49 protein-coding genes, 1 rRNA gene and 2 riboswitches are annotated in these 44974 nt (G+C 52.1%); of the genes, 15 read left to right on the top strand and 35 right to left on the bottom strand.

What is annotated here, in order from left to right:
- Together NR121_RS22690 and NR121_RS22695 are read left to right on the top strand one after the other, a co-directional pair.
- Positions 1–506, top strand: a 506-nt coding sequence (locus tag NR121_RS22690; protein WP_256831974.1) for a hypothetical protein, incomplete at its 5' end; no start/stop codon positions are given.
- A 14-nt stretch (positions 507–520) separates the two neighbouring features.
- Positions 521–1222 carry a hypothetical protein gene (locus tag NR121_RS22695; RefSeq protein ID WP_054819113.1) on the top strand — a complete coding sequence of 234 codons (702 nt, stop codon included), beginning with the start codon at positions 521–523 and terminating at the stop codon, positions 1220–1222.
- A gap of 76 nt (positions 1223–1298) precedes the next feature.
- Here the strand turns inward: NR121_RS22695 and rlmD are convergent, their stop codons facing one another.
- The 4 genes from rlmD to NR121_RS22715 all read right to left on the bottom strand — a co-directional run bounded on the left by rlmD (position 1299) and on the right by NR121_RS22715 (position 5210).
- Complete coding sequence (gene rlmD / locus NR121_RS22700) at positions 1299–2738, bottom strand: 23S rRNA (uracil(1939)-C(5))-methyltransferase RlmD (RefSeq protein WP_256831975.1); 1440 nt, start codon at positions 2736–2738, stop codon at positions 1299–1301.
- Positions 2739–2851: 113 nt separating this feature from the next.
- Positions 2852–3847, bottom strand: a complete 996-nt coding sequence (locus tag NR121_RS22705) for a diacylglycerol kinase (RefSeq protein WP_054820255.1) — start codon at positions 3845–3847, stop codon at positions 2852–2854.
- 7 nt (positions 3848–3854) lie between these two features.
- Positions 3855–4664, bottom strand: a complete 810-nt coding sequence (locus tag NR121_RS22710; RefSeq protein WP_054820254.1) for a sirohydrochlorin chelatase — start codon at positions 4662–4664, stop codon at positions 3855–3857.
- Positions 4665–4919: 255 nt separating this feature from the next.
- Positions 4920–5210: a YerC/YecD family TrpR-related protein gene (locus tag NR121_RS22715; RefSeq protein WP_062410718.1), complete on the bottom strand. Its 291-nt coding sequence runs from the start codon at positions 5208–5210 to the stop codon at positions 4920–4922.
- Between the two features lie 281 nt (positions 5211–5491).
- On the opposite strand from NR121_RS22715, the gene NR121_RS22720 reads away from it, so the two are divergent.
- Entirely contained in the window at positions 5492–6013 is a 522-nt protein-coding gene (locus NR121_RS22720; RefSeq protein ID WP_062410717.1) for a hypothetical protein, read from the top strand.
- A 182-nt stretch (positions 6014–6195) separates the two neighbouring features.
- Here NR121_RS22720 and NR121_RS22725 read toward each other — a convergent pair whose 3' ends face one another.
- The 3 genes from NR121_RS22725 to NR121_RS22735 form a co-directional block, all read right to left on the bottom strand.
- Complete coding sequence (locus NR121_RS22725) at positions 6196–6396, bottom strand: GapA-binding peptide SR1P (protein WP_074729797.1); 201 nt, start codon at positions 6394–6396, stop codon at positions 6196–6198.
- On the bottom strand, positions 6375–7421 hold the full coding sequence (gene gap / locus NR121_RS22730) for a type I glyceraldehyde-3-phosphate dehydrogenase (RefSeq protein ID WP_062410716.1): 1047 nt from the start codon (positions 7419–7421) through the stop codon (positions 6375–6377). The genes NR121_RS22725 and gap overlap by 22 nt, the downstream gene beginning before the upstream one ends.
- A 463-nt stretch (positions 7422–7884) precedes the next feature.
- Positions 7885–8622: a ThuA domain-containing protein gene (locus tag NR121_RS22735; RefSeq protein WP_054820251.1), complete on the bottom strand. Its 738-nt coding sequence runs from the start codon at positions 8620–8622 to the stop codon at positions 7885–7887.
- Positions 8623–8841: 219 nt separating this feature from the next.
- Between NR121_RS22735 and NR121_RS22740 the strand changes: the two genes are divergently transcribed.
- Complete coding sequence (locus tag NR121_RS22740) at positions 8842–9810, top strand: helix-turn-helix domain-containing protein (protein ID WP_373864994.1); 969 nt, start codon at positions 8842–8844, stop codon at positions 9808–9810.
- Positions 9811–10210: 400 nt separating this feature from the next.
- On the opposite strand, the gene NR121_RS22745 is transcribed toward NR121_RS22740, so the two are convergent.
- Genes NR121_RS22745 through NR121_RS22755 form a run of 3 tightly spaced genes read right to left on the bottom strand, consistent with a single transcriptional unit; the run spans position 10211 to position 11857 of the window.
- Positions 10211–10357, bottom strand: coding sequence for a hypothetical protein (locus NR121_RS22745; protein WP_171006043.1), 147 nt, complete (start codon positions 10355–10357; stop codon positions 10211–10213).
- An 8-nt stretch (positions 10358–10365) separates the two neighbouring features.
- Positions 10366–10827, bottom strand: a complete 462-nt coding sequence (locus tag NR121_RS22750) for a bactofilin family protein (protein WP_054819458.1) — start codon at positions 10825–10827, stop codon at positions 10366–10368.
- Between the two features lie 31 nt (positions 10828–10858).
- Complete coding sequence (locus NR121_RS22755) at positions 10859–11857, bottom strand: M23 family metallopeptidase (RefSeq protein WP_054819457.1); 999 nt, start codon at positions 11855–11857, stop codon at positions 10859–10861.
- 208 nt (positions 11858–12065) lie between these two features.
- Between NR121_RS22755 and NR121_RS22760 the strand changes: the two genes are divergently transcribed.
- Positions 12066–13169 (top strand): ParM/StbA family protein, encoded by a 1104-nt coding sequence (locus tag NR121_RS22760; protein ID WP_235594218.1) that lies wholly within the window; start codon positions 12066–12068, stop codon positions 13167–13169.
- A 245-nt stretch (positions 13170–13414) separates the two neighbouring features.
- Here the strand turns inward: NR121_RS22760 and dgoD are convergent, their stop codons facing one another.
- On the bottom strand, positions 13415–14563 hold the full coding sequence (gene dgoD, locus NR121_RS22765; protein WP_062410712.1) for a galactonate dehydratase: 1149 nt from the start codon (positions 14561–14563) through the stop codon (positions 13415–13417).
- 42 nt (positions 14564–14605) lie between these two features.
- Entirely contained in the window at positions 14606–15286 is a 681-nt protein-coding gene (locus NR121_RS22770) for a FadR/GntR family transcriptional regulator (protein WP_062410711.1), read from the bottom strand.
- Positions 15287–15514: 228 nt separating this feature from the next.
- On the opposite strand from NR121_RS22770, the gene NR121_RS22775 reads away from it, so the two are divergent.
- Both NR121_RS22775 and NR121_RS22780 read left to right on the top strand, forming a co-directional pair.
- Positions 15515–16090, top strand: a complete 576-nt coding sequence (locus tag NR121_RS22775) for an RNA polymerase sigma factor (RefSeq protein ID WP_054819461.1) — start codon at positions 15515–15517, stop codon at positions 16088–16090.
- Positions 16071–17357 carry a hypothetical protein gene (locus NR121_RS22780; protein WP_062410710.1) on the top strand — a complete coding sequence of 429 codons (1287 nt, stop codon included), beginning with the start codon at positions 16071–16073 and terminating at the stop codon, positions 17355–17357. The genes NR121_RS22775 and NR121_RS22780 overlap by 20 nt, the downstream gene beginning before the upstream one ends.
- A gap of 20 nt (positions 17358–17377) precedes the next feature.
- Here the strand turns inward: NR121_RS22780 and NR121_RS22785 are convergent, their stop codons facing one another.
- From NR121_RS22785 to NR121_RS22810, 6 genes are all read right to left on the bottom strand, one after another.
- The gene (locus NR121_RS22785) at positions 17378–18490 is read right to left on the bottom strand and encodes a DUF3048 domain-containing protein (protein WP_254777639.1); all 1113 of its coding nucleotides are present in this window, start codon (positions 18488–18490) and stop codon (positions 17378–17380) included.
- Between the two features lie 257 nt (positions 18491–18747).
- Positions 18748–19062: a thioredoxin gene (gene trxA, locus NR121_RS22790; protein ID WP_062410709.1), complete on the bottom strand. Its 315-nt coding sequence runs from the start codon at positions 19060–19062 to the stop codon at positions 18748–18750.
- 73 nt (positions 19063–19135) lie between these two features.
- Positions 19136–19525: a hypothetical protein gene (locus NR121_RS22795; RefSeq protein WP_054819451.1), complete on the bottom strand. Its 390-nt coding sequence runs from the start codon at positions 19523–19525 to the stop codon at positions 19136–19138.
- 65 nt (positions 19526–19590) lie between these two features.
- Positions 19591–20022, bottom strand: coding sequence for an RrF2 family transcriptional regulator (locus tag NR121_RS22800; protein ID WP_054819450.1), 432 nt, complete (start codon positions 20020–20022; stop codon positions 19591–19593).
- 139 nt (positions 20023–20161) lie between these two features.
- Entirely contained in the window at positions 20162–20485 is a 324-nt protein-coding gene (locus NR121_RS22805; protein ID WP_137671233.1) for a hypothetical protein, read from the bottom strand.
- Between the two features lie 142 nt (positions 20486–20627).
- On the bottom strand, positions 20628–21629 hold the full coding sequence (locus NR121_RS22810) for an ABC transporter substrate-binding protein (protein ID WP_062410705.1): 1002 nt from the start codon (positions 21627–21629) through the stop codon (positions 20628–20630).
- A 222-nt stretch (positions 21630–21851) separates the two neighbouring features.
- Here NR121_RS22810 and NR121_RS22815 point away from each other — a divergent pair, with 222 nt between their 5' ends.
- The 4 genes from NR121_RS22815 (at position 21852) to NR121_RS22830 (ending at position 25063) form a co-directional block, all read left to right on the top strand.
- Positions 21852–22865 (top strand): FecCD family ABC transporter permease, encoded by a 1014-nt coding sequence (locus NR121_RS22815; protein ID WP_062410704.1) that lies wholly within the window; start codon positions 21852–21854, stop codon positions 22863–22865.
- On the top strand, positions 22862–23917 hold the full coding sequence (locus tag NR121_RS22820) for a FecCD family ABC transporter permease (protein ID WP_062410703.1): 1056 nt from the start codon (positions 22862–22864) through the stop codon (positions 23915–23917). The genes NR121_RS22815 and NR121_RS22820 overlap by 4 nt, the downstream gene beginning before the upstream one ends.
- A 52-nt stretch (positions 23918–23969) precedes the next feature.
- Positions 23970–24812 (top strand): ABC transporter ATP-binding protein, encoded by an 843-nt coding sequence (locus NR121_RS22825; protein WP_054819448.1) that lies wholly within the window; start codon positions 23970–23972, stop codon positions 24810–24812.
- 107 nt (positions 24813–24919) lie between these two features.
- Positions 24920–25063, top strand: coding sequence for a hypothetical protein (locus NR121_RS22830; RefSeq protein ID WP_160327411.1), 144 nt, complete (start codon positions 24920–24922; stop codon positions 25061–25063).
- Positions 25064–25106: 43 nt separating this feature from the next.
- On the opposite strand, the gene NR121_RS22835 is transcribed toward NR121_RS22830, so the two are convergent.
- From NR121_RS22835 to NR121_RS22905, 15 genes are all read right to left on the bottom strand, one after another.
- Positions 25107–25274 (bottom strand): hypothetical protein, encoded by a 168-nt coding sequence (locus NR121_RS22835; RefSeq protein WP_160327410.1) that lies wholly within the window; start codon positions 25272–25274, stop codon positions 25107–25109.
- Between the two features lie 463 nt (positions 25275–25737).
- Complete coding sequence (purD, locus tag NR121_RS22840) at positions 25738–26997, bottom strand: phosphoribosylamine--glycine ligase (RefSeq protein WP_062410701.1); 1260 nt, start codon at positions 26995–26997, stop codon at positions 25738–25740.
- Between the two features lie 13 nt (positions 26998–27010).
- The gene (locus NR121_RS22845; protein WP_054819446.1) at positions 27011–27742 is read right to left on the bottom strand and encodes an IMP cyclohydrolase; all 732 of its coding nucleotides are present in this window, start codon (positions 27740–27742) and stop codon (positions 27011–27013) included.
- A gap of 30 nt (positions 27743–27772) precedes the next feature.
- A complete protein-coding gene (locus NR121_RS22850) occupies positions 27773–28960 on the bottom strand; it encodes a phosphoribosylaminoimidazolecarboxamide formyltransferase (RefSeq protein WP_062410700.1) in 1188 nt (395 codons plus the stop codon).
- Positions 28957–29589 (bottom strand): phosphoribosylglycinamide formyltransferase, encoded by a 633-nt coding sequence (gene purN, locus NR121_RS22855; RefSeq protein ID WP_054819445.1) that lies wholly within the window; start codon positions 29587–29589, stop codon positions 28957–28959. The genes NR121_RS22850 and purN overlap by 4 nt, the downstream gene beginning before the upstream one ends.
- Positions 29586–30626 (bottom strand): phosphoribosylformylglycinamidine cyclo-ligase, encoded by a 1041-nt coding sequence (gene purM / locus NR121_RS22860; RefSeq protein WP_062410699.1) that lies wholly within the window; start codon positions 30624–30626, stop codon positions 29586–29588. The genes purN and purM overlap by 4 nt, the downstream gene beginning before the upstream one ends.
- Positions 30627–30861: 235 nt before the next feature.
- Complete coding sequence (purF, locus tag NR121_RS22865) at positions 30862–32403, bottom strand: amidophosphoribosyltransferase (protein WP_082660949.1); 1542 nt, start codon at positions 32401–32403, stop codon at positions 30862–30864.
- Entirely contained in the window at positions 32388–34631 is a 2244-nt protein-coding gene (gene purL, locus NR121_RS22870; protein ID WP_256831977.1) for a phosphoribosylformylglycinamidine synthase subunit PurL, read from the bottom strand. Before purL ends, purF begins: the two co-directional genes overlap by 16 nt.
- On the bottom strand, positions 34609–35304 hold the full coding sequence (purQ, locus tag NR121_RS22875) for a phosphoribosylformylglycinamidine synthase subunit PurQ (RefSeq protein WP_054819444.1): 696 nt from the start codon (positions 35302–35304) through the stop codon (positions 34609–34611). Before purQ ends, purL begins: the two co-directional genes overlap by 23 nt.
- A 20-nt stretch (positions 35305–35324) precedes the next feature.
- Positions 35325–35573, bottom strand: a complete 249-nt coding sequence (gene purS, locus NR121_RS22880) for a phosphoribosylformylglycinamidine synthase subunit PurS (RefSeq protein WP_054819443.1) — start codon at positions 35571–35573, stop codon at positions 35325–35327.
- A 55-nt stretch (positions 35574–35628) separates the two neighbouring features.
- Entirely contained in the window at positions 35629–36519 is an 891-nt protein-coding gene (locus NR121_RS22885) for a phosphoribosylaminoimidazolesuccinocarboxamide synthase (RefSeq protein WP_062410696.1), read from the bottom strand.
- Positions 36520–36541: 22 nt separating this feature from the next.
- Positions 36542–37837: an adenylosuccinate lyase gene (gene purB / locus NR121_RS22890; RefSeq protein ID WP_256831978.1), complete on the bottom strand. Its 1296-nt coding sequence runs from the start codon at positions 37835–37837 to the stop codon at positions 36542–36544.
- An 18-nt stretch (positions 37838–37855) separates the two neighbouring features.
- Positions 37856–39058, bottom strand: a complete 1203-nt coding sequence (gene purK, locus NR121_RS22895; protein ID WP_256831979.1) for a 5-(carboxyamino)imidazole ribonucleotide synthase — start codon at positions 39056–39058, stop codon at positions 37856–37858.
- A complete protein-coding gene (gene purE / locus NR121_RS22900; protein ID WP_054819442.1) occupies positions 39055–39540 on the bottom strand; it encodes a 5-(carboxyamino)imidazole ribonucleotide mutase in 486 nt (161 codons plus the stop codon). Before purE ends, purK begins: the two co-directional genes overlap by 4 nt.
- Positions 39541–39692: 152 nt before the next feature.
- Positions 39693–39794, bottom strand: a riboswitch (purine riboswitch).
- Between the two features lie 116 nt (positions 39795–39910).
- Positions 39911–40627, bottom strand: coding sequence for a DUF6483 family protein (locus tag NR121_RS22905; protein ID WP_256831980.1), 717 nt, complete (start codon positions 40625–40627; stop codon positions 39911–39913).
- 146 nt (positions 40628–40773) lie between these two features.
- Positions 40774–40925, top strand: a riboswitch (cyclic di-AMP (ydaO/yuaA leader).
- A gap of 4 nt (positions 40926–40929) precedes the next feature.
- On the opposite strand from NR121_RS22905, the gene NR121_RS22910 reads away from it, so the two are divergent.
- The 4 genes from NR121_RS22910 (at position 40930) to NR121_RS22925 (ending at position 44078) form a co-directional block, all read left to right on the top strand.
- Entirely contained in the window at positions 40930–41778 is an 849-nt protein-coding gene (locus tag NR121_RS22910) for a stalk domain-containing protein (RefSeq protein WP_054819439.1), read from the top strand.
- A 144-nt stretch (positions 41779–41922) separates the two neighbouring features.
- The gene (locus NR121_RS22915; protein ID WP_256831981.1) at positions 41923–42612 is read left to right on the top strand and encodes a polysaccharide deacetylase family protein; all 690 of its coding nucleotides are present in this window, start codon (positions 41923–41925) and stop codon (positions 42610–42612) included.
- Between the two features lie 94 nt (positions 42613–42706).
- The gene (locus NR121_RS22920) at positions 42707–43177 is read left to right on the top strand and encodes a hypothetical protein (protein ID WP_256831982.1); all 471 of its coding nucleotides are present in this window, start codon (positions 42707–42709) and stop codon (positions 43175–43177) included.
- Positions 43178–43313: 136 nt separating this feature from the next.
- Positions 43314–44078, top strand: a complete 765-nt coding sequence (locus NR121_RS22925) for an AAA family ATPase (RefSeq protein ID WP_256831984.1) — start codon at positions 43314–43316, stop codon at positions 44076–44078.
- A gap of 88 nt (positions 44079–44166) precedes the next feature.
- Here NR121_RS22925 and NR121_RS22930 read toward each other — a convergent pair whose 3' ends face one another.
- Complete coding sequence (locus NR121_RS22930; RefSeq protein ID WP_054819438.1) at positions 44167–44364, bottom strand: hypothetical protein; 198 nt, start codon at positions 44362–44364, stop codon at positions 44167–44169.
- A gap of 338 nt (positions 44365–44702) precedes the next feature.
- Positions 44703–44819 (bottom strand): 5S ribosomal RNA (rrf, locus tag NR121_RS22935).
- Between the last annotated feature and the right edge of the window lie 155 nt (positions 44820–44974).

The following is a 44974-nucleotide window of genomic DNA, read 5'->3' on the forward strand; positions in this document are numbered from 1 at the left end:
CACGCAACCACTTCTGGATATATCTACTACGTTACACAAACTTCTTGACACTACCCACCAACTTTACATATAGCATTTTCCATAGAGGAATGGCAGCAAATATAATAATTAAAAAAATCGCATCCTCCCACTATCAGGAACATGGTGATGAAATCAATACAAATGCTTGGAAGCTAGAGATAAATGGAGGAAACGTTTTTCATAGGATGGAAAAAAATATTAAGTTTTTTATCAATAATTTTCTTGAGCAATTAACTTCAGAGCAAATACAACTTGAGAAAATCAATTTAACAATTACTAATGAAAATACTGAATATAACCTGAGTGATAAAGGAATTCTTATTGACCCTCGGAAATATAAAATTAGATATTCCAGTGTTGAGATAGCATCTAGTCCAAACACAACTATTAGTATTAATAGCACTTCTGGTCTATCAATTACATCAACCAGTAAAGGCGATTTTGCAAACGCAATGGACGCACTCAAAAACATACTAATTAGCTAACGGAGGAAATTTTTGTGAGTAAGGTCATTACACTTAATAAAATAATTGATTTTCCTGATACTTTTGAATCAACAGCTGTGGGTCAAGAAACAGTGGTTATTGAGGGAGCACAGGCAGTAGCAGAAACTCGCATACATCCTGCTGAGGCCAATGATGTCGAGGGTTTTAATAAATATATCATTCGACATAATCAAAAGTTCGCTATTGAAGGCAAGGTGTTTGGCAAAGAATTTCGTGAGATTCTAAGAACCTTTATTATTTCTGTGTATAAAAAGCCAACTTTGAACTTTGCATTTACAATTGGTAACGCAAGAGGTAATTTTGCTAGGTCAGCATTCAAAAGATTAAGTGATCATACACCAGTTAAATGTGATCCAGTTGAAATTGACTTAATACAGGCGGTAGAAAGAATTGTCCAGAGTAATTCAGGTATATTAATTAATTCTGGTTGGTTTAGTAGATTAAACCTTCCAAATTTGAATAACGCATTACTACAAGGTGATGATGTCAATAGAAGTGCAGACTGGCTTCGTTTTAAGCAAACTCAAGGAGCATCACTATCAAATATCGAATTAATCGTTCAAGATACTGCCTTTCCGAATGGATATGTACTAATTTCACTAAGCAAAAGAGGTTATTTTTTTTGTAGAAAGAATTTATCAAACGAAAAATATCTTGAAATAACTGAAAGAATACTCTCCATTATATTCCCTTAAAAAATAAACCAACAGATAATTGAACAATCAATTTCTGTTGGTTTATTTTTTTTATTAACGCCAATACATCCCCAATTTAATTGTCCTTCCGCACTAACAGTGAACAACACTCCACATGCACCGTATGCGGAAACATATCCACAGGCTGCACCTCCACCGTGCGGTAGCCCCCGTCCTCCAGCACGCGCAGGTCGCGCGCCAGCGTTGACGGGTTGCACGAGACGTACACCACGCGCTCGGGGCGCATCGCGACGATCGTCTCCAGCAGCGCGGCGTCGCAGCCTTTGCGCGGCGGGTCGACGACGATGACGTCGGGCGTCACGCCCTGCTGCTTCCACGCGGGGATGACGGCCTCCGCCGCGCCGACCTCGAACTCCGCGTTGCGCACGCCGTTCAGCAGCGCATTACGCCGCGCGTCCTCGATCGCCTCGGGGACGATCTCGACGCCGTAGACCTTGCCTGCGCGCTGCGCCAGGAAAAGCGAAATCGTGCCGATGCCGCAATACGCATCGATTACGATTTCCTCACCGGTCAGCTGCGCGTACTCCAGCGCTTTGCCGTACAGCACTTCCGTCTGCACCGGGTTGACCTGATAGAACGAGCGGGCGGAGATGGCGAAGCGGATGTCTCCGATCGTATCATAGATCACATCGCTGCCCCACAGCACCTTCGTCTCGCTGCCGAAAATGACGTTCGTCCGCTCCATGTTCACATTTTGGCATATGCTGCGGACGCCTGGGATCTCTTCACGGATCAAGCCGACGAGCTCGTCCGCGCGGCTGATATCCTTGCCGTTCGTCACCAGGACGACCATGATCTCGCCCGTATTGAAGCCGCAGCGGGCGATGACGTGGCGCAGCAGGCCTTTGCCGCTCTCCTCGTCATAGGGACGGATGCCGAGCTCGCGGGCGATGCGTTTGACGGCGGCGACTACCGTATCATTGTTCTCATGCTGGATGAGGCATGCCTTCATGTCGATGATGCGGTGGCTGCCTTGGGCGTAGAAGCCTCCGACCAGACCGCCCTCTTCACTGCCCAAACCGATGGGCACCTGCGCTTTGTTGCGGTAGCGCCACGGGTCGGACATGCCGAGGGTGGGATGAACCGCCACACCCTCTTCCTGTTCCTCCCCGGCCACCTGCAGCTTGCCGATCCGCGTCAGGTTATCGATGACAAGCTGCCGCTTCCAGCGCAACTGCGCCTCATAGCTCAGGTGCTGCAGCTGACAGCCGCCGCACTGCTTGTAGATCGGGCACGGCGCGTCGACACGGTCAGGGCTGGCCTCCAGGATCTCGAGCAGCTTGGCGTAGCCGTACTGCTTCTTGACCTTCAGCACCTTGACCCGTACCCGCTCACCCGGCAGGGCGCCATGAATAAAAAGGGTAAAGCCGTCCACACGGCCTACCCCTTCCCCGTCATGCCCGAACCCGACCACGTCGGCAATGTATTCTCCGTTCTTTTCCACCGGCACACCCTCTGGAGGTTGTTCCCGGCGTTGATTGTTCTTCTTTCTCATGTTAACCTCACAGGCTCATTTCTTCTTCTAGCGTTCATACCTTGAATACCTTGACCATCCCTAACTAGCGGCTCTAACCGCAGTCCCAGCCAGCGTCGGCTTCCGGGAGATGATCAAGATTCATGCTCTTCCTCTTTATGCCCATCTGTTCCGGGCTTTTGCTTCCACGGAAGCTTAATTTGCAGCGTATGCGTCTTATAGGTGGACTGGCCTGTCTCATCGACGAAGATGTCCAGGTGCTGCGGCAAATTGGTAAATACGCACGGCAGTGTGCCGCCGAATTCTCCGTCGAGGTTCAACTGCACGTAATCCGGTGAGGTGACTTGAATTTGCCGCGTCTGCAAATAAATCACGTTCGGATCGGTGATATGCTCGCCGCGCAGTGCCAAGGAGACGACACGGATGAACTCCGCAAGGTTGCATTTGCGCAGGATCAGCACGTCGAACAAGCCGTCGCTTAGGGACGCGTCCGGTGCCAGGCGCTCGAACCCGCCGACGGAGTTGCTGTTGGAGATAAGGAACAGCATCACTTCCTCGTGCAGTTCGACCTCCGCGGTCTTGATGTACAGCTCGATCGGCCGCAGCCGCGGCAGCTTCTCGAGCCCTTTCATATAATAGGCCAGCTGGCCGATCATCGTCTTCAGCTTGCTTGGCACCTCGTAGGTCAGCTCCGTCAGCGACCCGCCGCCGGCAATGTTGATAAAATAGCGCTGATTCACCTTGCCCACGTCGATCACGCGCGTATGCTGGCGCAGGATGACGTCCACCGCACCCTCCCAGCTGCGCGGAATGTTCAGCGCCCGGGCAAAATCGTTCGTCGTCCCCAGCGGCAAAATCCCCAGCTGAGGTCGGTACTCTTTCTCCGCTATTCCGTTGATCACCTCGTATAGCGTACCGTCGCCGCCCGCCGCGATGACGATGTCGAAGCCTCTTTTTACCGCATCGGCCGCCGCCAGCGTGGCATCGCCTTCGCCGGTCGTCGCATGGGTGCTGGTCTCCAGCCCGCCCCGCTCCAGCCGCTGCAAAATGTCCGGAAGCCGCTTCTTGATTTCCTCACGGCCCGACGATGGATTATAGATCAGTCTTGCTCTTTTGGTCTGTCCTGCCATTTCTCTCTCACCTGTTTGCTTCAGAATCAAACCGAACAGAGTCTCCTGCTGCCCTGCCTTGTATAAAAGGCTCTGCCTGCCGCTCGATCCACCTCGAGATCCCCGAATGCGGAAGCAGCGCTTTCCCGTTGTACCTGTATTCATAACCGTTCAACCGTTCGGGAATAACCTCCCCGGTAAAATAGCCCTCGCTTAGAAAAAGCGGCGCTACGATAACCGTATGCTGCGGTTTACTCCTCAACCACCGGTTCATTTTATGCGGAATTTGATCCGGGAGCAGCATCGCAACATCCGCCTCGTCAAAGCCGCCGAGCGCCTGAAGCCGCATGGCCAGCTTTTCCAGCCCTCTTTGCCACTGAAGATGGAACCCTTCCTCGATGCTTCCGTGTCCGACGAGCAGCAGAATCTCCTTTTGCGGATCGGACGATAATGCTTTGATCTTGGAATAAAGGACATCGGCAATGATCGGATCGTCATCAATGGGCGATGTAAAGTGGATTCGTGCCTTCACCGCAAACGGCCTCATATCCGTCGGCAGCAGCGGCTTGTCTTTCACCCCGAGCGCGTAGCTGATTTCATCGATATGCGTACTGCCGGAGGATACAAACAGCGGGACCGTGATAATATCCGTAACGCCGAGCGCTTCCAGGTGCGTGATTCCGTCCTGGATGAGCCGCCCTTCCACAATTTCCAGAAAGGAGGAGTACACCGGTATGTCTTCAGGCACGTGAACCGCCTCAACCGCTTCATCCACAAGCCGAACCCAGTCCTCGCTCCGGGACCCGTGACTAATGACTAATATCCCGTATTTTACCAAAACCTATCCCTCCTTGCCAAAAAAAGCTGCGCACATACGGTCTTCGCACTAACAAGATTATCTGCTCATGCGCATCTTTTCAATAACAAGAAAAATCCTGCTCGGCCCGTCGGGCGAGAAGGATTCGTGCGCTCATTCGTTTAACTCGGAGCCAGCATCTCCGTTACGGCAGTTCAAATTTCCAGCTTGATGGAATCCTTTCTTCACCGACAAAGCGTACACGGAGCGGATAAAAGGCTTCCTCCCGGTGAGCGATTAGCGCCCCAGACGCTCCAGCGCCATTTTGTAGCCGTCATTGCCGTAGTTAAGGCATCGCTTAACCCGGGAGATCGTCGCCGTGCTGGCCCCGGTTTCGGCTTCAATCTGATTATAGGTGTTGCCTTTGCGCAGCATCCGCGCCACTTCAAGCCGCTGGGACAAGGATTGTATCTCATTGACCGTGCACAAATCGTCAAAAAACACATAGCATTCTTCTATATCCTTAAGTGTCAAAATCGCCTCGAACAGTTGATCAATCGCTTTATCGTTTAATTTTTTTAATTGCATGGCATTTTCAACCCCTTGATGGTCTGCTTCTATTCGTATGGACGCATATCTATATATTCGACGCGCGGGGAGCGAAATCCTCCCTTTAGATTAGCAAAACGTTACTATTTTTATGCGGTAGTGGACTAAACTGAAGTTAGGCAAAAATCATCGGCAGCGTGACAGGAGTCCAATCCATCCATTCGCCTATAACATACAGTATACTAGGAAAACGTTGATAGGTAAAAGTCCGGCCTGATGAATAATGCGACATTACTATGAACAAAAAGGGTTGTGAAGCCATGAGTTATCAAAGACAAGGGATTGGAAACCGGGGTGTAAGCCACTATGCGCATCCGCTGCGTCGCCCCTCCTATCCTGTACGCACACGGAGCGTTACTCAGGGCTCCGAGTTACCAGGCGCCTATTCCAATTATACAGGGTTTTCGGGTTACCCGGGATTGGGGGGCGGAAGCTCGCTTCCCGTGCAAGCGCCGGCTGCCGTACCCGAACCGTCCTCCGGGGGCGGCCTTGCTTCATTGTTTGGCGGAGGAAGCGGCAGCGCTTTGGGTACCGGCAGCGGCTTTAACCTCGGTCAGCTGAAAAATATAGTGGATCGGCTGGGCGGCATTGAAGGCATTATGGATACGTTCGGCAAAATACAAAAGATGGTGGAAAGCCTCAATCAGATGTCACCCATGATCAAGCTGCTGATGGGTGCCTTTAAAAAGAAAAAGTCGAACGATACAAGCAGCGGCAGAGTTAAGCCAAGACGCAGAAGACGGCGTAACCGCCGAGACCGCAGGCAGCGTAACCGCAGGTAAACAAGAAGACCGGATGTTCACCAGGCCTGCAGGGCCATCCGGTCTTCTTGCTGTGACAGCAAGAATATCGGCCTGCCTCCCCCCAACTTTTACAGATATAACGTCCTCATATACAAATAAGGCCGATACCCGGGCCGGAGAAGAATCGTTTCCTTCCGGCGCGGATATCGGTCCGTGAATGATTATATAATGACTGTTTTCACTGAAGAAGAAATCGGCTGCGAATCGGTTGACGACGTTCCCCGGCCTACACAGTCGCCGGATGGACATTCGCTGTAATATACGGTGACTTTACGCGTTTCCTGTGTCCCTATGATTTGTTGACAATGCTTGCACAGAATCGTTCCCAGATGCAGTTCGTTTACACCAACGCTTCTTTCCACGACTCGACACGCTCCTTATTCATAGATTCAGAAACAGTAGAAGCCAAATCCATGACACGGCTCGCATAGCCCCATTCATTGTCATACCAGGCGAGCACTTTAATCTGATCAAATGCCGTCATGATCGATCCTCCGTCGATGACGGCGGACTTATCGCATCCGATAAAATCGGAAGAGACAAGCGGTTCGTCGCTGTATCCGAGAAACGGCGCCATCGGCCCTTCGGCCGCTTCAATGAAGGCCTTTTGCACCTCTTGGACATCGACCGGACGTTGAACCTGCACCGTAAGATCGACCAGCGATACATCCGGTGTCGGAACCCGGACCGCAATGCCGTTGACTAGCGGAGCCAAATGCGGAAGCACATCGACAAGCGCTTTGCCGACGCCCGTGCTGGTCGGAATGATCGATTGCGTGCAGGCGCGGGCCCGGCGCAAATCTTTATGTGGATTATCCATATGCCTCTGGTCGTTCGTGTATGAATGAACCGTTGTCATCCAGCCGCTTTTCACCTGAAACGCCGAATCCAGCACATGCAGCACGGGTGCCACACAGTTGGTCGTGCAGGATGCGGCGGACAGCAGCGTATGCTTCTCGGCATCGTATTTATCGTCATTGACGCCCATCACGACCGTCAAGTCCATCCGTTTCCCCGGTGCGGTAATAATGACCTTGCGGGCGCCTGCGTTCAAATGCTTCGTTGCACCCTCTTTATCGTTGAACTTCCCCGTTGCATCTATTGCAATGTCTACACCGAGCTCTTTCCAAGGAATCGCGCCAGGGTCGCGTTCAGACACGATCCGTATGCGGCGGCCGTTGATGATCAGCTCATCGCCTTCCTCACGCACTTCCGCTTTCCAGGTTCCATGTACTGTGTCATATTTTAACAGGTGAGCAATGGTATCGGCCGGGTATATGGAATTGATCGCTTTCAGTCCCATGCCGTCTTCACTCCGCTCGAAAGCGCGTCTGATTAAAAGCCTGCCGATACGTCCCACCCCACTAATGCCTAACGTCCCTGCCATGCCATTCCCTCCAGTGCGATTTGTCTTTTTTACTCCTGTATATAATATATATCATATAATTAAATAAGACACAATATATAAATTAACCAAGAGTATATGACGCAATGAAATCCTTGCACCCGCCCATTTTGATCAGCAAAAAAAACATACTGATACACGAATTAACAGATCAGTATGTTTCATTTATCTTTCGTACCCTTTGTTTCCTTAAAGAAATCACAGTATATGGTTTAACGGTTTCAAATCATCCGTTAGAGAAAGTGTACGATTCAAAAACTAATGTTGTTATAATGATCTCCAATGGTGAAGTGATAGGATTGGACAATTAAAGGAATGGACTTAGTGTGATTTATATTAATGCAGATCCATATTGATACTGCGGATCATTGAGGCTGCACTTGTTCCTCAACGATCCGCAATAACAACACCAAGCAGTCTGTAAGGTACTCTCCAGTGAGATATATTAAACCGGGGATTTCTCTTTGATCGCTTCCAAAGGCTTGTGGTTGCCGTATTTCGGATATTCCCGGGTCGTTGGCGCGGCCCACTGCACACCGTTGCGGATGACTCGGCGTACCTGCTCGTTGAAGTAGGTCGGATACGTTTCGTGCCCCGGACGGAAGTAGAAAATTTTACCTTGGCCGCGGGAATACGTGCAGCCGCTGCGGAATACCTCGCCGCCCTCGAACCAGCTCACCAAGATCAGCTCGTCAGGCTGCGGTATGTCGAAGTGTTCGCCGTACATTTCCTCCTGCGGCAGCTCAAAATATTCTCCGATGCCTTCTGCGATCGGGTGTCCCGGAGAAACGACCCAAATACGCTCCTTCTCGCCGGCTTCGCGCCACTTCAGGTCGCAGGAAGTGCCCATCAGCTTTTTGAACACTTTCGAGAAATGGCCGGAGTGCAGAACGATCAGCCCCATGCCGTGCAGCACCCGCTGATGAACGCGGTCGACAATGGCGTCTTGAACCTCGTCGTGCGCTTTGTGCCCCCACCAAATCAGGACATCGGTATTGTTCAGCTTCTCCTCGGTCAAGCCGTGCTCCGGCTCATCCAGCGTCGCGTAAGCGACTTCAAAATCGGTTCCCAGGCCTTCTCCGATCGCCTTATGAATACCTTGCGGATAGACCGCCCGGACTTTTTCGTTCTCCAATTCATGACGGAATTCGTTCCAAACGGTAACTCTAAGCTTTTGACCCATCGTGGTTCCCCCCAAGCATAATAGGTTTCATTACTATTCAGTATAGTGAATCAACCGCTCAAAAGATATGCTCAATCTTGTTTCATCGTTATGCAAAAGTGTCATCACAACTTGATTCGTGGTATACTAGATGCTGATAAGGCTTAAAGTCATAAATCTATGCCTATCCAAAAATGGTTTATCCAATGAATGGAAAAAAGCGGGGTGCACATTCGTACTATGGAAACTGCCGTCGGGCTGAGCAAGGAAATCATAAATGGAGAAGCCATGAACATCGATGCGATTAACGAGGAAGTCGTATACCAGAATCCCCTGCTGTTCTTAAAAATATGGGAGATTCAAGTCGGCTCCCCCTATTTCGGCATCCCGGAAACGTGGCCATGGCACTATCATAAAGAGGTGGAGTTTCTTGCGGTAACGGAGGGGCATCTCGGCATTCAAACCAAGCACGACTATTATCTTCTCGGCCCCGGAGACGTGCTGCTGCTCGGCTCTTCGCAGCTTCATCGCACCCATAAGAACAGCTCCGAAGGGCTTCGTTATGTCGTATTCCAGGTCGATTTGTCCCAGCATTTCGATCAAAGCACGATGCCTTATTTACACTGCTTCTCGGAACTGACGCAGCCGCTGGGGACGCTCAATTATATCTTCCGGGAGAATGCGGCGGCCCGTCAAGAGGCGTTCGCCTTAATTACCGATATCTTCGGCGAATCCCAAACCCGGCAGCGCGGCTACGAGATGGCCATCAGCTCGGCCATTAAGCGGCTGATGCTCCTGATGATGCGCAGCGATACCCGCGGCGTGCTGCGCGGCTCCAATGAAAGCGGGCTGATGCGTCTGCGGCCTGCGCTCGATTATGTCGACCGCCATCTCGGCGAGAGGATTGCCGTTGAAGATGTGTGCAGCCTGCTGAATTTGAGCTACCATTATTTCATTAAATATTTCAAAAAAGCGATGGGACTTTCGTTCGTCGATTACGTCAACTACAAGCGCGTCAAAAAAGCCGAGCGCCTGCTGCTTACCCGCGATCTCAGCATCATGGAGGTCGCCTTTGAGGTCGGGATCCCGAACATGGCGCAGTTCTACAAGCTGTTCAAGCGCCACAACAACTGCTCCCCGAAGGAGTTCAGGCAGCGCATGCGCGGCGGCGCCGGCCTCGGCGGCACCGCCGTGCCCGCTCGGGCGTAGCCCCGTTGTTCGATAATCGAGTAGGAGAGGGCGGCTACCCCCCGTCCTCTCACCTATGAAAACATGCAAGTCCCTTGTTCAAAAAATATGTATTGCTTGATTTGGATCGAAAAATGGCAATAACAAACTGGACCGGGCCATTTTCGTTTTTTGACCCTGCCTGCATTTTCCCTGGCTTGCTTTTCAATCATGCTGAATAGCTCATCCATGGAAGCTCTGCGGCTTGCTTTTGCATCTTCTTAAGCTTTCTCTCCAGCAAGTCCTTCCGCAGATCCCTATATTCCTCTTGCCTAACCAACACAGCCCTTGATTAGGCAGGAATACTTGGAACCAGTATCCGGAAAATCCGATTTTATGCCTGATCTGAAATACGCTGCTTGCCAACTGCAGGGGCGGCGCTTCATTCCCCGGCTTGGATCAATGCGCGCTGCCCCGCTTCCTGCAGCTGCTTCAGCGCTTCGTCCAGCGTAATCCTACCGCCCAACACGGCCTTGGTCTGCCGAACAGCCAGCTGGTAGAACGATTCCTGAAACGCCGCCGGCTTCAAGGGGTCACTTACAACGCGAATGGATTTCCCCCCATGCTTGCCGATGCTGCGGGAGATCCGGAGGACTTCTCTTGAATCGGCTTCACGTTGGACTCCGTCTGATTCTCCGCCTTGCCGTTTTGCTCCTTCATCATGCTGTTGCCCTCGAATATTCCCCCTTCCTCAATGATAAAAGAAGGGGCGCTTATATTGCCGTACAGCTCTCCCTTTGAAGTAATCGTAATTTTTCCTTTTGCTTTTATATTCCCGTGAACGATCCCTGCAATCGTAATATCTCTTGAGGAGATGGACGATTTCACAGTCGCCTTTTCCCCTATCGTGACGTCGCCCTCGGACAAAATATCGCCCGTTAGCTGGCCTTCGATTCGAACGCCTGCGGCCGAAGTAATCTTCCCTTCAAATATCGTTCCCTCACCGATAAGCGTATCCATCGTATCCGGATTAAGCGATTGCTTCTTTGCTTTAAACATCTGACGATCTCCTCTCAAAAGTGTATACCATTTATTTCAAATACGGCCGGGGATCTATGCTTTGGCCTTGTTTGATCACTTCATAATGCAGGTGGGCTCCCGTGCTTCGACCGGTGGAACCGACCTTTCCGATCCGATCGCCCTTGGCCACCTTGTCACCCTCGCTTACTAGAATTTGATTCAAATGCATATACGAAGTACGGATACCGCCGGTATGGTCGACGATAATAAAATTGCCTTTGCCGCTGTCATATCCGGCCGATACCACAGTACCGTCCGCGGTAACCACGACCTCTGTATTCACGGGAGCGGCAATGTCCATTCCCGAATGAAAGCTTAACCGGTTATTAAACGGGTCCTTGCGGTAGCCGAAGGACGACGTCACATTTCGGGATTCCACCGGCCATATGTTTGGCGTTATTCTCCACAGCCGCTGCTTCCGCTGCAGTTCCTCACGTGCGGCAGCAAGATGATTTTTCAGTTCGCCGGCCTGTTCCGATAAGCCTTCGAATTCGGCCGAAGTATCATCTGAAAGCTTGAGAATCTCGGTTGCCTCTACAGGAATCATGATGCCTCCTAACCCTGTTTCCCCTTGAACAACAGCGCTTTCCTGATCGTCCGTCCCCTTTGCTGCAACCGGTTCCTTTACTGGTGCGGAAGCACCGCCCGTGATCGATCGCAGGTCCTTTTCGAGCTTCATGACTTCTTCCATCTGTGTCTTCACTTCTTTGGCCTGTTCGGACAAAAGTACGACTTCATTCTGCAGCTTCTCAATCATTTCGTTTTTGTCGGCCACGATCTGGTCGTAATGCTGCATTTTATCGTTTAAATCCGCTTTCAGCCGCTCATTAACCAGTTCAGACCGCAGATGCAGGCTTTGCATCGCCAGAGTCCAGCCAATCAAGCCTATCAACAGCAGTGCGGCAGTATAGAGCACCGCATGGGTGAAACGCAGCTTAACGACAGCGCGTTGGGCGTTTTCCGGAATAATAACGAATGTCAGTTTTTTCATACCCCACTTGAATTTCATAGTAGCCTCTCAGTCTTTGGGTTTATTTTCCATCGAAAGTACTACTGCAATTATTCTCCAACCGGGTGTAAAAAACCTTCATTTTTTGTCGAAAATCCGAAAAATAGGTAAAAAGTTGCAGAGGAATTCATTGATTTAACTCGAAATTTAGTAGGTATATGGAAGTGGTAATCATGTGAAAGTATTTTTAAAGGGGGGAATTCGATCCGTGAAGATAGCCGGAATTGATTTGGGCAATGACAGTATAAAAGTCGTTCATGATGGTTCTCGTGAACCAGTAATCGTGCCGAACATTGTGACACCGGGGTACGAAAGACATATTTTGCAGGAGGAGGATTCGCCGTTAAAAGCGTTGGACGTCACCGTCTACAGTCCTTCCCTGACCCATAACAACCGCCGCTGGTTCGTTGGTTTGCTGGCCTCGGAATTGGAAGACAATATCGAGCTTGAGGATATGGACAACAAAGCGTTGTCCGACCAATCGCTCGTGGTCGCTCTGACCGCATTGGCTTTCACCGGCATTACCCATTCATCCTACCAAACCTCTTCCTTTTCGCAGACGGATGAGCTGGAATACGTCATCGGCACAGGTCTGCCTGTCCGTACATACACCAGGTTTCGCGAGCAATTCGAGCAGCGGCTTGTCGGAGAACACGAAGTCATGTTTATGTCTACTCCGCAGCTTCGGGGCCGTAAGGTGAAAATCCGCATACGCAAAGCAGTGATATCGATCGAAGGAGCGGCTGCGCTATTCAATCTGGCTACTCAGGAAAACCTCCAGATCCAGAACGAAGAAATTTATAACGGGGTTATAGGGGTATGTGAAATAGGAGCCTTGACCACCGATTTGCCCGTGATCCGGCGCATGAACATCGACAACCATTTCAGCTACGGGGAGCAGATGGGATTAGCGGGTTATTTGGATCTGATCATCCGGGAGGTCGAGGACCAGTTCGGCTATACGTTTCCGAGCCGCGCCAAGCTGTCCCAACGCATCAAGCAGCAGAATTATGTCATTCAACGTATCGGGGAAGGGCAGAGCAGCATTAAACCCATTGTGGATACTTATTTTAGCCGTGCGGCCCAACGTATCGTGGATTTAATCAAGAAACGATGGAAAAAGTGCCCTGATATTCAATGCTTCTATGTCATTGGAGGCGGTGCGGCCGCGCTCAAGCCCTATCTGATCGATGCCGCGGGACCGATCAAGCTGCGTTTTGTGCAGGACAGCGAGCTGCAAAATGTGTATGGTTATCTAAAGGTGGCCAAAAACCGTGTGAATCAGTCCCTGACCACAGATACAGCACAGTAAAATCTGAAAAGGTGCTGCATTTCCGGGATTGTCCCGGCATACGACGCACCTTTTTCAACCTCCGGACCGTTCTCCCGTTCCAGGCTCGATCATGCTCCATCAGGGCCGCCAAGCGCTTCTCTTAACGGCCCGCCTGCAACGGCAGCGTCGTACCTTCCAGTTCAAAGGAGCCTCCGGCATTTCTTTGAATAACGTGGCACAACGCCTCGCGAGTCTTGCCAAAGCTGTTTAATACCGCAGCACGCCTACCATTCTGTGACTGTGCCGTCCTCGTTCCTCCAAACCGGATTGCGCCAACGATGACCGGCAGCCGCCATCTCACGCACCTTCGATTCGTTAATCTCCACACCGAGTCCGGGGGCGGCAAGCCGTCGGACGAAGCCGTCCTGATAGTGGAACACGGCCGGATCTGTTAAATAATCCAGCAGGTCGGAGCCTTGATTGTAATGGATGCCCAAGCTCTGCTCCTGGATAAACGCATTCGGCGTGCAAAAATCCAACTGCAGCGATGCAGCCAGCGCAATCGGACCAAGCGGGCAGTGCGGCGCAACGGCAACGTCGAAGGCCTCCGCCATCGCCGCGATTTTGCGCACCTCCCATATCCCGCCGGCATGACTGAGATCCGGCTGGATGATATCGACGCCTCCCTGCATGAGCAGCCGTTTGAAATCCCAGCGTGTATACATGCGCTCGCCTGTTGCAATCGGTATGCTGACGCCCTTGGTTATTTCGGGAATCACCTCATTGTTCTCGGGGAGCACCGGCTCTTCGATGAACATCGGCTTCAAAGGCTCCATTTCCTTGATCAGCACTTTGGCCATCGTTTTGTGTACGCGACCGTGGAAATCGACGCCGATGCCTTTGTCCCAGCCGATGGCTTCACGCACAGCGGCCAGCCGTTCCACTGCCTCCTGCACCTTCAGCGGCGAATCGATCCACTCCATCTCCGCCGTACCGTTCATCTTGACCGCGGTATACCCTTCGGCCATCTTCTTTCTGGCCTCCTCCGCCACATCGGAAGGCTTATCGCCTCCGATCCAGGCATAGACACGCATTTTATCCCGGACCGGACCGCCAAGCAGCTCGTACACCGGCACACCCAGCCGTTTGCCCTTAATATCCCACAGCGCCTGTTCAATACCGGAGATGGCACTGGTCAGAATCGGACCTCCCCGGTAAAAGCCGCCCCGGTACAGCACCTGCCACAGATCCTCGATATGTCCCGGATCTTTGCCGATCAGATAATCGCTCATTTCCTCCACTGCGGCGCGCACCGTATCGGCCTTCCCTTCCACGATAGGCTCTCCCCATCCGACAATTCCGTCATCCGTCGTTACCTTCAGAAACAACCATCTCGGCGGTACTTGAAACAGCTCCATGGATTTGATGATCATAAAAAGCTCCTCTCCCCTGTTCATAAAATGTCCAGCATTCGGTCATCCGGTCCAAACGTCCTGGCGAAACCCTGTCAGCATATCTTCCAAATGGCTTTTCATCAGCGTTCTCGCCTGGGTAGTATTGCGCTGCGCAATAGCCTGCGCGATCAAATGGTGATAGGAGGCCGCCTTCTCGTCCATCCCCTCCCATTTCATCGAACGCCGGCGGCTGTCCGTCAGCAGGTCGCCGATCAGCTCGAGCATGTGAAACATGATTTCATTATGTGAGGCTCTGGCAATCAGCTCGTGAAACAGCAAATCCTCTTTAAAAAAATCCTGCTTCTTGCGTATTTTCTGCCGCATCGTTTCGGCCGTCCGCACGATCTCGTCCGCCTCGGTATCCGTCGCCTTCTCTGCGGCCAGCGCAGCAAGCTCCGGCTCAATGATCAACCTGGCCTCCGTCAGCTGCAGCATCGTCGCCTTCTCCAGGAAATCTAGCGTCCTTCCGCCTTCGGCCCCGGTCACATCATTCTCAACGTAAGTGCCCCGCCCCTGCTCTACTCGTAAAATTTTCTGCTTACCGAGAATCCGCACGGCCTCCCGAACAGACGAGACTCCGACGCCGAGCTCTACTGACAACTGCTCCAGCGGTGGAATTTGCTGTCCAGGCTTCCAGACGCCGCTCTTAATTTTTCGTTTAATTTCGTCGTAAACGGTTTCATAAGTTAGTTTTTTTGACATAACCCAATTCCTTATCCCTCCAATATTCATCTGATGTTTATCATTATATTACCAAAACATCTGATGATCAATTTTTTTCGCAGCAAAAACCTGCTTCCTCTTTATAAACCCTGTCGTTCAAAGTAAACTGGAAAGACAGAGGCAATCCGATGTACTCTCTCGACGTCTTTGGAATGCGTTGTTGAACCGGTACCGCCGGAAGATCGTCAAACATTTGAGGTGGCAGCTTTGGATTCGAAAGCAAATTTTGAATATTTGAAGCATTTGTCGGAAAGCTCGGATCCGAAGGCGATTCTGCATGAGTTGATGACGGCTTACGGCAAAGACGTATGGAACTATGCTTACAGCATGACCCGAAAGCGGGACCAGGCAGACGATATCACCCAAGAGGTGTTTATTAAGGTATACCGCAATCTTTACACATTCCGCTGCGAATCCTCCGTCAAAACATGGCTGCTTGCCATTACACGCAATATGACGCTCGATTACCTGAGATCGGCCTTTTACCGTAAAGTCACTTTGGTCGATTTCCTCACTTCTTTCGGCGAACAGGCAGCCGATTCTCAGCCGGAAAAAGAGGTCGTAGAGCGTATGGCCATTAACGAGATGTGGGAAATGGTGCTGAAGCTGCCCGTCAAATACAGAGAAGTGCTGATTCTTTATGCCCATCATCAGCTGTCCATGAAGGAAATAGCGGAGGTGCTGGGCGTCAGTGAAGGAACGGTCAAATCGAGGCTTTTCCATGCACGAAATAAAATTTCCCGGATGAAGGAGGATTGGAATCTTGGATCCGATGGACAATGAGCTTAAGATAAAACTGGCTGAGGGACCGCTCGGGAGGGAGGGCTTTACCGACGGCTTAAGACAGCGTATCGAAGCACGCATAGAAGAGGAAGGCAGCAGACCGAAGCCGCGGAAGACTGGGTTCGTCGCCGCCTGTGCCCTGCTTGCGGTCACGGTTATGCTCCTGTTCGTCGACGGAGAACGGCTGTCCTCTCTGCTGCGCATAAACCAATCGACGTACGATGAGCATTCGCAGCATGCCGCAGCGCCCGTTAAGGAAAGCTGGGAAGCTTCCATCCGTTCCGCTCTGCTGCTCGGTTTGCGTACGGACCTTCCCGCGGCCGGGAGCCAGGGGGAATACAGCACTTACCGTACCGTACTCATCGCCCCGGAGCACAATCGGCTGCAAAAAACCGCAGAAGGCGCAGGCATTCTTATGCCTTACAAAATGGACTTCTGGAAAATAGGGGGCCAGCGGATAGCCAACGAGGAGAAAGAGGCCTGGACCATTACCGCATCCAAAGCGGCGGCCAATCCGGCATTCGAGGATGAGCAGGTTTCCGCATTGGTTTCCGCCAAACCGGTTAAGCTGTCGGAGAAGCTCCTTTTTGCCGGGAACCGGTATATTACCGTAGCTCAAACCGTGCAATCCCGGGATCCTGCCTCCGGGAAGGCCGTCCAGTATGAATACGTTTGGGTCAAGGAGCTGCTGCAAATCGCGCCTACGAGGAAGGAAATATCGCTTACTCCGCTGGAAGAGCCCCACGTGTCGCTGCGCGGGCTGCTGGCCGCCTATGCCGAGCCGATCATTCAGGAGCTGAAGCCGAGGCTTCCCGTTCAGCCAGGGGAATCCGGCAGAGCTGCCGGAGCCGTGGATCTCTCGGGGGAAAGCTGGACTATCGTCCGCAAGCAAGGGCGGTGGATCGCGCAGCTGGCCGATTACGGTTCGGCGGAGAATCTTGATGGTAAGATCGGATACCGTTTGAAAGATGTGCCGATGGAACTGCCTGCATCTGTCGTCTCTCATGACGAGCTGGCGGTATCGTGGAGTGAAATCAAGCGGCTGCAGCCTTCGGCTGTCGACGTCTTTACTTCGCCAAAGCACGATTTTGTGGCAGTAGTCACGGACAGAAACATCATTATATACCCTTATATCGACCAGCTGATTCCGTCGCAGCTGATGACGATCCCGCTCCAGCCGAATGAATCGGTCGTTATGGCGCAGTGGGCGACGGACCGGTATGTCGAGTCCTGGAAACAGCAGGTGAAAGCCTTTTTAGAGCCGTAACGTAATCAAAAGGGCAGCGGCTACGGCTGCTGCCCGTAATTCACATGACTTTCAAACGATGGCGTATCGGGCACGATCATGATATGCGTCTGTCCCTGCTGCAAAACCGCCTCGCGGCCTAGATCCAAGAAACGGATCGGGTCGCTTTCTTTATCCCGTTTCCACTCCACCTTCTTCACCTTGCCCCGTTCAAACAGAAGCGCAGGGCCAGTCCCGATCAGTTTGACGTCGAGTCTTCCCTCGCTGTCCAGTGTCCGGTGTCTTGTCCCCATGACAACCACATTGGCCGCGGACAATTGTTCTTCGTTGTTCAGATCGATATGCTGCTTGCCGTTGATCGACCGTTTGTACAAACCGCTTGTCTGGTCAAATTCATAGGTCACCTTATAGCTTTGCATCAGAAACGTAATGTCTACCTTTGGCGCATCCTGCGCATCATTGGCCATGGCCGGGACGGCATCCGCATCCTTCTTCACAAAGCTGTACGCCGGTTGGGCGAGGGCATTAGCGGTAAAGCCTCGTTCCTGAGCAGTCTCCCGTATTTTCTCCAGGTCCGTATACAGATTATGTGGGGCCTTTCGGGAACGCTCCCTCCAAAAAGCGGCACCTGCGTTCGTAATTTCATCCAGCGCGTGGATGCGCTCTTTCTTCAGCTTTGAATAACCGTCAGGGCTTCCGCCCGCATGGACTTGAATCGCTCCGAATGATTTTCCGATCTCGATAAAATAAGGACGGATGCTTCGCACCGGTCCGACGGGATCCTTAGACCTGCTGCTTTGGAAAATGCCGACGATCCGGGTAATTTCCCCTTCGGCCAGCACCTCAAGCAGCATATCCGCTTGCGTCAGACCGCTTTGAGGCCTCGCCTGAGGGGCGTTGTTGATCATGACCATGATCGGTCTGTCCTCAATTTTCCTGTCGCTCGGCAGCCCCGTCAAAGGCGCCTGGAAGGCAGGTTCCGCTTTTGGAGGCGGCACTTTCGGCTCCACGACGACTGGCTTGACGGTTTCTGCCGGCGGATTCCCGGAGGTCTGGCAGCCCGCCGCTGTCAAGGCCAACCAGCCCGCCAGCAGCGCCATTCCTCCTTTCCGTCCCATGCGGCTCCATTTTTGTTTGCATTGCTTTGGTTTCAATTAACGTCACCTCATCTGCTTGTCCTCTAGTAAACTATATTCTATTAAACCTGTTTTTAGAATCCTTTTTTTTCAAATTAAGACAAAAACCACATCTTCCTTATATTCCATATCGGATGATGTGGCTCTTGGTTTCCTATATTTTTTCTTTTATGAAGCCGGTTCTTAACGTAACCCGGTCCCCGCTCCCACGAAAAAACCCGGCATTCCCATGATGACATGGAAATGCCGGGTTTGTTGTCCATCCGCTGAACCTCTTACAGCTGCTCCCGTACCCAAGCCTCCAGCTCGGCCAACGGTCTGAAGCCTATGTTCGTTCCAACCTCGACGCCGTCTTTGAACAGCTTCAAGGTCGGAATGCTCATGACTCCGTAGTTTCCAGCCGTTTGAGGATTGTCATCGACATTCACTTTGGCGATCGTAACCGCATCTCCAAGCTTTCCGTCAAGCTCCTCAAGCACCGGCGCGATCATTTTGCAGGGTCCGCACCAAGGCGCCCAGAAATCAACCAATACTACGCCTTCTTTTATGGTGTCTTTAAATTGTACGTCATTCACATTAACAATAGCCATGAGAATCCACTCCTATTCTATAATTTTGAAAATAAATAACGTAGTTATAGAGCATTTATTCCCCAACTCGCTGTTAATTCAAACGGGACGGGCGCTGCAAAAGAAAGTCCGTATCCATACGGTTCTGTCCCGACCGGTTCTCCGCCTCAACGGCGGCGGCTGCGGTGAGCTTGCCGCTCAGCTCCGCGAACCATTCCCGATCCCTGGTCATCAATGCGATTTCGATCAGCGAGCGCAGGGCAGCCTCGCCGGACGGCTCGTACTCGGACATCTTGGCGACCTTGGAAAGCTTGGCCTCGGCCCAATCTCCGATGATTTCCGGACGGTCGCATTGAGTGATCCGAACCTTGACCAGGCCATTACCTTCCACCGACTCCACATACCCGATAAAGCGTTCGTCCTCCAGCGTCGTACCGCTCACCCAATCGCCTTCGTTCACTTTCACATCATAGATTGAAGCCATACCAATCCCTCCTATGATCGATAATCTGCTACAAATTAAGTAACAGTTTGTACATAAAGCCGCGCTTACGTTTTCCCGCTCTGCACTTCCCGAATCCGGTTCAGCACATCATGGATCGTAACGCGGGACAGAAAGGCCAGCATCTGCTCCTCAGCCTCAGAGAATATTTGGTCCATCACGTCGGCCATATTGCATGCAATCATGCAATCCTCCTCCTCGTTCCCCGAGCACCAGGAAGGCTTGAGGGAACCGATCGAAGTAGCACGATAGATTTGCGCCAAAGTGACCTCAGCCGGGTTGCAGTTTAAGGCATATCCGCCTCCGGTGCCTTCCTTCGTAGCTACATAGCCTTGCTTCTTCAAACAGCTCATCACCTTCCGCACGCGGGCGGGATGAGTGCAGACATTCGCCGCAATCATATCGCTGGTGGCCATATGATCCGGCCGATAAGCAAGCAGCACCAGACTGTGTACCGCAATCGTAAATTCACTGTTCACGTCTGGTCTCCTCCTCTTTCGTCTTACTGTTATTATAATTATTACAGATTAACCTGTCAAGCAGGCTCCTCCCCTGCTTAACAAACGTGAAAAGAGCCGTTCCCGCTTGATGCGGAAACGGCTTTGGCAGAAAAGCGGCTTATTGATACATGCTGCCGCGGGCAAAGCTGGGTTGCTGAGGCTGCAGGCTCACTGTGCTCATTTGTGCGATCGATTGCTCTGCTTGATGACACATTTGCGAGATCTGCTGCATTTGTTGAACCGCCGTTTGGTGACCCTGCAGCGCCGTTTGAATCAGCTGAGCCGCCTGACGCTCCCGCTGGGCAAGCATTTCCAGCTGCTGCGCGTTCTGCTGCTCCTGCTGCAGCAGTCTTTGGTAATTCATGCTCGCTTGTTCTGTTTGCTGGATCAGCTGCCCGATGATGTGCTGGCATTGGTTCAATTGGTTAATGACATTGTGCATATCTTTGCATCCTCCTTGGGTTATAAAGTGGGCTGTTGTAAATTCCCATCCTATTGTGCTTTAACCGCCCGAAGGTTATGCAGGCCCAAAGAAAAAAACCGGCTCCTTCCCTGTCGGTAAGAGCCGGTCCGGTTTCATTGGCTTATGGTTGAATATCGTAGAATTTATACAAATCGTCCAGCAAAATGTTCGCGGCCTTCACCCCGCCGGCGGTGTTCCAGGTCACGTCGTTTACTTTAAACGCTTTGCCGTTCTTCACTACGTTCAAATTTTTCCATAACGGATCGTTGGTCCATTCCTGTTCCTGGTTGCTTCCCTTTCCGTCTCCGGTCTCATAAGTGAAATAGAACAATCGATCGGCGTCCACTTCCGGCAGACGCTCTTTGTTAATTTCAATTGCGAACGTTTCTTTATCCTTAAATTCAGTACGTGCAATGCCAATCTGCGAGAAAATGATTCCCGTAAACGTATCGTTCAGGTAAATTCTGGTTTTCCCCGCCATAAAACGAACGACAGACACTTTCTCCTTCAGCTTATCTCCGGCTTTCGATTTAAAGTCTTCGATCCGTTTGTCGAAGGCTGCGATAATTTTATCGCCTTCTTCCTTCTTGCCCACGGTTTCAGCATACAGCTTGAAATTGTTTTTCCATTCGCCGCGCAGCGTTTCAGAGAATACCGTCGGAGCGATCGCTTTCAGCTGTTCGTAGACTTTCTCCTGACGCATTTTATTGCCGATGATCAGATCCGGTTTAAGCGCGGCGATCATCTCCAGATTCGGCTGGCTTTCATCACCGACCACTTGAACGCCTTCCATGTCGGCTTTAATATGATCATACCAAGGTTTTCCGGTGAAAGACTTCACCGCGCCTACCGGCTTGATTCCCAATGCCAGCAGAGCTTCGGTTCCTTCATTTGTGAGAATGACGATCTTCTTCGGGTTTGCCGGCACCTCGGTTTCGCCCATCGCATGCTTGATTTTACGCGATCCTTCTGTTGTCCCCGCCTGTGTCCCCGCCTGATCCGCAGAAGGCTTGGGCTCGGCCGACTGCTTCGCCCCGCAAGCGGTTAACCATACGGTCATGAGCAGCATTGCAGCGAGAAATATCGCCGTTTTCCATTGAAATGATTTGCGTGTACTAAACATTGACTGGACCTCCCGGAAATTGAACAATGATGATAATGATTATCAATAACAAAGTAAATCATAATGGGGTATTCAAATATTGTCAATCTTTTTTTGATAATGATTCTCAGAATCATTGACAGCTGATAATGATTCTCATACAATGAGTTTAGTTCATTATTCTTGCATCATTCCTAAACGGATCAAAAGGTAACCTTACAACAGAGAGCAGGCTAATTTTTCATGCGCAAAAAACTTCATACTAACCTTTCCTTCAAAATCGGCGGTTTGGCTGCAGCCCTGCTGCTGCTCGTTGCATTTATGCTGGCAAGCGTCATGTTCGGCGTGAACCATTATTCATGGGACACCATCGTAGCGTCTTATACGCAGCCTGACGGTTCGAATGATCATCTCATCATCCAAACGTCCAGGATTCCGCGGGCGCTGATTGCCGCCATCGTCGGGGGGAGTCTTGCGGTGGCCGGAGCCCTTATGCAAGCGATCACGCGCAATCCTCTCGCTTCTCCAAGCATCTTCGGCGTGAATGCCGGTGCCGCTTTTGCTATCGTACTATCGGTCGCTTTTTTTGATGTGTCCGGCTTATCGCAATTTGCTTGGATCGCCTTTCTCGGGGCCGCCGTCAGTTCATGCGCCGTTTATTTGTTAGGTTCCGTAGGCAGGGATGGCTTGACGCCGATCAAAATAACGCTTGCCGGGTCAGCCATTACGGCTTTGTTCTCCTCGCTTACGCAGGGAATCCTGCTGGCGGACGGCAAAGCATTCGATCAGGTACTCTTCTGGCTCGTAGGCTCTGTCGCCGGACGGACGATGGAAATGCTGCTTTCGGTGCTTCCTTATATGCTCATCGCATTGGTCGGCGCACTGCTGCTGTCTCCCCATATCAATGTTCTGACAATGGGCGAAGACGTCGCCAAAGGCTTGGGGCAGCATACCCTGATCATCAAAGCCTCGGCGGCCGTCGTCATCGTTTTGCTTGCCGGTGGTTCCGTCGCAGTAGCGGGTCCTGTTGTGTTTGTCGGCATCATCGTGCCGCATATCGTCCGCTATCTCGTTGGCATCGATTACCGCTGGGTCCTTCCTTATTGCGCGGTGCTGGGGGCTTTGCTGCTGGTCGGCGCGGATATCGGCGCGAGGTTTATCGTCATGCCGAAGGAAGTACACGTCGGGGTAACCACTGCATTGATCGGTGTTCCCTTCTTTGTGTATATTGCACGCAAAGGAGGTCAATGGAGATGAGCGAAACCAAAAGCAAATACATTTCCGTGCGCAGTAAGGCGTATTCTTTTCTGGTCAGCAAAAAAGCGCTGCTCGTAACATCGGTCTTGTTCCTCGTTACGATCTTGGTGATGATTCTCAGCACAGGCATCGGAAGCGTATATGTCACGCCGGCGGATGTCGTCCGTTCTGTTCTCGGAATCGGAGCGGATACTAACGACACCATCATTCGCTCCTTGCGTTTGCCTCGCGTCGTCATTGCCGTCCTGATCGGGGCCTCGCTTGCAGTATCGGGCGCTATCCTCCAAGGGGTGGTACGCAATCCGCTGGCTTCCCCCGATACGATCAGCATCACCGGCGGAGCTACGTTCGGAGCCGTTTCGTTTTTTTTCTTTTTATCCGAGAGAGCAAGTATTCAATGGCTTCCTTTAACCGCGATCATCGGAGCGTTTCTGGCAACGGTCGTCGTGTACTTACTCTCGTGGAAAAACGGCGGAGTCACCCCGCTTCGCCTTGTGCTCATCGGAATCGGGTTCACGGCGGCCATGAGTTCCTTATCTTACATGCTGATGATTTCCGCCCCCATCGTGATGGCGAATCAATCACTTACGTTCATGACCGGGAGCATTTACGGGGTTTCTTGGGACGGAGACGTGCTTCCGCTTCTGCCTTGGGTAACGATTCTGCTGCCGGCGGTATTCATTTACTCCCGGCACGTCAATATTCAAGAGCTCGGCGAGGATGTGGCGCGCAGCGTCGGCAGTTCTGTGCAGCGGCAGCGTATGCTGCTGATTTTGCTCAGCGTCGCGCTGGCCGGTGCGGCCGTTGCATTCGGCGGGGCCATCGGCTTCATCGGATTGATGGCGCCGCATATGGCACGCAAACTGGTGGGACCGGCTTTTGGCGCTTTGCTGCCGGTGTCGGCGCTGATCGGAGCGCTCATCCTGCTGCTGGCTGATCTTGCAGGACGTTCGCTATTTACGCCGCTGGACATTCCTGCCGGAGTGTTCACCGCCTGCATCGGTGCACCTTTCTTTATTTATTTGTTATATCACAGCCGCAATCGCGGATAATTGAATATCCACAATCTCTTTGCCAAAAAAGCGAATGAAGGAGAAGATTCCTATGACCGCCATTCAATCGAACGACCTGTGTCTCAGCTACGGTGAAACTTGTATCTTCCAGGACCTGAACATCTGCCTGCCCAAAGGAAAAATTACCGTATTTATCGGCAGCAACGGCTGCGGCAAATCGACGCTGTTGCGTTCGCTCGCCCGGCTGTTGACGCCGAAAAGCGGCCAGGTGGTACTGGACGGCAGCGATATCGCTACTTTGAAGACGAAGGAAGTCGCACGGCGAATGGCTATGCTCCCGCAAGGTCCGTCGGCTCCGGAAGGACTAACTGTGCTTCAGCTCGTCAAGCAAGGACGGTATCCGTATCAGAATTGGCTGCAGCAGTGGTCGAAAGAAGACGAATCGATGGTTCAACGGGCGCTGGAGCTCACCAACATGAAGCACCTTGCCGAACGTTCCGTCGACTCTCTGTCCGGCGGTCAAAGACAGCGCGCATGGATCGCCATGACACTGGCTCAAGGGACTCCGACCATTTTACTCGACGAACCAACAACGTACCTTGACCTTGCTCACCAGATTGAGGTACTCGACCTGCTGTTCGATCTGAACGTACGGGAGCGGCGCACCATTGTCATGGTACTGCACGATATCAATCTGGCTTGCCGGTATGCGGATAATATTGTGGCCATCAAGGACCGGAAGGTATGGGCGGAAGGACAGCCGCAGGACGTGATCACCGAAGAACTGATTAACAGTGTGTTCGATCTGGAATGCCGTATTATCGAAGATCCGTTGTTCGGCACCCCGATGGTGGTTCCTTACGGCAGCGGCAAACAGCCAGGACAGCTTCATGGCGCTTCAGATACGGAGACGCCTGCCGCATTAGTGGTATAACAATTCAAACGCTGAGCTCTGCGATGAGTCTCAGCGTTTTTTATTTTGCGTATCCTTGATGACCTTGGACACAGTTGGGAAAAATAAAAGGAGATCTTGAAAGGAGCGTGTCCCAAGCAATGCATTCGTTCATGTATTTCATGCAGCACCACTGGCTATCGGTTGTGCTGATCACCGGGATTGTCCTTGCCGCCGTGTTCGTGTATAAATACTGGGATCATATCGTCATTAAGGGCAGCGGCAGAAAATGAGCCGCCGGAGTTCCCGGGCTTATAGCCCCCGGCCATAAGCCCTTTATCCGAATGAAGTCACACCGGTAACTAATTTATGTACGGCGGCCGCGGCAATACATCCGATCAGCAGGCAGTAGAACAGCTTGACCATGAGCCTATCCGTCCTGTCCTCCACCGACATATATCCGTTCATGGTCAGCACAAAAATCGCCGTCAATGCAAATAACATAATGCTTTCTCTTTGCTTTGAACCGCTGATGAAGCTGATTAGCAAATGGAAACAGATCAGAGAAATAAATAACTGATTGAAAATGCCTCGAGCCTTTTCTTTTTGCCTGTTCAAAGAGGAAATAGAAAAGAAAAACAGGCCTAAAAAAAGTAAACAGCCTGCATATACCATCATTCTGGAAACTGCATCATACGTCATTGTCATATGAAAGAGAAAAAGATACACTTGAAATAAAATCAGCTTTATGACATCATGAAGTACCTCTTTATTACGGAATCCATGCATACGGTATCAACTTCCTTATCTTCACTGAAATGGATCTATTAAAATATATACTCGCAGCGGTTCCCCCTTATGCTAGTTTTCTAGTAATATTTTTGCCATGCTGTTTTCGATATGCCTTAGACCATACTAAAAAAAGCCGGATTTGAAGGCTATGCCCTCAAATCCGGCGTTATTTGTTTTATACTAAAGCTTTCTTTGCAATATCCGTCCGATAGTGTTTTCCCTGGAAACGGATGCGGTCGGCTTCCGCATAGGCTTTGGCACGAGCTTCCGCGATATCGCGGCCCAGTGCGGTTACGCCAAGCACCCTGCCGCCGCTGGTGACGATGCTTCCATCCTTCACAGCGGTCCCGGCATGAAACACGAGCGCATCTTGAACCTCGTCCAACCCTTCGATCGGCAGCCCTTTCGAGTACGATCCCGGATAGCCCTCGGAAGCGAGAATGACGCATACCGCAGCTTCGTCGCTCCACTCGATGTTCATCCGGTCGAGACATCCGTTGATCGCAGCAAGGAAAATGTCCAGCAGATCGGTCTTCAGCCGAGGCAGCACGACCTGTGTCTCCGGGTCGCCGAAGCGTGCGTTGAATTCAATCGTCTTCGGTCCATTCGGCGTAAGCATCAGTCCCGCGAACAACACGCCGCAGAACGGTCGGCCTTCGGCTACCATGGCCTTGGCCGTAGGCTTGATGATCGTTTCAATCGCCTCATCGATAATCGACTGCGGAATGTGCGGCAGCGGTGTATACGTGCCCATACCGCCCGTATTCGGTCCTTTATCATTATCGAAAACCGGCTTATGGTCCTGTGCCGGAACCATCGGACGTACCGTTTCCCCGTCTACGAACGACAGGATGGACATTTCTTGTCCGGTCAGAAATTCCTCGATCACCACCTGGTTGCCGGACTCGCCGAATACTTTGGCAACCATGATGTCGTGCAGCGCCTTCTCCGCTTCTTCCAGCGTCTGAGCCACCACAACGCCTTTGCCCGCGGCCAGACCGTCTGCCTTAATGACTATCGGCGCCTTTTGCTTACGAAGATAGGCCGCGGCATCCTCATAGTTGTCAAAGGATTCATAAGCCGCCGTCGGAATGTTGTATTTTTTCAGCAGCTGCTTGGTAAACACTTTGCTTCCTTCAATGATCGCCGCATTCTTTCGGGGACCGAAAACCGGAATTTGCTTGGCCTCCAGATGGTCGACAATGCCCTCGTACAACGGGTCATCCGGTCCGATCACGACGAGGTCGATCGAACGGTCGATCGCAAATTGGGCGATCTCTTCAAATTGATTCACCTGGATAGGCACACATTCAGCCACACCGGCGATGCCTCCGTTGCCCGGCGCACAGAACAACTCCTGCACTTTCGGACTTTTTTTGAGCGCCCAACAAATCGCATGCTCGCGGCCGCCGCCGCCCACTACCAATATCCGCACGTTTGGCTCCCCCTTAATCTTTGTTTACGATCAGCAGCTCGGTCTCTCCGCTTCCGAGGCGAATCGTTTTGACCAGCAGTGAAATTTTATTTTCGTCGTTCAAAACGTGCCAGTAGGTGTCCGCGATTTGCTTCGCATCATTTTGAAGCGGAACGAGCGCCGGCTCGCCTTGGAAGGAAGGCAGCGGGTTTCCGTCGCCCGCATACGTATGGATGCAGTGACCGAAGCCGGGAAGTGCCTTCTCATAAGTATAGGTATGCCGAAGCGTCTGTTCTTCCGTATTGTCGCCGGACTTCAAAATTGACAGCTTGTAGGCAAACTGACCGTCCTTCAGATCTACGAGACCGCTGATGCGGGGAGTGAAATTCGGCGCATCCGGTTCGTACGTCCGGGTAGCCAGCGCAATCTCGAAAGATCCGCCCGCCTGCAGCGCTTCATGAATCGTATTGGTCTGGTCGCCGTTGGTCACAATATGCGCCCCGTTCACATGCTTGACCGGGTAATAGATGATCAGTGAAGGATCCGTCAGCTTCGCCGGATCTTTCGCTTCCGTGCGGACAAACCCGTTCTCTTCTTGAACAAACACGCGGTTACGGCTGTTTTCGCTGCGTCCCATAATCCAGTAAACCTGTACCAGACGCGTGCCGTCCGGCGTTAAACCGATCACGATCCCGCGGCCGGGATAAGCATTCTCTTTCAAACCATTTAGATATTGATCCGCTTTTGCGGCTCTATTCGTCGACACGTTGTTTTCCTCCCCGGTTTAATGGCTTGCTTAGTGGTGGAACAGACGAACGCCGGAATACATCATGACCATTCCGTAATCGTTGGCCGCCTGCACGACTTCCTCGTCCCGCATCGAGCTTCCCGCCTGTACGACGTATTTCACGCCGCTGCGGCTGGCGCGATCCAGATTATCGCGGAACGGAAGGAAAGCATCCGAACCGTAAGAAACGCCCTGCAGCTTGTTCAGCCACTCCCGCTTCTCTTCACGCGACAAGCGCGCCGGCACCTCTTCGAAGCAAGCTTCCCAAGCGGCTTGCTCCACCGAGGTCAACTCCTCTTCAAGCCAAAGGTCGATCGCATTGTTCTGCTCTGCACGGGATAAGCCTTGACGGAATTTCATGTTCAGGGCCGTTGGATGCTGGCGAAGAAACCAACGGTCAGCTTTGTCTCCCGCCAGCCTCGTACAGTGAATCCGCGACTGCTGCCCGGCTCCGATGCCGATGGTTTGGCCGTCCAGCGTATAGCAAATAGAATTGGATTGCGTATATTTGAGGGTGACAAGGGCAACTAAAAGATCCCGCTTCGCATGTTCCGGCAGCTCTTTGTTCTTCGTAACGATTTTTTCCAGAGCCGATTCATCAATGACCGCGTCGTTGCGTTCCTGCTGCAGTGTAAGACCGAACAGGGTGCGGGTTTCGATCGGATTCGGCACATAGTCAGGATCAATCTGAAGAATCAGATAGCCTCCGTTCTTTTTAGCCTTGAGTATTTCCAGCGCCTCGTCCGTGTAGCCGGGCGCCACAACAAGATCGGATACCTCCCGCTTCAACAACTGAGCCGTCGAAGCATCCACGATATCGCTAAGTGCGGCGGCGTCGCCGAATGAGGACATACGGTCGGCGCCGCGGGCACGCGCATAGGCCGTCGCCAGAGGAGAAAGCTCCAGACCTTCAACGAAGTAAGCCTTCTTCAGTTCGGGTGACAGCGGAGCGGCAACGGCAGCCCCTGCCGGGCTTACATGCTTGAAGGATGCGGCCGCAGGGAGTCCGGTAGCACGGCGCAATTCGCGGGCCAGCTGAAACCCGTTGAGGGCATCCAGCAAATTGATGAAGCCGGGATCGCCGTTCAGAACCTTAACCGGCAGTGCTCCTTCACTAATGAGCTTCGCTTGTTTTTGATGCGGATTCATTCCGTACCGCAGATTCAACACGTTCTTAGAGCTTGTCGTTTGGCTCATGGTGTTATCCCATCCTTTGGTTTATGATCAGCAGCTTGTTCCAGGTGGATGCTGCCGTCGCAAATGCCTTGTATCACTTCCGGATACAGCCGGTGCTCTATTTGGTGTATGCGTTCGGTGATCGACGCCTCCGTATCGCCGGGCTGAACGTCGATCGCGCGTTGAGCCAGGATAGGCCCGCTATCGAGCCCTCCATCGACCAGATGCACCGTCACTCCGGTGACCTTCACGCCGTGACGGAGCGCTTGTCCCACCGCGTCAAGCCCCGGAAAAGACGGCAGCAGCGAGGGATGGATATTGATCATACGTCCCCAATACGCATCCACCAATACCTTGGTAATAATTCGCATATATCCCGCAAGAACGACAAGATCGACGTTCCTTAGCTGCAGCTGTTGTAAAATTTCACGCTCATACGCTTCTCGGGAGGCATACTCTTTCGGGTTAAACGCAAATACAGGGATACCGGCCGCTTCCGCCCTCTCCACTACCTTGGCCTTAGGGCGGTCACAAACCAAAAGCTCGATGCGTGCATCGAGCCGTCCTTCCTTCACCGCATCCGCAATCGCTTGAAAATTGCTTCCGTTCCCCGATGCGAACACGGCAATGCCGAGAGGAGCCCTTCTCATACGGCTGCCCCGTTAAATGTGACAATGCGCTCCCCTGCCGTTACACGTCCAAGCGTATAGGCCTTTTCACCGTGACGCTCGAATAGCTCCGCCGCTTTCGCCGCTTGGTCTTCGGCTACGATAACGACCATCCCGATCCCCATGTTGAACGTACGGAACATATCGTTATTGCTGATTTCGCCTTCTTGCTGCATCAGTTCAAAAATCGGAAGAATCGGCCATGAACCATAATCAATCTCCACGTTCACGCCTTCAGGCAGCACGCGCGGAATATTCTCCAGGAAGCCTCCACCGGTAATGTGCGCCATGCCCTTGATCTCTACCTGCTCCAGAACGGCAAGCACCGGTTTGACATAAATCTTCGTCGGCGCCAGGAGCGTATCGCCGAGACTCCCGCCCAATGCCTCTACGTGATCGTGCAGGCTGTAACCCTTCTCCTCCAGCAGAAGCTTGCGGACAAGCGAGAAGCCGTTGCTGTGCACGCCGCTTGAAGCCAGGCCAAGCACAACATCTCCCGGACGAATCGTCTTGCCGTCGATGATCTTCTTTTTGTCTACGACACCGACGGTAAAGCCGGCGATATCGTATTCGCCTTCGCTGTACATGCCCGGCATCTCCGCCGTTTCGCCGCCGATCAAAGCACATCCCGATTGCACGCAGCCATCGCTGATGCCCTTGACGATCGCTTCGATTTTCTCGGGAATGACCTTGTCGCAAGCGAGATAATCGAGGAAAAAGAGCGGCTCCGCTCCCTGTACCACGATGTCGTTCACACACATCGCCACGGCATCGATGCCGATCGTATCGTGTTTATCCATCGCGAACGCGATTTTGAGCTTCGTGCCGACTCCGTCGGTTCCAGAGACAAGCACCGGCTCTTCATATTTATCTTTGTTCAAGCCGAACAGTCCGCCGAAACCGCCGAGCTCCGTCAATACTTCCGGTCGGAACGTCGTCTTGACGTGCTTCTTCATACGTTCCACCGCTTCGTTACCGGCTGCGATGTCAACACCGGCCTTTTTATATGCATCGGACACTTGGTATTTCCTCCCCAAATCGATATGACCCTAATTTCGCCGCTGTGCGACGCCTAAATCATCGTTACACCGCCCGCGCAATGCAGTAGTTGGCCGCCTTGTGGTTTTTACTAGCCATCTGAACGCCAATCGAGGCTAGCCGCGCGGATTGCTGCGCTGTTTTTCACCCTTACAGCTTCGAGACTGAGGGCCGCTGCACGGTCCCTGCCCCGTCACTTTTCAAGCACGATCCGCCTCAATCGCAGCCACAGCTGAGCGCGGCTTCGTCTGGGACCGGCGTCGGATAATGGTTGTCGAAGCAAGCGGTGCAATGCCCGCGGTTGTATTCGCCGCCGGGACGGCCAATGGCCGTGAGCAAGCCTTCCTTGCTCAGGAAGTGAAGAGAATCCGCGTTGATCGCCTGGCGAATCTCTTCCACCGACTTCACCGCGGCAATAAGCTCCTTGCGGCTGGGCGTATCGATGCCGTAGAAGCACGGGTTTTGAAACGGCGGCGAACTGATCCGCACGTGCACCTCCGAAGCACCCGCTTCGCGGAGCAGATTCACGATGCGCAAGGACGTCGTCCCGCGCACGATCGAGTCGTCGATCATGACGACGCGTTTGCCTTCCACAATGCTGCGTACCGCAGACAGCTTCATTTTCACGCCCTGCTCGCGCAGCTCTTGGCTCGGCTGGATGAACGTCCGGCCGGTATAGCGGTTTTTGATCAGCCCCAGCTCATAGGGGATGCCTGTCTGCTCGGCGTAACCGATAGCGGCAGAGATGCTGGAGTCCGGCACACCGGTGACGACATCCGCATCGACGAACGATTCGATCGCCAGCTGGCGCCCCATGCGTTTGCGCGCGGAGTGAATGTTCGTCGAATCGATGTCGCTGTCCGGCCGGGCAAAATAAATGTATTCCATCGCGCAAATGGCGCGCTGTTTAATCGGTGAGAAACGGTCTTCCGTCAATGTGCCGGTCTTGAGGTCCATGACCAACAGTTCGCCGGGTTCAATGTCCCGATAGTACTGGCCGCCGACCGTATCGAATGCGCACGACTCGGATGCGAACAGCTTAGCGGTTCCAAGACGGCCCATGACAAAGGGACGCAGCCCATATGGGTCCCTTGCGGCAATGAGCTTATCCTTGGTCATGAAAAGGAACGCATAGGCGCCCTCTACCTTCAGGAGCGTTTCTTTCACGGCGCTGACAATATCGTCGTGCTTGGAACGCGCAATCAAGTGCGCAACGACTTCCGTATCGCTCGTTGTTTGGAAGATGGAGCCTTCCTTCTCCAACTGGCGCTTGATGGCCGGGGCATTGGTCAGGTTGCCGTTCGTTGCAATCGCCAGGTCCCCTTCCCGATACTTGAATACGAGCGGCTGCGCATTGGCCAGCTTGCTTTCGCCCGACGTAGAGTAACGCACGTGGGCGATCGCGTTGGAGCCAACCAACGTTCCAAGGTTTTCGTTATTGAACACTTCCTTCACGAGACCCATGCCGCGATGATAGTTGAACGAATCTCCTCCGGTTACGCAGATTCCCGCACTCTCCTGGCCGCGATGCTGGAGAGCATGCAAGCCGTAGTAGGAAAGCGAGGCCGCTTCGGAGTGGCCGAACACTCCGAAGACACCGCACTCTTCTCTCAGCTTATCGAACAGTCCGTCATGGCTGCTGCCGACCCCTTCATTATAATAATCTCCGGTCCACAGCTTCGGCACCTTGACGGAACTCGCCCCTTTGCCCTTGATATTGCCTAGTCCTTGTCCGCCGACTCTCAGTTCATCAGACATGGAATCGCATCCTTCCAAACCTTTTCTAGTTGTGTTACAGATGCATCAATAACCGATTTTCCATTGACTTGAACGTTCAATTCCTGTCCGCCAACCGTACCCAATACCTGCACAGGTACGCCCGCTTCCGACAGCAGCTTCTGCAGTTCTTCCGCCTTGTCCGGCGCGGCGCTGAGCAGAATGCGCGACTGGCTTTCGCTAAACAGCGCTACGTCATTGCGCAGTTCGCTGACAAAGTTCACCTTTGCACCGATCTTCCCGCTAATACAGCTCTCTGCCAATGCCACGGCCAGACCGCCTTCCGACAAGTCGTGAGCGGAGGCTACAAGTCCGCTTTGAATCGCACGCAGCACGGCATTCAGCAGCGTTTGCTCCACATCGAGGTCGATCTGCGGCGGACGGCCTTCCGTTACGCCGTGCAAAACGTATTGGAACTCGCTGCCGCCAAGTTCCGCTTTCGTCTCGCCAAGCAAGAGAACGATATCGCCTTCGCGTTTAAAGCTCTGTGTCGTAATATGGTCGATATCATGAACCAGACCGACCATACCGACAACCGGAGTCGGGTAAATCGCACCTTTGGCGTTCTCGTTGTACAAGCTGACATTTCCTCCGATTACCGGCGTATTCAGCTTGCGGCATGCTTCCGCCATCCCGTCGACCGCTTTCTCCAGCTGCCAGAAAATTTCCGGCTTCTCCGGACTGCCGAAGTTCAGGTTATCCGTAATGGCCAGTGGCTCCGCTCCCGAGCACACGTTGTTCCGAGCCGCTTCAGCTACGGCGATGCGTCCGCCAACCTCAGGATCCAGGTAGACAAAACGTCCGTTGCAGTCCGTCGACATTGACAGCGCCTTACGGGAGCCGCGAATCGTGATCACCGCCGCATCCGAGCCCGGTTGAACCGCGGTCGAAGTCCGCACCATATAATCATATTGGTTGTATATCCATTCCTTGCTGGCTACCGTAGGCGATGCCAATACCTTCATGAGCGCATCGTTCAGATCGGTAACCTCAGGGTAGCGAAGGGTGTCGATACGGCCGTTTTCCTCATAATAAGCAGGCACAGCCGAAGGCTTATGGTACATCGGAACATCGTCCACAAGCGCTTTAACCGGCATATTGCCGACCAGCTCGCCCTTATGGTAAAGCTTCAGGTTGCCGTCATCCGTCACCTTACCGACCTTATGACAAGGTAAGCCCCAACGTTCAAAAATCGCTTTCGCCTGCGCTTCATGCTCGGGCTTCACCACGAACAGCATCCGTTCCTGGGATTCTGACAGCATCATCTCGTAAGGCGTCATGCCTTCTTCGCGCTGCGGCACCTCATCGAGGTAAAGCTCCATGCCGTTGCCCGCTTTGCTGGCCATCTCGGAGCTGGAACAGGTAAGCCCGGCGGCGCCCATATCTTGAATGCCGACAACGATTCCCGAGTTGATCAGCTCAAGGCAGGCTTCGAGCACCAGCTTCTCCATGAACGGATCGCCGACTTGAACGGCCGAGCGCTTGGATTCCGACTTTTCAGACAAATCCTCGGAAGCGAACGTCGCCCCGTGAATGCCGTCGCGTCCTGTTGACGGACCCACGTAGAATACCGGGTTGCCGACGCCTTTGGCCACGCCTTTTTGAATTTTGTCATGCTCAATGATACCGACACACATCGCGTTGACGAGCGGATTGCCCTCATAGCTCTCGTCGAACATCACTTCGCCGCCCACCGTCGGAATTCCGATACAGTTACCGTACCCCGCAATGCCCGATACGACGTTCTCAAATAAATATTTCACGCGATCGTTGGTCAGCTTGCCGAAACGCAGGCTGTTCAATAAAGCAACCGGACGCGCGCCCATCGAGAAAATATCGCGGATAATGCCGCCCACGCCGGTAGCCGCGCCTTGATACGGCTCAACGGCCGACGGGTGGTTGTGGCTTTCGATCTTAAACACCACCGCCTGGTTGTCTCCGATATCCACGATACCGGCCCCTTCACCAGGTCCCATCAGGACTTTTGGTCCACTGGTCGGGAATTTTTTCAATACCACCTTGGAGTTTTTGTAGGAGCAGTGCTCCGACCACATGACGCTGAATACGCCGATCTCTACGTAATTCGGTTTCCGTCCGAGGAACCCGCAAATCTGTTCATACTCCGAGTCTGTAACGCCGAACTGCCTGTAAATCTGCTGCTCTGCAATTTGTTCCGCTGTTGGTTCCTTAGCCGATAGCTGCTGCGCCATGCTTCTCCCTCCAAGTGCTCAATATCGATGTAAACATCCTCCGTCCGTCCGCCGAGCCCAAGATCTCATGCACCGCACGCTCCGGGTGAGGCATCATGCCAAGCACGTTGCCCTCACGGTTGCAAATCCCTGCAATATCGTCCACCGAACCGTTCGGATTGCTGCCTGCTTCATATCGGAAAACGACCTGGTTATTGGCCTTCAGCTCAGCCAGCGTCGCCTCGTCGCAGTAGTAATTGCCTTCGCCGTGAGCGATCGGAATGTTGATCAGTTCGCCCTTATTGTATTCTTTGGTGAAGGGGGTATCCGTGTTTTCCACTTGCAGAAGTGCCGCGTGGCAGCGGAACTTCAAGGACCGGTTGCGCAGCATCGCGCCTGGAAGCAGCCCCGATTCGAGCAAGATTTGGAATCCGTTGCAAATGCCGAGTATATATTTGCCTAGCGCCGCGGCTTGAACCAAAGCGTTCATCACAGGAGCAAACCGTGCGATAGCGCCTGTACGCAAATAATCGCCATAGGAAAAGCCCCCGGGAAGGATGATGCAGTCATATTTCGACAAATCCGTCTCTGTATGCCATACATAATCCACAGGCTGTCCGATCGTATCCTCCACCGCTTTATAGCAGTCGATATCGCAGTTGGAGCCCGGAAATACCAGTACCGCAAAATTCATTGTTCGTGCTCCTCCTTTTATTAGGCCTGTACCAGCTCGAAACGGTAGTCCTCGATCACCGTGTTGGCCAACAATTTTTCACACATGGCCTTCAAACGCTCTTCCGCAGCCGCGCGGTCATCGGTGTTCAATTCCACTTCCAGATACTTGCCGATTCTTACTTTCTCCACCTCGTCAAAACCCATTGAATGGAGCGCGCCTTGAACGGCGGTTCCCTGAACATCTAGTACGCTTTGCTTGATTGTTACATACACGGTCGCTTTAAACATCGGATAAGTACCTCCTGCAAAATGTTTGTTCGTTCGATCTACCGCAGAGCGGCAATTACCCTTGCACCAAACGGTTATAAATATCGCGGTAACGCTTGGATGTTTCTTCCACTACATGCAGCGGCAAAGGATCCGGCTCGCTGTTCTTGTCCCAGCCTGTGCCTGCCAAATACGTGCGTACCGGCTCCTTATCCATGCCGTCGATCTCAATATCGAGCTCGTACTTTTCCTGCGCCCAGAATCGGGAGGAGTCCGGAGTAAAAATTTCATCAATTAATATAATTTCGCCGTCAATAAGTCCAAACTCAAATTTCGTATCCGCCAAAATGATGCCGCGCTCGGCACAAATCGCATGAGCAAACTCGTACAGCCGGATGCTCTTTTCCTGCAGCTGTTCCGTGAGCTCCGCTCCAACCAGTTCTTTCATCCGCTCGATGGAAATGTCTTCGTCATGTCCGACATCGTTCTTTGCAGCAGGGGTGAAAATCGGTTGGGGAAACCGCTCGTTTTTCCGCATTCCTGCCGGAAGCTTATGTCCGTTCACCTCGCCTGTCTGCTGATACTGGCGCCAGCCGCCGCCCGTAATATACCCACGGACCACGCATTCGATATCGATCCGCTCTGCTTTGCGCGTAACCATAAAGCGGTCCTTCATCACCTCGCGGTCCGTAATCAGATCGCCGAGCTTATCCACATCCCCATGAACCATATGATTCGGCTGTATCGAAGCCGTCCGCTCAAACCAGAACTTGCTCAAGCTGTTCAGTACGTTGCCCTTGTCCGGCACGGCCGGGCTGAGCACCCAGTCGAATGCCGAGATCCGGTCGGTGACCGCAATCAGATAGTGTTCGCCGAGATCGTACAGTTCCCGCACCTTGCCCTTATACAGCAGCGGAGCCTTCACATAGGCTTCCGCGCTTGAAATGGCCGTTGTCGCAGCGCTCATCGTCCTCCTGGCCTCCCCTTTATCAGCTCAAGCCCAAACGCTTGAAAATCGTATCCACATGCTTTAAATGCCAGCTCGGATCAAATGCATCCTCGATCTCTTCCAAGCTCAAAACTTCCCGTACCGCCGGCGTATTCTCAATAATTTCGCGGAACGAGCGCTGCTCTTCCCACGCCTGCATCGCTCGCGGCTGAACCGTATCGTATGCCTGCTCGCGGCTGAAGCCCTCGTCGATCAGCTTTGTCATTACGCGACCGGAGAAAGGTACGCCGTATGTGCTTTGCATGTTGCGCTTCATATTTTCCGGGAACACCGTCAAGTTTTTCACGATGTTGCCCAAACGGTTCAGCATATAGTTAAGCAAAATCGTCGCATCCGGTAAAATAATACGTTCCACGGACGAATGGGAAATATCTCTCTCATGCCACAGCGTAACGTTCTCGTATGCGGACACCATATGACCGCGGATCACACGCGCCAAACCGGAGATGCTTTCGCAGCCGATCGGATTGCGTTTGTGCGGCATAGCCGACGAGCCCTTCTGTCCCTTGGCGAACGGCTCCTCCACCTCGCGGAACTCGCTCTTTTGCAGCGCGCGGATTTCCGTCGCAAATTTGTCCAGCGAAGTCGCGATCAAAGCGAGCGTAGCCATATACTCAGCGTGGCGGTCGCGCTGCAGCGTCTGCGTCGAGATCGGTGCGGGCTTCGTGCCGAGCTTGCCGCACACGTATTCCTCTACGAACGGGTCGATGTTGGCGTATGTGCCTACGGCGCCGGAGATTTTACCGTACTGTACGCCGTCGGCAGCATAGCGGAACCGCTCCAGATTGCGTTTCATTTCCTCATACCAGAGCGCCATTTTCAAGCCGAAGGTCGTAGGCTCGGCATGTACGCCATGCGTCCGTCCCATCATCGGCGTATGTTTATAAGCGATGGCTTTGTCACGAACAATATCGATGAAGTTTATGATGTCCCGTTCCAGAATTTCGTTGGCTTGCTTGAGCAAATAACCGAGAGCCGTATCCACCACGTCCGTCGAGGTCAGACCGTAATGCACCCATTTGCGTTCAGGTCCCAACGTTTCGGATACCGCACGGGTGAACGCAATGACGTCGTGGCGGGTTTCCTGTTCAATTTCGTAGATGCGCTCAATATTAAAGCTTGCCTTTTTGCGCAGCTCGACAACATCTTCCTTCGGAATGACGCCCAACTCGGACCAGGCTTCACAAGAAAGCAGCTCCACTTCCAGCCAAGCCTTGAATTTGTTTTCTTCCGTCCAAATAGCACCCATTTCGGGTCTTGTATAGCGATTGATCATTGGTTCCCCATCCTTCGTTTAATTCTTTTCTATAGATTCCCAAATATGTGAAGCCTCTATCCAATGAAATGCCGCTTCCACCGTTTCGGACAGCAGATTGACGTGTCCCATTTTCCTTCCTGTTTTGGCTTCATGCTTACCGTACAAGTGGAGCTTCGCCGTCACGCCGGGCACAACCCGCTCCGATTCCGGATTCACGATCCAATCCAGCAACGGCTGTACGTGCTCGCCCAATACGTTAACCATCACTACAGAAGAGAGCAGCGCCGTATCGCCCAGCGGAAGGTTGCATATCGCCCGGATATGCTGCTCGAATTGCGATGTCCGGCACGCTTCCATCGTATAATGACCGGAGTTATGCGGACGCGGCGCAAGCTCGTTGACGTACAGCTCTCCATCGGCCGTCAGAAACATCTCTACTGCAATCAGACCGATCACATCGAGCTCTTCGGCAATTTGCCGCGCCATCGCTTCCGCCTTCTTCAACACGGCTTCCGGCGCACGAGCCGGAACAATGGACAGATGCAAAATATTGTTCACATGCACGTTCTCGGCCGGCGGAAATACCTTGACTTCCCCCCGCGGGCTTCTGGCCGCAATCACGGATATTTCTTTCTCAAACCGGATAAACTGCTCAAGTACCAGCTCCGTTTTGGCCTTGCTCAAAGCGTCATAAGCCTCCTGCACTTCTTCCAGCGAACGGATGATCCATTGGCCCTTGCCGTCATAGCCGCCCGTTGCCGTTTTGAGCACGCAGGGGGTTCCAAACCGCCGTACCGCTTCACGCAGCTCCTCTTCATTTTTGATCTCCGTATAAGGTGCTACCTTGACTCCGGCAGCTTCAATCGCCCGTTTCTCGCGCAGCCGATGCTGCGTGGTGTAAAGCAATCGGCTGCCCTGCGGCACATACGATTCGGCCATCAACAGGGAAGTCACTCCCGCATCCACGTTCTCGAATTCATACGTAATGACATCCGACTGTTCCGCTAACTGCCTTGCCGCCGCCGCATCGTAATATTCTGCAACGATCTGGCGATCGGCCACCTGTCCGCAGGGCGCATCCGGCATCGGATCCAACGTAACAAAGTGGTAGCCCATCGCGCGTCCGGCCAAAGCCAGCATCCGGCCAAGCTGCCCGCCTCCAAGGATGCCTATGGTTGCCCCTGGTGCATGCACCCGATCAGGATTGTACGCCTTGCTTGCCATATTCTCTTGCGTCATTCCAGCACGCTCTTTTCCACTACCGTCTTTGCGATGCGCTCGCGCCGTTGCGTTATTTTCCGCTGCAGCTCCGGATCGAATGCCCCAAGCATCTGCGCTGCGAGAAGACCGGCATTCGTCGCCCCGGCATGTCCGATGGCCACCGTAGCGACGGGAACGCCGCCAGGCATCTGTACGATGGACAGCAGAGAATCCAGACCGTTCAATGTGGACGTTTTGACCGGAACGCCGATCACAGGCAGTACTGTCTTGGAGGCTACCATACCCGGCAGATGCGCGGCTCCGCCCGCGCCCGCAATAATCACCTTCAGCCCCCGCTCTTGTGCCGACGCTGCATATTCGAACATCAGGTCAGGCGTTCTGTGTGCCGAAACGACTTTTTTTTCATAGGGCACACCCAGTTCCTCCAGCACGCCGCATGCATGCTTCATCGTCTCCCAGTCCGATTGACTGCCCATAATGACTCCTACAAGAACTGACATCCGTAAACCTCCATGTCGTTTATCATCTGGCTGATATAAAAACAAAAACGTCCTTTTGATAGACGCTGGACCGCTAATGCACAGTCTATCGGCAGGACGACAAGAAATATCCACAAGCGAAAGCTAAGGCCATTGCACCGCAGTGCAGACCTTCTATACTATCGCTCACTCGTAGTCCAAAAATTTAAGGTTTTCGGGTAGAAACTTTCGGGCCTTATTCCCGATGATATACGAGAGATTATTCGACTATTTCCGAATGATTATCCATTCGCTGATACGTTTTCAGTTTAACAGGCTTTAACACCGGATGTCAACTACAAAAGACGAACATTAACTAAAAAGACATAAATAATAGTTCGCATTTCGTACCCTATTCATTCAGATTTTTCCTGATAGTGGCATGTTTTATTTTTATATTCTTCAGTTCCTCGAGGCCGTCTTCGACTTCTGTCTTGGATAAATTGCCTGCAGCCAGCCGCTCTTCTTCGACAGAACGCCAGCGTTCGTACATGCGTATTCCTTCATCCAGCACCGTTATCCACTCCTCACGGAGATGTTCAGCCTCGTTTAGCTCGTCCAATAAATGAAATAAAACATCCTCGCTTTTGGCATATTGTCCGCAATCCTCATAATAAAAAACAAGCTTATGCATGGTATCCGTCGGCATAGACGCACGGTTCGCGAGAGCCAGCGCCGCATCGATCCGCTCTTTGAACATCCCGCCCAATTCATCCCGGGGATCCATCTCCCTGGCGGTGAGCAGCAAGTCCAGCGCCTTTAATCCGTCCTTAATTGCAGCAGCCGCGTGACCGCTCTCTTTCTGTGCAGCGCCCCGCGCGTTCAGCATATCTCCTAAAGCCAGCACTTTTCCTTGATCGACATGTCCGTCCTTGGAAAGCAGTGCGAGCAAATCCTTGGTAGATAAAGCGTGAATCAGCCTGGAATTAAGCCCTAACAATTGACGCATGGCCTGATTCAACAGTTCAAGGGCTTCCTGCAAACGTTGATTTTTCCTTGCGAACATTACTTTATGCAGCACTTCCGTCGTCTGCTCAATCAACCGCATGAGATAATCGCGTCTGTACATGATCTCTTCCCTTCAATTCTGGCCGTGTCGTTCTTTTTATTGTACAGGATTATTCAGCATGAGGAAAACCGGCGCTAGAAGCAATTCCATTATGAGGGAATGATTGGTTGATTTTGTGCATTGAACCGGAACATTATCCTATGTTAGGCTTTTAAAAGCCGAATCGTACAGCTTAATTATGTGTACGTACGGGGGACTAAGCACTTGGGGTGAATGCTTGCAGGCTGCACGGCTGCGCTAGGGAACAACCTCTTCCCGAACCCGACAACTAACCTCGGAGGCAAAAACAGGAGGGACGCATCATGAATTTTCGTTTCAAAAACATGCTCCTGGCATGTGTATTTGCCGTGCCTTCAGTTTTAACGGCATCTATACCCGCACATGCGCAGGAACCTGTACGCCTGGCTGATGACGTCAAGGTACAGGTAAACAAAAAGCTCGTGGCATTTCCGGATGCACAGCCTTTTGTGGATGAGAATCACAAACTTCAGGTCCCCGCGAGAGCGGTTACGGACAAGCTCGGGTACAAGCTTCAGTGGGAACAAGACGGTTCCCGATTCACCATTACAATACAGAGCAGCGACAAAACCGTTTCGCTGTCGACCGGTGACCGGAGCATGACGGTTAACGGAAAGCCGACTCAAATTACGGACCCGGCCAAGTTTGTAGACGGACGCGTGTATGTCCCTTTTCGGCTGATTTCCGATACTTTCGGAATCAAAACCCAATGGGACAAGATCAACCGGATCGCGATTCTCAGCACGGACGGCCAATATCATGCTCCCGCATGGTACCGGCCGGTGAACAAGGTTAGCAAGGTACCGAATTATTCCAAAGTGATCGTAGCCAAGGCTACGGCCTATACTGCTTCTGCCGATGAGAACGGCGGTTATGCGGGACTCGACTATATGGGCAACCCGCTGCGTCTGGGCACCATTGCCGTAGATCCGTCCGTGATCCCGCTCGGCTCTAAAGTGTATGTCGAGGGTTATACGTATGATGGTCTTCCTGCCGGCGGAATGTACGCCACGGCAACCGATACAGGAGGTGCGGTGAAAGGCAACCGCATAGACATTTTCCTGCCTGAGAGCAAAAATAAAGCAAGAATGTTCGGAATTCAACAAGTAAAAGTATATATTCTCGGTTCATGATCTTATTTGATTCTCATCCATAGCACGAAGCGGCCGTCTCTCCATCGAGGCGGCTGCTTTTTTTTGGCTGCCGGACTTGCCGCATACTTTTGTTCTGACGTCCAAAACCTAAGATGGTCATGTCAGAACGGAGGTCGATTCGTTATGCATCGCCGTATATGTAGGTTCATGATTGCTTTGGTGGTCCTGTTTCTTACCGGCGCCGCTCCCTCAAACAGCGAGGTCGTATGGAACGTCGAGACGGATCAGAAGCTGATCGCACTTACGTTTGATGATGGACCGAATCCGGTGTATACGCCGCAGATTTTGGATTTGCTGAATCAATACGGGGCTAAAGGCACTTTTTTCGTTATTGGCAAACGCGTGCAGATGTACCCTGCCATTGCCATCCGCGAGGTAAACGAGGGACATGAAATCGCCAATCATACGTTCGATCATCATTACTTGAAAAACTTTCCCCCCGAACGTCTCGTAGAAGAAATCCGCCAAACCCAGGAGGTTATATTCGATATCACAGAACAAATGCCGCACGTTTTCCGTCCCCCTGGAGGTTTTTACAATGATGCCCTGCTTCAATCTGTCAAAAAGGATCAACTTACGGTCGTGATGTGGTCTTGGTATCAGGATACGCAGGATTGGAAAAAGCCGGGCGTAGACAAAATTGTCCGCCAGGTTCTGGACAATGCCCACAACGGCGATATTGTGCTGTTCCACGATCTTCAAGGGGACTGCACCCAGACCGTAGAGGCTCTTAAACAAATTTTACCCGAGCTGACGCGGCGGGGTTATCAGTTCGTCACCGTATCGGATTTGATTGCCAAAACACGCAAATAAACCGTTTATCTTCAAAAGATGTGATCATGGTGCGGTCGGGATGTCCTATGATATAATCAATTGGAATTCAATAAGCTATGTTATGAGGGATATCATGCTTTCTTTTGAAGAAAAACGTGCCGTTGTGGAATCGTTCCCGGAGTTGGAACGTAAAAATGTATCCTTGGGCCGGATCAATTATCATTATGAAAAAAGCGCCCATGACAAAAAGATTGTGGTTTATCATCTGCATCCGAACGGTAACGGTTTTGTTTATGCCGGTCTTCTGTATGGTTACGATCAGGATGACAAAGGCTTGGTCAATATTCGTGATTTCTCCAAGGAACAGCTTCATGCGATCATAGAGGCCTCCATCCGCTCTCTCTCCCCGAGAACAACAGAGGAACAGGCGATTATTGGAGATGCAAAAGAAGAAAGATGGATCGGTCCGGATAACCATACGCTTGTGCTGCTGGAAGAAGACGAAATGTGGTATGTGTACTCGGGACTTCATCTGGAGTCCGCTTTTGACACCTATGATGAGGCGATCGAATATCTACACGATGAAGGATTTTCACGTATGTAGCTTTATCGCTTAGGGTTTCTGGACCACGCTTGGTGTTCAAATGAAGGCACCTCACTCTTGGTTGGGATGGGGTGCCTTTGCCTTTGTTTTTTGTATCATCTACTTGTTCAGGATCATGGGAAAGGAGCGGCGCCGCATGGTTTTCAGAGAGCAACACGCTTACTTGAGGAGTATCGAGCTGTTAAGGGACCGGATTCCCTCATTTACAGCATACCCGTTTAATCTTCCTTCCTTGCGCGAACTCACCTCTTTGCCTTTGCACCCCAAAGTAACCTATATTATAGGCGAGAACGGAATGGGAAAATCCACACTGCTTGAAGCGGCGGCTATCGCATGGGGATTTAATCCGGAGGGCGGCAGTCTCCATTTTACATTTTCTACCCGTTCATCGCATTCCGAGCTGCACCGCTATATCCGTTTGGTACGCGGAGTCCGTAAACCGAAAGACGGCTTCTTTTTCCGCGCCGAAACCTATTACAACCTGGCAACGAACATTGATGAAATGGATCGTGAGCAGTCCTCGGCCCCCCCTATCATACGGTCATATGGCGGCAAATCACTGCACGAGCAATCCCATGGAGAATCGTTCTTCGCGGCTTTCCTTCACCGTTTCGGAGGGAATGGCCTTTACATTTTGGATGAGCCCGAGGCGGCCTTGTCTCCTTTTAAGCAGCTGTCCATGCTGGCCCGTATTCACGCTTTAGTGAATCGAAACTCCCAGTTTATTATTTCTACTCATTCTCCCATTTTAATGGGATATCCCGACGCTCTGATGTACAATCTTACGGACAAGGGCATTGAACAGATAACTCTGGAAGAAACCGATCATTATATCATTATGAAACAGTTCCTGCTAAACCGGGAACGGATGCTGAAGGAATTGTTCGCAGATGTGGAATAATCATAAAAGACCAATAGCAGGAGCAGGCATCCTTGTGCTTCCGCCGGATCCCTGCTCTTTCTCTAATGCCTGTAACCGATCCATGAGGTCAGATTGGCTTTCCGTTCTTCTTCACATCCAACTTCCCGCTTCGGTTATCAACGGCTCCCGGCTGATTACCTACAGGAGGATCGATTTGTACGGCCTCATTCGTTGTCCGCGTATGATGCAGGTCGGTTGCTCCCGCGGCATGGGTTCCTAATTCGGCCAGTTCTTCATTTTCGTTGTTATTTTGCACTTTGCTCATGAACTATTCCTCCTTGAGGTGTGGTTTGTGAATTTACGCTTTCCTTCGACGTAGCTTCCGAGCTTTTTGGAGTATTCGAATCTAGATCCGTCATCTCCATATATCAGCTTTCTTGCTGGATATCATTACAGCTCTAAAGTTGCAAATCTTCAGTTAGTATGCAGTCTGTTTGCCCTGATTCATTCAACCTTTACCAATAAAGGGAATATCGGAATGTTATGTATGTTAAAATCCAATTTACATCGAGGGAGGCTTCCATGTATAAGCGTAATATTATCCTGAAGTACAAAAAGCCTGCAAGTCATTTAATATGACTTGCAGGCTTTTTGAATACATTTGCTTGGCGACGTTCTACTCTCCCAGGACCCTGCGGTCCAAGTACCATCGACGCTGGAAGGCTTAACGGTCGTGTTCGGTATGGGTACGCGTGGTTCCCTTCCGCCATCATCACCAAACGTATTGATGTTTCTGCCAGGAAACATCGCATTTTCACTTTCAAGGCGGCTTGCGCCCTGAAAACTGGATCGAAACCAAGCCGCTGATCATCTTCATGTGCTTTTTGGATAAGCCCTCGACCGATTAGTATTCGTCAGCTCCACACGTTGCCGTG

The sequence above is a fragment of the Paenibacillus sp. Pae15 genome, assembly GCF_024519685.1.
GTDB lineage: Bacteria > Bacillota > Bacilli > Paenibacillales > NBRC-103111 > Paenibacillus_G > Paenibacillus_G naphthalenovorans.

Bases quoted from the DNA above. Each gene is read 5' to 3' on its own strand.
- rlmD (WP_256831975.1), bottom strand. From the start codon at position 2,738: ATGAGAAAGAAGAACAATCAACGCCGGGAACAACCTCCAGAGGGTGTG.
- NR121_RS22705 (WP_054820255.1), bottom strand. From the start codon at position 3,847: ATGGCAGGACAGACCAAAAGAGCAAGACTGATCTATAATCCATCGTCG.
- NR121_RS22715 (WP_062410718.1), bottom strand. From the start codon at position 5,210: ATGCAATTAAAAAAATTAAACGATAAAGCGATTGATCAACTGTTCGAG.
- NR121_RS22720 (WP_062410717.1), top strand. From the start codon at position 5,492: ATGAGTTATCAAAGACAAGGGATTGGAAACCGGGGTGTAAGCCACTAT.
- gap (WP_062410716.1), bottom strand. From the start codon at position 7,421: ATGGCAGGGACGTTAGGCATTAGTGGGGTGGGACGTATCGGCAGGCTT.
- NR121_RS22735 (WP_054820251.1), bottom strand. From the start codon at position 8,622: ATGGGTCAAAAGCTTAGAGTTACCGTTTGGAACGAATTCCGTCATGAA.
- NR121_RS22740 (WP_373864994.1), top strand. From the start codon at position 8,842: ATGGAAACTGCCGTCGGGCTGAGCAAGGAAATCATAAATGGAGAAGCC.
- NR121_RS22750 (WP_054819458.1), bottom strand. From the start codon at position 10,827: ATGTTTAAAGCAAAGAAGCAATCGCTTAATCCGGATACGATGGATACG.
- NR121_RS22755 (WP_054819457.1), bottom strand. From the start codon at position 11,857: ATGAAATTCAAGTGGGGTATGAAAAAACTGACATTCGTTATTATTCCG.
- dgoD (WP_062410712.1), bottom strand. From the start codon at position 14,563: ATGATCATCAAATCCATGGAGCTGTTTCAAGTACCGCCGAGATGGTTG.
- NR121_RS22770 (WP_062410711.1), bottom strand. From the start codon at position 15,286: ATGTCAAAAAAACTAACTTATGAAACCGTTTACGACGAAATTAAACGA.
- trxA (WP_062410709.1), bottom strand. From the start codon at position 19,062: ATGGCTATTGTTAATGTGAATGACGTACAATTTAAAGACACCATAAAA.
- NR121_RS22795 (WP_054819451.1), bottom strand. From the start codon at position 19,525: ATGGCTTCAATCTATGATGTGAAAGTGAACGAAGGCGATTGGGTGAGC.
- NR121_RS22805 (WP_137671233.1), bottom strand. From the start codon at position 20,485: ATGCACAATGTCATTAACCAATTGAACCAATGCCAGCACATCATCGGG.
- NR121_RS22810 (WP_062410705.1), bottom strand. From the start codon at position 21,629: ATGTTTAGTACACGCAAATCATTTCAATGGAAAACGGCGATATTTCTC.
- NR121_RS22815 (WP_062410704.1), top strand. From the start codon at position 21,852: ATGCGCAAAAAACTTCATACTAACCTTTCCTTCAAAATCGGCGGTTTG.
- NR121_RS22820 (WP_062410703.1), top strand. From the start codon at position 22,862: ATGAGCGAAACCAAAAGCAAATACATTTCCGTGCGCAGTAAGGCGTAT.
- NR121_RS22825 (WP_054819448.1), top strand. From the start codon at position 23,970: ATGACCGCCATTCAATCGAACGACCTGTGTCTCAGCTACGGTGAAACT.
- NR121_RS22835 (WP_160327410.1), bottom strand. From the start codon at position 25,274: ATGTTATTTGCATTGACGGCGATTTTTGTGCTGACCATGAACGGATAT.
- NR121_RS22850 (WP_062410700.1), bottom strand. From the start codon at position 28,960: ATGAGCCAAACGACAAGCTCTAAGAACGTGTTGAATCTGCGGTACGGA.
- purN (WP_054819445.1), bottom strand. From the start codon at position 29,589: ATGAGAAGGGCTCCTCTCGGCATTGCCGTGTTCGCATCGGGGAACGGA.
- purF (WP_082660949.1), bottom strand. From the start codon at position 32,403: ATGTCTGATGAACTGAGAGTCGGCGGACAAGGACTAGGCAATATCAAG.
- purL (WP_256831977.1), bottom strand. From the start codon at position 34,631: ATGGCGCAGCAGCTATCGGCTAAGGAACCAACAGCGGAACAAATTGCA.
- purQ (WP_054819444.1), bottom strand. From the start codon at position 35,304: ATGAATTTTGCGGTACTGGTATTTCCGGGCTCCAACTGCGATATCGAC.
- purS (WP_054819443.1), bottom strand. From the start codon at position 35,573: ATGTTTAAAGCGACCGTGTATGTAACAATCAAGCAAAGCGTACTAGAT.
- NR121_RS22885 (WP_062410696.1), bottom strand. From the start codon at position 36,519: ATGAGCGCTGCGACAACGGCCATTTCAAGCGCGGAAGCCTATGTGAAG.
- purB (WP_256831978.1), bottom strand. From the start codon at position 37,837: ATGATCAATCGCTATACAAGACCCGAAATGGGTGCTATTTGGACGGAA.
- purK (WP_256831979.1), bottom strand. From the start codon at position 39,058: ATGACGCAAGAGAATATGGCAAGCAAGGCGTACAATCCTGATCGGGTG.
- purE (WP_054819442.1), bottom strand. From the start codon at position 39,540: ATGTCAGTTCTTGTAGGAGTCATTATGGGCAGTCAATCGGACTGGGAG.
- NR121_RS22905 (WP_256831980.1), bottom strand. From the start codon at position 40,627: ATGTACAGACGCGATTATCTCATGCGGTTGATTGAGCAGACGACGGAA.
- NR121_RS22910 (WP_054819439.1), top strand. From the start codon at position 40,930: ATGAATTTTCGTTTCAAAAACATGCTCCTGGCATGTGTATTTGCCGTG.
- NR121_RS22915 (WP_256831981.1), top strand. From the start codon at position 41,923: ATGCATCGCCGTATATGTAGGTTCATGATTGCTTTGGTGGTCCTGTTT.
- NR121_RS22920 (WP_256831982.1), top strand. From the start codon at position 42,707: ATGCTTTCTTTTGAAGAAAAACGTGCCGTTGTGGAATCGTTCCCGGAG.
- NR121_RS22925 (WP_256831984.1), top strand. From the start codon at position 43,314: ATGGTTTTCAGAGAGCAACACGCTTACTTGAGGAGTATCGAGCTGTTA.
- NR121_RS22930 (WP_054819438.1), bottom strand. From the start codon at position 44,364: ATGAGCAAAGTGCAAAATAACAACGAAAATGAAGAACTGGCCGAATTA.